Annotated in this window: 54 protein-coding genes and 2 pseudogenes (1 of these 56 running past the window's edge); 31 read left to right on the forward strand and 25 right to left on the reverse strand. The window is 32.7% G+C overall.

The window, feature by feature from the left end; all coding sequences use genetic code 11:
* Nucleotides 1–713: DsrE/DsrF/DrsH-like family protein (locus ACKI44_RS08745; protein WP_407423525.1), on the forward strand; the 713-nt coding region annotated here is incomplete at its 5' end.
* A 42-nt stretch (nt 714–755) separates the two neighbouring features.
* Here the strand turns inward: ACKI44_RS08745 and ACKI44_RS08750 are convergent.
* From ACKI44_RS08750 to ACKI44_RS08760, 3 genes are read right to left on the reverse strand one after another with little or no spacing between them, the layout of a single operon-like run.
* Nucleotides 756–1,541: a carbon-nitrogen hydrolase family protein gene (locus ACKI44_RS08750; RefSeq protein ID WP_407423527.1), complete on the reverse strand. Its 786-nt coding sequence runs from the start codon at nt 1,539–1,541 to the stop codon at nt 756–758.
* Nucleotides 1,542–1,742, reverse strand: a complete 201-nt coding sequence (locus tag ACKI44_RS08755) for a MoaD/ThiS family protein (RefSeq protein WP_407423529.1) — start codon at nt 1,740–1,742, stop codon at nt 1,542–1,544. It abuts the gene before it with no gap.
* 9 nt (nt 1,743–1,751) lie between these two features.
* Nucleotides 1,752–2,927: a GMC family oxidoreductase N-terminal domain-containing protein gene (locus ACKI44_RS08760; protein ID WP_407423531.1), complete on the reverse strand. Its 1,176-nt coding sequence runs from the start codon at nt 2,925–2,927 to the stop codon at nt 1,752–1,754.
* A gap of 515 nt (nt 2,928–3,442) precedes the next feature.
* On the opposite strand from ACKI44_RS08760, the gene ACKI44_RS08765 reads away from it, so the two are divergent.
* The 4 genes from ACKI44_RS08765 (at nt 3,443) to ACKI44_RS08780 (ending at nt 7,652) form a co-directional block, all read left to right on the forward strand.
* Nucleotides 3,443–4,459 carry a 7-cyano-7-deazaguanine synthase gene (locus ACKI44_RS08765; protein ID WP_407423533.1) on the forward strand — a complete coding sequence of 339 codons (1,017 nt, stop codon included), beginning with the start codon at nt 3,443–3,445 and terminating at the stop codon, nt 4,457–4,459.
* Nucleotides 4,460–4,993: 534 nt separating this feature from the next.
* Complete coding sequence (gene pdxS, locus ACKI44_RS08770) at nt 4,994–5,878, forward strand: pyridoxal 5'-phosphate synthase lyase subunit PdxS (RefSeq protein ID WP_407423535.1); 885 nt, start codon at nt 4,994–4,996, stop codon at nt 5,876–5,878.
* Between the two features lie 32 nt (nt 5,879–5,910).
* Nucleotides 5,911–6,498 (forward strand): pyridoxal 5'-phosphate synthase glutaminase subunit PdxT, encoded by a 588-nt coding sequence (gene pdxT / locus ACKI44_RS08775; RefSeq protein ID WP_407423537.1) that lies wholly within the window; start codon nt 5,911–5,913, stop codon nt 6,496–6,498.
* A gap of 428 nt (nt 6,499–6,926) precedes the next feature.
* A complete protein-coding gene (locus ACKI44_RS08780) occupies nt 6,927–7,652 on the forward strand; it encodes a CPBP family intramembrane glutamic endopeptidase (protein ID WP_407392503.1) in 726 nt (241 codons plus the stop codon).
* 245 nt (nt 7,653–7,897) lie between these two features.
* On the opposite strand, the gene ACKI44_RS08785 is transcribed toward ACKI44_RS08780, so the two are convergent.
* The 3 genes from ACKI44_RS08785 to ACKI44_RS08795 form a co-directional block, all read right to left on the reverse strand.
* Entirely contained in the window at nt 7,898–8,596 is a 699-nt protein-coding gene (locus tag ACKI44_RS08785; RefSeq protein ID WP_407423539.1) for a type II CAAX prenyl endopeptidase Rce1 family protein, read from the reverse strand.
* Between the two features lie 73 nt (nt 8,597–8,669).
* Nucleotides 8,670–9,434 carry a CPBP family intramembrane glutamic endopeptidase gene (locus ACKI44_RS08790; RefSeq protein ID WP_407423541.1) on the reverse strand — a complete coding sequence of 255 codons (765 nt, stop codon included), beginning with the start codon at nt 9,432–9,434 and terminating at the stop codon, nt 8,670–8,672.
* A 309-nt stretch (nt 9,435–9,743) separates the two neighbouring features.
* On the reverse strand, nt 9,744–10,457 hold the full coding sequence (locus ACKI44_RS08795) for a CPBP family intramembrane glutamic endopeptidase (RefSeq protein WP_407423543.1): 714 nt from the start codon (nt 10,455–10,457) through the stop codon (nt 9,744–9,746).
* A gap of 344 nt (nt 10,458–10,801) precedes the next feature.
* Between ACKI44_RS08795 and ACKI44_RS08800 the strand changes: the two genes are divergently transcribed.
* Both ACKI44_RS08800 and ACKI44_RS08805 read left to right on the forward strand, forming a co-directional pair.
* On the forward strand, nt 10,802–11,830 hold the full coding sequence (locus ACKI44_RS08800; protein WP_407423545.1) for an NOG1 family protein: 1,029 nt from the start codon (nt 10,802–10,804) through the stop codon (nt 11,828–11,830).
* A gap of 75 nt (nt 11,831–11,905) precedes the next feature.
* Nucleotides 11,906–12,541, forward strand: a complete 636-nt coding sequence (locus ACKI44_RS08805) for an Hsp20/alpha crystallin family protein (protein WP_407423547.1) — start codon at nt 11,906–11,908, stop codon at nt 12,539–12,541.
* Nucleotides 12,542–12,591: 50 nt separating this feature from the next.
* Here ACKI44_RS08805 and ACKI44_RS08810 read toward each other — a convergent pair whose 3' ends face one another.
* The gene (locus tag ACKI44_RS08810) at nt 12,592–13,038 is read right to left on the reverse strand and encodes a MarR family winged helix-turn-helix transcriptional regulator (protein WP_407423549.1); all 447 of its coding nucleotides are present in this window, start codon (nt 13,036–13,038) and stop codon (nt 12,592–12,594) included.
* Nucleotides 13,039–13,144: 106 nt separating this feature from the next.
* Between ACKI44_RS08810 and ACKI44_RS08815 the strand changes: the two genes are divergently transcribed.
* Together ACKI44_RS08815 and ACKI44_RS08820 are read left to right on the forward strand one after the other, a co-directional pair.
* Nucleotides 13,145–13,984: an aldo/keto reductase gene (locus ACKI44_RS08815; RefSeq protein WP_407423552.1), complete on the forward strand. Its 840-nt coding sequence runs from the start codon at nt 13,145–13,147 to the stop codon at nt 13,982–13,984.
* 43 nt (nt 13,985–14,027) lie between these two features.
* Entirely contained in the window at nt 14,028–15,158 is a 1,131-nt protein-coding gene (locus ACKI44_RS08820; protein ID WP_407423554.1) for an aldo/keto reductase, read from the forward strand.
* A 105-nt stretch (nt 15,159–15,263) separates the two neighbouring features.
* Here the strand turns inward: ACKI44_RS08820 and ACKI44_RS08825 are convergent, their stop codons facing one another.
* The gene (locus ACKI44_RS08825; protein ID WP_407423556.1) at nt 15,264–16,271 is read right to left on the reverse strand and encodes an SIS domain-containing protein; all 1,008 of its coding nucleotides are present in this window, start codon (nt 16,269–16,271) and stop codon (nt 15,264–15,266) included.
* Nucleotides 16,272–16,363: 92 nt separating this feature from the next.
* Between ACKI44_RS08825 and ACKI44_RS08830 the strand changes: the two genes are divergently transcribed.
* On the forward strand, nt 16,364–16,990 hold the full coding sequence (locus ACKI44_RS08830) for a DUF447 domain-containing protein (protein ID WP_407423558.1): 627 nt from the start codon (nt 16,364–16,366) through the stop codon (nt 16,988–16,990).
* Here ACKI44_RS08830 and ade read toward each other — a convergent pair.
* Together ade and ACKI44_RS08840 are read right to left on the reverse strand one after the other, a co-directional pair.
* Nucleotides 16,987–18,702, reverse strand: coding sequence for an adenine deaminase (ade, locus tag ACKI44_RS08835; RefSeq protein WP_407423560.1), 1,716 nt, complete (start codon nt 18,700–18,702; stop codon nt 16,987–16,989). The two genes, ACKI44_RS08830 and ade, sit on opposite strands and share 4 nt — an antisense overlap.
* 1 nt (nt 18,703) lies before the next feature.
* Nucleotides 18,704–19,924, reverse strand: a complete 1,221-nt coding sequence (locus ACKI44_RS08840; RefSeq protein ID WP_407423562.1) for a TIGR00300 family protein — start codon at nt 19,922–19,924, stop codon at nt 18,704–18,706.
* A gap of 590 nt (nt 19,925–20,514) precedes the next feature.
* Here ACKI44_RS08840 and ACKI44_RS08845 point away from each other — a divergent pair.
* From ACKI44_RS08845 to ACKI44_RS08855, 3 genes and pseudogenes are all read left to right on the forward strand, one after another.
* Nucleotides 20,515–24,114: a C1 family peptidase gene (locus ACKI44_RS08845; RefSeq protein WP_407423564.1), complete on the forward strand. Its 3,600-nt coding sequence runs from the start codon at nt 20,515–20,517 to the stop codon at nt 24,112–24,114.
* A gap of 157 nt (nt 24,115–24,271) precedes the next feature.
* Nucleotides 24,272–24,544, forward strand: a pseudogene (locus tag ACKI44_RS08850) (Ni-sirohydrochlorin a,c-diamide synthase); the annotation flags it as partial.
* A 329-nt stretch (nt 24,545–24,873) separates the two neighbouring features.
* Complete coding sequence (locus ACKI44_RS08855) at nt 24,874–25,149, forward strand: winged helix-turn-helix domain-containing protein (RefSeq protein ID WP_303736238.1); 276 nt, start codon at nt 24,874–24,876, stop codon at nt 25,147–25,149.
* A gap of 3 nt (nt 25,150–25,152) precedes the next feature.
* On the opposite strand, the gene ACKI44_RS08860 is transcribed toward ACKI44_RS08855, so the two are convergent.
* From ACKI44_RS08860 to ACKI44_RS08875, 4 genes are all read right to left on the reverse strand, one after another.
* A complete protein-coding gene (locus ACKI44_RS08860) occupies nt 25,153–25,839 on the reverse strand; it encodes a 4Fe-4S binding protein (protein ID WP_407423567.1) in 687 nt (228 codons plus the stop codon).
* A gap of 135 nt (nt 25,840–25,974) precedes the next feature.
* Entirely contained in the window at nt 25,975–26,844 is an 870-nt protein-coding gene (gene speB, locus ACKI44_RS08865) for an agmatinase (protein WP_407423569.1), read from the reverse strand.
* Nucleotides 26,845–26,876: 32 nt separating this feature from the next.
* Nucleotides 26,877–27,266: a translation initiation factor IF-5A gene (locus ACKI44_RS08870; RefSeq protein ID WP_303736235.1), complete on the reverse strand. Its 390-nt coding sequence runs from the start codon at nt 27,264–27,266 to the stop codon at nt 26,877–26,879.
* Between the two features lie 115 nt (nt 27,267–27,381).
* On the reverse strand, nt 27,382–27,714 hold the full coding sequence (locus ACKI44_RS08875; RefSeq protein WP_407423571.1) for a hypothetical protein: 333 nt from the start codon (nt 27,712–27,714) through the stop codon (nt 27,382–27,384).
* Nucleotides 27,715–27,756: 42 nt separating this feature from the next.
* On the opposite strand from ACKI44_RS08875, the pseudogene ACKI44_RS08880 reads away from it, so the two are divergent.
* The 8 genes and pseudogenes from ACKI44_RS08880 to ACKI44_RS08915 all read left to right on the forward strand — a co-directional run.
* Nucleotides 27,757–27,846: pseudogene (locus ACKI44_RS08880) on the forward strand (pyruvoyl-dependent arginine decarboxylase); the annotation flags it as partial.
* A gap of 33 nt (nt 27,847–27,879) precedes the next feature.
* Complete coding sequence (locus ACKI44_RS08885; RefSeq protein ID WP_407423573.1) at nt 27,880–29,733, forward strand: bifunctional NADP phosphatase/NAD kinase; 1,854 nt, start codon at nt 27,880–27,882, stop codon at nt 29,731–29,733.
* Nucleotides 29,733–31,133, forward strand: coding sequence for a coenzyme F430 synthase (gene cfbE, locus ACKI44_RS08890; protein WP_407423575.1), 1,401 nt, complete (start codon nt 29,733–29,735; stop codon nt 31,131–31,133). Before ACKI44_RS08885 ends, cfbE begins: the two co-directional genes overlap by 1 nt.
* A 186-nt stretch (nt 31,134–31,319) precedes the next feature.
* Entirely contained in the window at nt 31,320–32,189 is an 870-nt protein-coding gene (gene hemC / locus ACKI44_RS08895) for a hydroxymethylbilane synthase (protein WP_407423577.1), read from the forward strand.
* Between the two features lie 15 nt (nt 32,190–32,204).
* Entirely contained in the window at nt 32,205–33,164 is a 960-nt protein-coding gene (locus ACKI44_RS08900; protein ID WP_407423579.1) for a Gfo/Idh/MocA family oxidoreductase, read from the forward strand.
* A gap of 8 nt (nt 33,165–33,172) precedes the next feature.
* Nucleotides 33,173–33,784 (forward strand): orotate phosphoribosyltransferase-like protein, encoded by a 612-nt coding sequence (locus tag ACKI44_RS08905; protein ID WP_407423581.1) that lies wholly within the window; start codon nt 33,173–33,175, stop codon nt 33,782–33,784.
* 121 nt (nt 33,785–33,905) lie between these two features.
* Complete coding sequence (locus ACKI44_RS08910; RefSeq protein WP_407423583.1) at nt 33,906–35,828, forward strand: cation:proton antiporter; 1,923 nt, start codon at nt 33,906–33,908, stop codon at nt 35,826–35,828.
* 50 nt (nt 35,829–35,878) lie between these two features.
* Nucleotides 35,879–37,348, forward strand: a complete 1,470-nt coding sequence (locus ACKI44_RS08915; protein ID WP_407423585.1) for a DUF2142 domain-containing protein — start codon at nt 35,879–35,881, stop codon at nt 37,346–37,348.
* Nucleotides 37,349–37,502: 154 nt separating this feature from the next.
* On the opposite strand, the gene ACKI44_RS08920 is transcribed toward ACKI44_RS08915, so the two are convergent.
* The 3 genes from ACKI44_RS08920 to ACKI44_RS08930 all read right to left on the reverse strand — a co-directional run bounded on the left by ACKI44_RS08920 (nt 37,503) and on the right by ACKI44_RS08930 (nt 40,044).
* Nucleotides 37,503–38,396, reverse strand: coding sequence for a TDT family transporter (locus ACKI44_RS08920; protein ID WP_407423587.1), 894 nt, complete (start codon nt 38,394–38,396; stop codon nt 37,503–37,505).
* 37 nt (nt 38,397–38,433) lie between these two features.
* Nucleotides 38,434–39,522 carry a M48 family metallopeptidase gene (locus tag ACKI44_RS08925; RefSeq protein WP_407423589.1) on the reverse strand — a complete coding sequence of 363 codons (1,089 nt, stop codon included), beginning with the start codon at nt 39,520–39,522 and terminating at the stop codon, nt 38,434–38,436.
* A 138-nt stretch (nt 39,523–39,660) separates the two neighbouring features.
* Entirely contained in the window at nt 39,661–40,044 is a 384-nt protein-coding gene (locus ACKI44_RS08930) for a putative zinc-binding protein (RefSeq protein ID WP_407423591.1), read from the reverse strand.
* A gap of 55 nt (nt 40,045–40,099) precedes the next feature.
* On the opposite strand from ACKI44_RS08930, the gene ACKI44_RS08935 reads away from it, so the two are divergent.
* The 7 genes from ACKI44_RS08935 (at nt 40,100) to ACKI44_RS08965 (ending at nt 44,832) form a co-directional block, all read left to right on the forward strand.
* The gene (locus tag ACKI44_RS08935; protein WP_407423593.1) at nt 40,100–40,558 is read left to right on the forward strand and encodes a flavodoxin family protein; all 459 of its coding nucleotides are present in this window, start codon (nt 40,100–40,102) and stop codon (nt 40,556–40,558) included.
* Between the two features lie 15 nt (nt 40,559–40,573).
* Nucleotides 40,574–41,119 (forward strand): DUF2115 domain-containing protein, encoded by a 546-nt coding sequence (locus ACKI44_RS08940; protein WP_407423595.1) that lies wholly within the window; start codon nt 40,574–40,576, stop codon nt 41,117–41,119.
* Nucleotides 41,120–41,129: 10 nt separating this feature from the next.
* Nucleotides 41,130–42,128: a tRNA-dihydrouridine synthase gene (locus ACKI44_RS08945; RefSeq protein ID WP_407423597.1), complete on the forward strand. Its 999-nt coding sequence runs from the start codon at nt 41,130–41,132 to the stop codon at nt 42,126–42,128.
* A 157-nt stretch (nt 42,129–42,285) separates the two neighbouring features.
* Nucleotides 42,286–43,065 carry a class I SAM-dependent methyltransferase gene (locus tag ACKI44_RS08950; RefSeq protein ID WP_407423599.1) on the forward strand — a complete coding sequence of 260 codons (780 nt, stop codon included), beginning with the start codon at nt 42,286–42,288 and terminating at the stop codon, nt 43,063–43,065.
* 94 nt (nt 43,066–43,159) lie between these two features.
* A complete protein-coding gene (locus ACKI44_RS08955) occupies nt 43,160–43,468 on the forward strand; it encodes a DUF2124 family protein (protein ID WP_407423601.1) in 309 nt (102 codons plus the stop codon).
* A 273-nt stretch (nt 43,469–43,741) separates the two neighbouring features.
* Entirely contained in the window at nt 43,742–44,083 is a 342-nt protein-coding gene (locus ACKI44_RS08960) for a hypothetical protein (RefSeq protein ID WP_407423603.1), read from the forward strand.
* A gap of 401 nt (nt 44,084–44,484) precedes the next feature.
* Complete coding sequence (locus tag ACKI44_RS08965; RefSeq protein WP_407423605.1) at nt 44,485–44,832, forward strand: hypothetical protein; 348 nt, start codon at nt 44,485–44,487, stop codon at nt 44,830–44,832.
* Here the strand turns inward: ACKI44_RS08965 and ACKI44_RS08970 are convergent.
* The 7 genes from ACKI44_RS08970 to ACKI44_RS09000 all read right to left on the reverse strand — a co-directional run bounded on the left by ACKI44_RS08970 (nt 44,783) and on the right by ACKI44_RS09000 (nt 54,287).
* Nucleotides 44,783–46,138 carry an MATE family efflux transporter gene (locus ACKI44_RS08970; protein WP_407423607.1) on the reverse strand — a complete coding sequence of 452 codons (1,356 nt, stop codon included), beginning with the start codon at nt 46,136–46,138 and terminating at the stop codon, nt 44,783–44,785. The genes ACKI44_RS08965 and ACKI44_RS08970 overlap by 50 nt on opposite strands.
* Before the next feature lie 5 nt (nt 46,139–46,143).
* Nucleotides 46,144–47,061, reverse strand: a complete 918-nt coding sequence (locus ACKI44_RS08975) for a radical SAM protein (protein ID WP_407423610.1) — start codon at nt 47,059–47,061, stop codon at nt 46,144–46,146.
* Between the two features lie 191 nt (nt 47,062–47,252).
* Nucleotides 47,253–48,473, reverse strand: coding sequence for an ATP-binding protein (locus tag ACKI44_RS08980; protein WP_407423612.1), 1,221 nt, complete (start codon nt 48,471–48,473; stop codon nt 47,253–47,255).
* A gap of 324 nt (nt 48,474–48,797) precedes the next feature.
* Complete coding sequence (gene gdhA, locus ACKI44_RS08985; RefSeq protein WP_407423614.1) at nt 48,798–50,132, reverse strand: NADP-specific glutamate dehydrogenase; 1,335 nt, start codon at nt 50,130–50,132, stop codon at nt 48,798–48,800.
* A gap of 437 nt (nt 50,133–50,569) precedes the next feature.
* The gene (locus ACKI44_RS08990) at nt 50,570–51,943 is read right to left on the reverse strand and encodes an MATE family efflux transporter (RefSeq protein WP_407423615.1); all 1,374 of its coding nucleotides are present in this window, start codon (nt 51,941–51,943) and stop codon (nt 50,570–50,572) included.
* Between the two features lie 50 nt (nt 51,944–51,993).
* Entirely contained in the window at nt 51,994–53,238 is a 1,245-nt protein-coding gene (gene prf1 / locus ACKI44_RS08995) for a peptide chain release factor aRF-1 (protein ID WP_407423617.1), read from the reverse strand.
* A gap of 83 nt (nt 53,239–53,321) precedes the next feature.
* Nucleotides 53,322–54,287 carry a hypothetical protein gene (locus ACKI44_RS09000; protein ID WP_407423619.1) on the reverse strand — a complete coding sequence of 322 codons (966 nt, stop codon included), beginning with the start codon at nt 54,285–54,287 and terminating at the stop codon, nt 53,322–53,324.
* Nucleotides 54,288–54,378: 91 nt separating this feature from the next.
* On the opposite strand from ACKI44_RS09000, the gene ACKI44_RS09005 reads away from it, so the two are divergent.
* Nucleotides 54,379–54,903 (forward strand): zinc ribbon domain-containing protein, encoded by a 525-nt coding sequence (locus ACKI44_RS09005; protein ID WP_407423621.1) that lies wholly within the window; start codon nt 54,379–54,381, stop codon nt 54,901–54,903.
* Here ACKI44_RS09005 and rimI read toward each other — a convergent pair.
* The gene (gene rimI / locus ACKI44_RS09010; protein ID WP_407423623.1) at nt 54,887–55,330 is read right to left on the reverse strand and encodes a ribosomal protein S18-alanine N-acetyltransferase; all 444 of its coding nucleotides are present in this window, start codon (nt 55,328–55,330) and stop codon (nt 54,887–54,889) included. The genes ACKI44_RS09005 and rimI overlap by 17 nt on opposite strands.
* A 109-nt stretch (nt 55,331–55,439) precedes the next feature.
* On the opposite strand from rimI, the gene ACKI44_RS09015 reads away from it, so the two are divergent.
* Both ACKI44_RS09015 and ACKI44_RS09020 read left to right on the forward strand, forming a co-directional pair.
* The gene (locus tag ACKI44_RS09015) at nt 55,440–55,841 is read left to right on the forward strand and encodes a UPF0146 family protein (protein WP_407423625.1); all 402 of its coding nucleotides are present in this window, start codon (nt 55,440–55,442) and stop codon (nt 55,839–55,841) included.
* Nucleotides 55,831–57,671, forward strand: partial view of a calcium-translocating P-type ATPase, PMCA-type gene (locus tag ACKI44_RS09020; RefSeq protein ID WP_407423627.1) — the 5' portion only. The gene runs 598 nt beyond the window's last position; the window shows 1,841 of its 2,439 coding nt (coding positions 1–1,841); its start codon is at nt 55,831–55,833; the stop codon falls past the right edge of the window. The genes ACKI44_RS09015 and ACKI44_RS09020 overlap by 11 nt, the downstream gene beginning before the upstream one ends.

Consider the following 57,671-nt stretch of genomic DNA (forward strand, 5'->3'; position numbering starts at 1 on the left):
TAAAAGCTATTGAACTTGATGTAAAAGGCCAAATGTGTCCAGGACCAATAATTAAAATTGCTGATACAATTAATGAAATTCAAAACGGTCAGAAAATATATGTTGAATCGGATGAAGACGCATTTGCATCAGACATTAAAATATGGTGTGAAAGAACTGGAAATAAATTAGAATCCCTGATTATTGAAGATAACATTATAAAAGCAACTATCATAAAACAAAATCTACCCGAAATTCAAAAGGATGATGATAAAACATTTGTAGTGTTTAGTGGAGATTTGGATAAAACAATAGCTGCATTTATTATTGCAAATGGAGCAGCATCAATGGGAAGAAACGTGACAATGTTTTTCACATTCTGGGGGTTGAATATATTGAGAAAACCTGAGAAAGTAAGTGTTAAAAAAACGTTGATTGAAAAAGCATTCGGGTTTATGATGCCCCGAGGGACTAAAAAATTAGGGTTGTCTCGAATGAACATGGCAGGATTTGGTCCAAAAATGATACGCTCAATTATGGATCAAAAAGGAATATTGTCACTTGAAGAGTTAATAGAAAGTGCAAAAAGCCATGGAGTTCGTATTGTAGCATGTCAAATGTCAATGGATATCATGGGAATACACCAAGAAGAGTTAATCGATGGGGTTGAGCTGGGAGGGGTTGCAACCTTCATAGGCTCTGGTGAAAAAAGTGATATGAGTTTATTTATTTAAAGCAATGTATAAAATCTCGTAGGATATCCAATTGTCTTTAAATTAATCATACATTTCTTTTCTAATGAATGGAATATAATTTTTATTATTTGATTTGTCCAAATCAACATTCGCATAAAGTATTTCTTCATCATCACTTGCAACAGCTAGTGAATCTCCATTGACATCACAAACAATGGATTGGCCATTAAATTCCATTTCATCTTCAATGCCTACACGATTGCACATTGCAATTATTACATTATTTTGAAATGATTGGACTTTAATTTCCCATTTAAATAACTCTTCAGGTTCGTTTGCAGTATTTGCAGCAGGTATTAATATTAATTGAGCGCCTTTAAGTGTTAATGTTCGGATACTTTCAGGAAAATGTCTGTCAAAGCAGATTGCAATGCCAATCTTTCCAAACTTGGTTTCAAATACATTGAACCCCTCATCAGATGGGTCATAATAGCTTTCCTCAAAGAATTTTTCAGCTTGTTTAATATGAACCATCTTTTGTTTACCTATTATATTTCCATGGTTATCAATTAAAAAAGACATGTCATATGAATTATTATTTTCTAAGACATATAGATTAGGGGCAGCAAAAATATCATATTTAAAACAAGCTTCTTGGATTCTTTTAATGTAATGTGAATCTTGTGTTATTAAATAATTTTCTACATCAATATTTTCGTATTGGGGAAAAAATGGAGTTAAATGTATTTCTGGAAACAGAATTAAATCCACTTTGTTTTCACTAGCAACCCTAATCGAATTAATTGTTTTTTTCAAATTTTCATCAATATCTTCAGATATTTTCATTTGGGCCAAAGCTATTTTCATTTATCCTCCATAGATTATCTGAATCAAATTTATTTCATCACCATCATTGATTAGGCTATCTTCAATTGCCAACTCGCCGTTTTGCTTAGCAACAATCGTTTGGCTAGACTGGTTCAATTCATCCAACAGGTTTTTTATTGTATAATTTTCTTTTAATTGCCTTATCTCATCAATATCTTTAAATTTTAATTTAAATTCCACATTATCACCTTAAATATTGTTATTTACAATCTTTGCTACTTTTTTGGCTATTGCAACTATTGTTAAAATCGGAGGCCTTCCAGGAGCTTCAGGTATTACACTGGCATCAGAAACGTATAATCCTTTGATTTCGGTTTCGAAATTATTGTCTACAACTTCACCTACTGCGGCAGTTCCCCCGGGATGTGCTCCTTTAAGAGAAGTTGCAACAATAGATCCTTCATCAACACCCAATTTTAGAAGTATTTTAACAGCTTTCTCATACCCTTCTTTGATTAAATCAGCATCGACTTTAGTTAGTGTCTTTTCAATGTTTCCATTATTATCTATTGTTCCGATACATGTGTCTGCAAATTTAAGCATAATTCCAATGACATCACTTTCTCTAGCTTTTATGCCTTTTTCTTTCATCAATGGGAGCAATTGCATTGAATAATGTGGTGATAAAAAATATGGTCCGAATTCGGCTTTAATACCCATCATCAGTTCATTTTTTAAATTTGCATCTTTTAGATATCCTCCAATTGTTGTGAATATATCAAAGAATATATGCCCTCCGACATTTTTTATTCGTGAATTTTTTAATATTATTGGAGTGTTCAATGCTCCAGCAGCTACGACAACTTTCTTTGCTTTAAATATTTGCTTTTCATTGTTTTCATTTATTCCAACAACACCTGCTACCTGACCCTTTTCATGTAGTATTTCAATCACATTTAATCCTGTTATCAATTTAGCTCCATATTCCTGAGCTTCTTTGATGAAGTATGTCGCATCCCATTTTGCATCAAACATGCATCCGTTTACGCATTTTCCGCAAAATCTGCATTTTTCAAAGTTGATGAACTTTGGCATTGGTTCTACGACATATCCTAAATTGTTTCCTGCTTCAGCAATCAGCTTTGTTGCATGTCCCCATGATTTTTTGGGGAAATATGTAACATTTAGTTCCCCACTGGCTTCTAAGAGTTCTTCAAAAATATCTAAATTTTTATCTTCAAACTGTTGCATTATTGAGTTTGTATAACACCCGCTGCATGAAAAACATGCATTTCCAATTGAGGAAGTTGTTGTTCCTCCGACTTCTTCAATATTGGTTAAAGTTAATGGCCATGTTAAGAATTCATATTTTTGTTTATCCTCATTTGAAAGGTTATTTTTCAGATGAATTTCTTTATTTTTCATGTATTTAACATAGTTTCCATCACTTTGTTTTCGCCCTTTATCTAATATGAGGACATTACGTCCGTTTAAAGATAAATCTTTAGCGACTGTTGCTCCTCCAGCACCAGTTCCTATTACAATAACATCAAAAATTTTTATTCCTCCAAAATAATTAACAATTGTTATATTATTGTTTAATGTTTAAATATTTTCTGTTGGACTGTGAAAAAAATTCAAAAAATATTTATACAATAATTTACATTACTAACTTTATGGAAAAAAATAACTATTGTTATATAGTTTAATTTCGAAGGGATTCTATTTTTTCCATGTTCTCGGGCGTGTATAAAAGTCTTAAGAATAAAAATAAATTTTTAAGCAAGTGGTTTCATAAAATCTCTAACCATTAAGAGAAACACATCATTAACGAGCAATAACTCCTTAATATCTAACTATTAATCAATTCTTAAAGCTCGTTAATAAAAAGAGCATCATTTGATGCTCTTTAAATTTAAAATTAAGATACATGTGATAGAATGAATTTAGAAGAGAAAATAGAAATCGTGAAAGAAATTTTAAAAGATAAGAAAGTGGCTATAGGTTTTTCAGGAGGTGCTGATTCAACACTAATAGCTTACTTATCATCAAAGGTTGCAAAAGATACACTGGCCATTACTATTGATAACCATCTGTTGCCAACTGGTTTTGTTGAAAATACTCAAAAGCTATCTAAATCTTTTGGAATCAAACATAAAATAATTGACATTGATTTTTATAAAAAAGAATATTTTTTATCAAACGATTCAAAAAGATGCTATAACTGCCGTAATTTAATGTACAGTGAAATTGAAAAACTTGCCCAAAAAGAAGGGTTTGATTTTATATGTGATGGCAATAACATTAGTGATTTGGTTATTGACAGACCAGGAATTCTTGTAACTTATAAAAAAGGATTCAATACTCCGTTTATTGAAGCGAAATTAACCTCCAAAGAAATTCATGAGTATTTAAATAAAAATGATATTCCATATTCTAGATCAACCACTTGCCTTGCAACAAGAATTCCAACCAATACAAAAACCACTGAAGAAAAAATTAAAAGAATTCGTGACTGTGAAGACTATATCTACAATAACACTAACTGTGAAATTGTTAAAGTTAGAGATTTGGAAAAATTTGGTATATGTGAAGTAGACAACATTAATGAAATAATAAAAGAGGATAGATTTAAACTAATTAACAACAAATTAAAACAAAAAGGTTTTAAGAAAGTTGCTTTAAATTTATCACCAATCGATGATGATGAATACATAGCCATAGAATATGACAACGGATCATTTAAATACAAACTACCATTTACAATAAACATTGAAAATACCAAAAAACAATTTGAAAATGAAAAATTTATTGACCTCGAAGATAGAATAGATAGCGAAAAAACTACTATTTTTGAAGATGGATTAATAATCGGACGAGGATTTAAAAATTATGATGATGCATTATTTAATTTTATGGAAATACTGCCAAAACTAAGAAGAAATATAAGTGACTAATTTCACTTATCATTCCATGCAATATTGTTTCCAATAATTTAAAATTTAAATTAATTACAATTAATCAACAACATTAAATTTTATCAGTTAGTGTGGAGAGAAAGTAGTAAAAATATCACATGAGTTTTCATATAATAATCTAGTTTTAATGTAATCAGCAATTCCCATATCAATCATTTCCACATATTATTTTATTATATTATTTATTATATTTTTTATATAAAATAAGTAATAAAATTTATGGAAACGTAAAAATTACTGGTGAAGACAAATTAATATTAAATATATCATGAGTTCTAAAAAAGCAGTAAAAGAGAGTCGAATAATGTAACTGCCATATGAGTTTTCATAAAATCCTCTCCAAATTATTTTAATTAAGATTAATTTACTTTTTTAAATAGCTATTTTTACTAAAGCTGTTAACAATTTAATTATTTTTAATATAGTAAAATTTATATGTCCAAAAAAAATATATAACTATTGTTATATAATATGGCTATTATTATATTTCAAATTTTAATGGAGAAAATTTATATGGTAGATAAAGGAACCAGTGTATTAAAAGAAGGCTTCGCAAAAATGACAAAAGGCGGAGTAATAATGGATGTAGTGAATGCAGAACAAGCAAAGATAGCAGAAGAAGCCGGTGCAGTAGCTGTAATGGCTCTTGAAAAAGTACCTGCAGACATCAGAGCAGCAGGTGGCGTGGCAAGAATGGCAGACCCCACTATCGTGGAGGAAGTGGTTGACGCAGTATCTATTCCAGTAATGGCAAAAGCAAGAATAGGCCACATTGCAGAAGCACAAATCCTAGAAACACTAGGCGTTGACATGATTGATGAAAGTGAAGTGCTAACACCTGCTGACGAAGAATACCATATTAACAAAAAAGAATTCACAATTCCATTCGTATGCGGAGCACGTAACCTCGGTGAAGCATTGAGAAGAATCGATGAAGGAGCAGCAATGATACGTACCAAAGGAGAACCAGGTACAGGAAACATCGTAGAGGCAGTACGCCACATGAGAATGGTAATGGGAGAAATCAGAACAATCCAAGGAATGGAAGAAGAAGAACTTTGGAAATACGCAAGAAACATCGAAGCACCAATAGAATTAGTAAAACAAACCGCAGAACTTGGAAAATTACCGGTAGTGAACTTTGCAGCTGGAGGAATTGCAACCCCTGCAGACGCATCATTAATGATGCAGCTAGGATCAGACGGAATATTCGTGGGTTCCGGAATATTCAAGTCAAATAATCCAGAAGCATTCGCAAAAGCAATAGTTGAAGCAACTGCAAACTATGACAAACCTGAAATATTGGCAGAAGTGTCCAAAGGATTAGGTCAGGCCATGAAGGGCATAGAAATGTCAACATTGACACAAGCAGACAGAATGCAAGATCGAGGAATATAAAAATATTCCTCACAAAAAACATTGGTGTTTAAATGATAAAAATAGGAATCCTAAACCTGCAAGGTGCAGTATCAGAACACTATGAGATGACAAAAAAAGCATCTGCGAAGATAAGTGCGGAAATTGAAGTTGAAAGTGTAAGATATGCTGAAGATGTCAAAACATGTGATGGAATAATTATCTCAGGTGGAGAAAGCACAGTAATAGGCAAACTCATCGCAAGAAGAGGAATCGACAATGTAATCAAAGACAAGAACATTCCAGTATTAGGAACCTGTGCAGGAATGGTACTTTTAGCTAAAAAAACAGACTTCAACCAACCATTACTGGGATTGATGGACATTACAGTTAAAAGAAATGCATACGGAAGACAAAAAGACTCATTTGAAGCACCAATAGAAATATTAAACCAAAACTACCCCGGAGTATTCATAAGAGCACCAGCAATCGAATCATATGATAAAACCAAAGATGACATCCAAGTTCTATCAGAATTTGATGGAAAAATAATCGCTATACAACAGAAAGACAACATTGCATTATCCTTCCATCCCGAATTAACAGAAGATACATTAATACACGAGTATTTCTTAAAAAAAATAATTGCAGAGAGAAAGTAACACAACTATCACATTAGTTTTCATATAACAATCTAGTTTTAATATAATCAGTAATTCCTATGTCAATCATCTCCCAACCAATTTATTATATTCATTATATAAAACAAATATATATCAACTGAAATATCACAACCTTATCCACAAATTTAATTAACCTGCCAAATCTAAACTATAGTATAGAAAGGTTGAGAGAAAAACTGATAATTTAAAGTGATATAAATGATGGTAACGTCTGAAATATCAATTACTTATGATTTGTTCTCACTTACCAGTAATAAAATTTTAAATCAAGGGAGAATTTTATGAACTTATCAAAACTGTTTGAAAAAAATGAAGAAAAAGAATTTACAACATTCCCAACAACTCTGGAAACATATGCGTGGTATAAACCTTTTTTAATAATAATTATAGCAGCAATAATTGCTATAGTGATATCAATTGCAGTATTTAAAATTACGGGAGCAAACCCTAATGCAGGTGGAATAGAAAAAGTTATTGTTTCAGCAACTACTATGATTGCGTTGATTCCAGGCATTTATATTGGATTTAAATTGGTCTATAAAATTCCGTTTTCCACACAGATAGCACCTGTCAGGAAATGGAATTGGAGTATTTACATTAAAGTATATATTATAACTTTAATTGTTTATGGAGCATTACAACTAATACCTCTTTTAGCTTCAGGAATGCCAAGCATAACCAATACTTCAATTGCAGTTCTCATATTGTGTTTAATTTTGCCAATCTTTCAGGGTTTTGCGGAAGAATACCTGTGCCGTGGACTACTGATGCAAACCTTCGGATCATGGTTTAAAATACCTATTGTGGCAATCGTCCTTCAGGCAGCAATATTCTCCATAGTGCATAATTACGCGATACTAGCAGCCATAGGAGTATTTTGCGTAGGACTTTTATATGGTTTGATAACCTGGTATGGTCAAGGTCTTGAATCAGCATCAGCAATGCATGCGGTAAATAATACGTTTTCATTTCTTGCATTGGGAATAGGTCTTCAGCAGACAGTATCACCAAACAGTGCAATTGATTTTGTGATGAATTTAGTTTTCCTGGTAATCCCAATCATAATTGTTTTTGCATTGGATAAAAAATTCAATTGGTTTGGTGAAATCCCAGAAAACACTCAAAACGTATGATTATTCAATTATGAATAATCTTTTTTTCTTTTTAAGGAGATATTTAACCGGATACAACTTAAAAAGAGCACATGACAAAATAATCATGAAAAATAGAGAATCAATTTAAAATTTTGCACCACATCCTCTTTTTAAATCCTCTGAAAATTTTTATCATAAATTTAGCGAGAATACCTCAACTTCTTAAGTTGGGGATGAATCGCAAATTATTATAAAAATCTTCGAGCTGTAAAGCTGGAGGTAGTTCATAATGGAATTCCAAGTAATGCAATGATGAAAATAATTTCATCCGTTAATAAGTGAGTAAGGTACGGAACAAGTATGTTTTTGGTTTTAATATATCCATAAAACTCAAATATTGAACCAAAACCCTGTACGAAAAGTGCAAATATTAACATGGTAGGATTATATGCATGGAAACAGGCAAACATCACCATTATTATAGCAACGGAAATAATCACAGACAATTTACGGTTATTTGAGAATTTATAAAGCACTCTTAAGAAAAATATGAATGGAATGAACTTAAGGAATTCCTCGCCCATCAATGAAAATATTGATGTAACTAATGTCATGATTGTTACTGATTCTGAACCCATAGTTCCGGGGCTGACTATTCCAAATTGCTTCAATATCATCTCCATTACCATTCCATATACAATATATCCGACAAAAAGAGCCACTATAAGGACAAAATCTTTACGGGACGGCATCCTGAATATTGCTTTATAATCCCATTTTAAAAAATATAAAACAGGTACAATAAACACTATGCAGCCTAATATTATAAAAGGAAGCTTTTGTGTAATTACTGCTAAAACGGTTCCAACGATGAATGCAACAAATAAGACAACCCATCCCCATTTGGGAATATATGGATTTTTATTATAAAACGGGAAATCATAACCTTCATCTTCAAATTTAAATCTATCTATTACAGTCATATTATCAACTTTGTTTTAATTATTAGCCATTTGTATAAGTTCATGTTATTTATTATTAATAATCTAATGGATTCTAAGAGGTTTCAGGTATTTCTCCGAACCAATTTGTTTTCTTGCCCACCAAATACAGTACAATACATAGCATTATTTCAAAAATAATTGTTCCCGCAACACTCCCTAATTGCGGAGTGGATGTTGATGCGTGGAGTCCAAGCATGATGAATAAACCAACAGTGAAATTATTTGCGGTATGTATGGCAGAACTTACTTCAATACCGTTTGTTTTCCAAGCGAAAAATCCGTAGATAAGACCCGTAACTAGTACTTCAAAGAGTCCGAAACTGTTATATCCGTGGAATAGGGCAAATATTATTGCCTGAATGACAATCGCTAAAAGAGGTATTTTAAACCATGATCCAAATGTCTGCAAAAGAAATCCTCGAAACATGAATTCCTCTGCAATTGATTGGAGAGGCACGAAGATGCAAATAGCTATCAAGAACATTATTGAGATTTGAGATGTTCCTTTTGCTCCAGTAAGAGCAGAATCTATGCCCTGATATACTATGTACATTATTAACGGTATTATTAATGCCTTGAAATAGAGTTTGAAGTTCCATCCTCCGCGTGAAGAGGAGTAGGATGAAAATGGTCTGTCATTAACAATTTTTGATGCAAGATAAAATGAAGGAATAATCATGATTAAAATAAAATCTGAGATAATTATAGGCAGAGCAGAGTTTAATCCTTCATATGTTCCAGACATGACAGTTCTAGCTAAATCAACGCCACCTACCAGATAAGTAACGGCTATTATTGCTCCTCCAAAAATGAGCATTATAAAAAACGTTATTATTATAACAATTAACGGTTTGTACCATGCATAGTTCTCAAAAGTTGTTGGAAACGTTATATAGTCCGATATTTTATTTTTCATTGACATATTTTATCATCCATATATTTTTAATATAAATTGGATTAGAAAAACTCCTAGATTTATTATCATTTTTTCAACATGAAGTATATCTTATTTTACTTTAAATGTTGCTTTTATTGTGTCTTTAATGTAAGTCACTTTAACAGGATATTTTTTACCTTTTTAAGCTGTTGTATTATTTAGATGAATATTTTGCAAGTTTGATTTAATTTAAAATAGTAGTGTTGCTATGCCAAAAATTACTGGCAGAATACCTATAAAATCCCAAATTAAATGCACCAAATAAGATATAGCGATATTCTTTGTTTTTACATAAATTAATGGAAATACAATAGAACCGATACCTATTGTCAATATTAAATCTGCAATATTGAATCCATATGCGGATATGTGCGCTAGTGCAAATATCAACTGTGAAACAATAATTCCCACTATTATCGCACCTTTACGGCCGATATATTTATATGTAAAAATCATCGGCAATACAATCCCTATGAATTTGAATAATTCTTCGCCAACAAGTTGTATAATAGTGGATAAGATAGTTATCATTGGTGCACCCACATATGGTTTATGTGACTGTGAAGGAATTCCAAATACTTTTGAAATTAACGTGGTTATATACATTACCAAAAAAACGCTTATCAAACCAAGGATTATAATTTTCATATCCTTTTTTTCAGGTTTTCTGAAAATCTCTGATAAGTTGCCATCTAAAGAATACCATACTGCAATTAAAGGTATAAAACATGATAATATTGCTTTTAGAAGTTCCATGTCTCCAAATTCAATGAAAGGTATGCAGAATGTTAAACAAAGCCCAAAAAATAATACAATTATTTTTGAGGAACCAATATTAGGATTTCCATTGTAAAATGGGATATCATACTCCTTATCTTCAAATCTGAAATAATCCTTTTCCATTATAAATTATTCTATTCATAATTATATATATATTTAAATTTAAGGAAATGTTGTAACGGAAAAATAGTGGTGAAGCAAGTAAGAAAAAATATTTAATTATCATGAGTTTCTAAGATTTTATAAAGAGAAAGTGATACACATATCACATGAGTTTTCATATAACAATCTAGTTTTAATATAATCAGTAATTCCCATAGTAAACATTTCATATTTTTTATTATATAAAATAAAAACTAACTGAAATATCACAACATTATCCGCAAATTTAATTAACCAACCAATTCCAAACTATATTATAAGAATGTTGAGAGAAAATAATTAATTGATATTTAAAGTGATATAAAATGATGATACCGACAATACCTACCCCAGATGAAATATTGGATAAGGGATTCAGCAGAGGAAAGAAAGCTGCAGATTTACTCAGGACACAAAAAATCCCTAAACATTTAAAAGGTAAAAAATTAGAAGAAAGAAGAGTTGTTACTGCATGCCAGGTAATGAAAGATAAATTGAAATCAATTATTGATGCAGTTCCAGAAATTGAAAAGTTACATCCATTTTATCAAGATTATATAGACATTACGGTTGGAGTGGATTCAATGAAACAGGCATTGGGTGCACTTAACTGGGCATATGGTATTCTTGCCCAATTGGAAAGGGAATATTCAAATAAAATTAAAAGAAATCCTTCTGAAAGAGCAAGTGCAATTCAAAGAGAAGCATATGGAAGAATTGCGTCTGTTATAAATAAAATTGAAAAGGATTTGGACTTTTTGGATTTTGCAAAAGCCAGTTTAAGGAACATGCCTACAATTGACTTTGATGCAACAACAATAGTGATTGCAGGATTTCCGAATGTGGGAAAATCCACACTTTTAAAACAGCTAAGCGGTGCTGACCCGCAGGTGGCCAATTACCCATTTACAACAAAAGGAATTCAAATAGGACACACGGAAAGACACTGGAAAAGCATTCAATTCATTGACACCCCAGGATTGCTTGACAGACCAGTTCTGGAAATGAATGATATTGAAATGAATGCGATTGTTGCTTTGGAACATTTGGCAGATGCAATATTATTCATATTTGACGGATCTGAAACCTGTGGATTCCATTTGGACAGCCAATACAATCTATTAAAACAGATTGAAAAAATATTTAGCGAAATACCGATAATTTACCTATTCAATAAAATGGATATTGAACAGGATGAAGAATACATTAATCAGTTTGTGGACAATCCGGAAAATACATTATTTATTTCAGCCCTTGATGGTGATGGAATAGATAAAATCAATGAAATTATCGATACCGTTGAAAAAATAGACAGAACTCCCGAAGTTGATGAGGAAGAATTAGACTATTATTAAAGATAAGTTTATATATATTGTATTGCTAATCTATAATCAAACATATAGGAAATTAATGAAAAAGAGGTGAAAACCATGGTAGAAAAAGATGTTCTTGAAGAAAAAATGAACGAAAGAAAAGAAAGATTCGATGAAAAAAAAGAAAAAGTCGGAGAAAAAGTTGATTCAAAATACAACGAGAAAAAAGAAAAATTCGATGAAAAAAAGGAAAAAGGTAAAGTTTACTCTGAAAAATTTGTCAACGATTTAAATACCACTATTGATGAATTTAAAGACAGCCTTAAAAACATGCAAAAATATGCTGATGATAAAATCAACGAATACAAAAATGCTACCATAAGTAATTTGGCAGTTGACTTAATCGAATCAGACGATATCTACTACTTAAAAGTTGCAGTTCCTGGTCTTGATAAGGATGAAGTTGAAATTGAAGCAGGCGACAATGACATTGTGATTACCGCTACATTCAAACCATTCGTTGAAGAATTAAAAGATGCTGGAATATTAAAAGCTGATGATGATGAAGAATCAGAAGATGTTGCTGAAGCAAAAGTAATCGCATCTGAATTAACAGTAGGAAAATGCTCCAAAACTGTCAGATTCGAAAACAGCATCGAAGTAGAAAAGATTACAGCAAAATATAAAACCGGTATAATATTAATTACCATTCCAAAATTAATTATACCAAAACATAAAGTAACTGTAGAATAGACGTTGACTTAATCTACTCTAATCATTTAGAGTAGAACTATTTTTTATTTTTATTCACCACTTAAAAATTTAAATAAAAGTTTTTTCAAGGTTTTCATTTCATCGGGATCCATATTATCGCTATGCATATCTTCCCAGCCGTTAATGTGTGCCAATATCCCCTCTGTTTTTTTAATACCTTTATCAGTTAATTTGACTATTTTTCTTCTGCGGTTTTGTGGATCTTCGATTCTTGAAATTAACCCTTTATCCTCAAATTTTCTAAGTATTTTTGATGCATATCCATTGCTTACATGGAATAATTCTACCAAATCCTTTTGAGTACTTTTTTCAATGCACCTTATCCTCAATAAGAAAGGCAATTCTGCTATGTTAATATCATCGTCTTTGTAATTTTCAAGACTGTATTCACTAAAATCTGCCACCATTTCTTCCACATAATGGTATATCAAGATATTTTCACTATTTTCTTTTTTAAACTGATTAGATAAACTCATGATTATTCTTTTGTATTTAATAATATAAATATGTTTCATTAAGAAAATGTTTCCTTAGGAAACATTTAAATATCAAGTTAAAGATATCATATATTAGGTGAAAATCATGGAATACAAAACATTATCAAATGGTGTTGAAATACCACAATTAGGATTTGGAGTTTTCCAAATACCTCCAGAAGAAACAAAAGATGTTGTAAAAAAAGCTATTGAAGTAGGCTACAGACATTTCGATACTGCACAAGCATACTTCAATGAAGCAGAAATCGGGGAAGCAATTAAAGAAAGCAGAATTGCAAGAGAGGAACTCTTCCTCACCACAAAAGTATGGGTTTCATCATACGGCTATGAAGAAACAAAAAAAGCATTCCAAGACTCTTTAGATAAATTACAAACCGATTATGTGGATTTATACTTGCTCCACCAATGTATTGGAGACGTTTACTCAACCTGGAGAGCAGTAGAAGACCTATATAAAGAAGGTAAAATCAAAGCAATCGGTGTATGTAACTTCACACAGGGACGTTTCACAGATTTAGCATTACATGCTGAAATCCCACCAATGGTAAACCAGATTGAAGTAAATCCATTTTACCAGCAGGAAGGAACCGAAGACTTCCACAAGGAATTCGACGCAGTAGTTGAAGCATGGGGACCGCTTGCAGAAGGAAAAGACGACATATTTAACAACCCACTCCTATCAGAAATCGGTGCAAAATACGATAAATCCGTAGCACAGGTAATCTTAAGATGGCTGATTCAAAGAGACATTGTAGTTTTCCCAAAATCAACTAAAGAATCAAGAATGATTGAAAATGCAGATTTATTTGATTTTGAATTATCCGATGATGACATGGAAAAAATCAAAGAATTGGAAACCGGCGTTCCAATCGTAGAAGTTGACAATCCGGAATTCATCAAATTTGTCATAAGCTCAATAGCTTAACTTATAATAATAATTGGGACAAATACATAATTAAGGTGAAATTATGAAGTTAGGAATGGGAATGATGAGGCTTCCTCTTTTGGATGAAAATGATTTTACAAGCATTGACTATGATCAGGTCAATAAGATGGTAGACACATATATGGATGCGGGATACAACCACTTTGATACTGCATACATCTATCATGAAGGTATGGGCGAAATCGCATTTAAAAAATCAGTTGTTGAAAGATATCCTAGAGATTCATTTAAAATTGCAACAAAAATGCCATTATTTATCATTTCAGAAGAATCCCAATTAGAACCTATATTTGAAGAACAGCTTAAAAATTGTGGCGTAGATTACTTTGATTATTATATGCTCCATAATGTAAGCGGATATACTGAAACGGCATGGAAAAATGTTGATTTATATTCATTCATACAAAAGAAAAAAGAAGAAGGATACATCAAGCACATTGGTTTGTCCACTCACGGAAATGCCGAATTTCTAGAGGAACTTCTTTTTGACCATCCGGAAATTGAATTTGTATTGTTGCAGATTAATTATCTGGACTGGGAAGATGAAGGAATCGAATCAAGAAAATGTTTAGAAGTTGCAAAAAAATATGAAAAACCCGTAATGATTATGGAACCTTATAAAGGCGGATTTTTAGCAGACGTTCCTAAAGAAGCAGAAAAAATCATGAAGGAGTATAATCCTGACAGGTCTATTGTTTCTTGGGCAATGAGATTTGTAGCTAATTTGGATGCATGTGTTGTATTAACCGGTGCAAGCAATCTGGAGCAGCTTCAAAATAATATCGATGAAATTAAAAATGCCGATCCTTTAAATGATGAGGAATTAAAGATTCTTGAAGAGGTTTCTGAAATCATTAACAGCAATATCACCGTCGACTGTACCAAATGCAGATATTGCGTTGACACATGCCCTGAAGAAATTGATATTGCAAAAATCTTTGATTTATACAATAAACATAAAATTCTTGGCCGTGACGACTGGACACAACCGGGAAATGCTTATTTGAATTATACCAAACTTCCGGATGTGGGAATAGCTTCTGACTGCATAGAATGTGAATCATGTATAGAGGAATGTCCACAGAAAATCAATATTCCAGAAGTTTTAAAAGATGTTGCAAAAACATTTGAAACTGAAAATTACGGATTCTAACAAGAATTCCATTTTGGTGATGAAAAGTGAATCCATCGCCCATCAATAAGGGCTAAAATAAATTAATAATAACAGTAGAATATTTTTCTACTGTTTTTTTTAAAATTAGTATCTTACTTTACCGATGTGTCTTGTAGCACCAGGATCTTCACCATTGAAATGTGCCAAGTAATAGACAAACCATTCAAGAGGAACTACAAAGATTAACGGAGATAATAACTTATCTACATCAGCATAGTCTTTTAATTCATAAAGAATAACTTTTGCTTCAAGATTATTTGAAAAATCAATAGCTTTTCTTGTAATTTCATCAGATTCGAAATCACAATCAAAGATAATCATAGGAACATCCTTTTCTGCACGTTCAATTAATCCGTGTCTGAATTCAGCGGAATATAAAGGACATGCATGTTTGATTGCTCCTTCCATAAGCATTGTCATAGCCACTTTAAATGAAAGACCGAAATTAGGTCCGCTTCCCAAACAGTAGAATATGTCTTCATCCTTATATTGCTCAGCTAATTTTTTACCATCTTCTTCAGTTGTTTTGAGCAAATCTTCAATAATATCTGGAATTTCTTTTAATTGAGCTAATAATTCATCTTTATTTTCATAATCTGATGCTGAAAATAAAATCTGATAAAGACAAGCGATTTGAGTTACATAAGTTTTTGTACCTAAAATAGCAGTTTCAGTTTCACACCGAGTGGTAATTGGAGTTTTAGCTTCTTTAATCATAGAACTATCTGGTTCATTAGAAATTGATACGGTGTGAATACCATATTCATTAGCACGTCTGAGAGAAGATAATGTATCAGCAGTTTCTCCAGACTGGGATGTGAAAATTGCTATTGAATTTTCTCCTTTTTGTAAAAACTTATTATAATAAAACTCATAACCTGAAAATACTTCGATATTCATTGTAGTAGACATTCTAAGTGCGTCTCTAACACTGTAACAGGTTGATATTGAACTACCACAACCGATTAAATAAACTTTATCTGCATTTTTAACTAATTGTGAAACTTCATCCATAGTGGACAATTCACTTTCAAAGGTTTTTCTAAGTGAATCCGGTTGTTCCATCATTTCATCATACATTTTATAGTTCATGAAAAAAACTCCTTTAATTTTTATATAATATATATACTTTCTTTTTTAAAATATAAAAAGTTTTTTTATAAAAGAAGTATAATTTATTAATAATGGAGATTGATTTAACAAAAATTGGTATGTTTAAAGGCCAGCAATATGAAACAATTATTAGTACAGTCAATTGTGACGGTGAAGTTAATGCCGCACCTATAGGTATCCTTTGCAGGGGAAAGGATAAGGTGATGTGCCGTATTTTTAAAGGAAGCACGACATTGGAAAATATTATTTCACAAAAGGAATTTGTTGTAAACATTACACAGAATCCGGAATTTTTTACCTGGTCTCTTCTTGATAATCTCCAGACAGATGATTTCAACAAAGATTTATCCATAAAAAACGTCGACTGCTATTTTAAATGCAAAGTCACAGATATTAAAGAAGCGGTCAAGCAAAGCGATCCGATTAAAAAGAAATCCGAAGCCAATGTTATTAAGGCAGACGTTTGTGAACTGATAATTAATAAAGAGACTAAAGTTTACAACAGGGCTTTCAGCTGTGTTATAGAAAGTCTGGCCAATTTTTCAAGGTTTGACATTGTTAATGATGAAAAAAGAAAATTCTATCTTGACTCATTTAAGGAATCATACAGGGTCGTGAAAAAAGTCGGATCCCCCGAGGACAAAAAGGCAATGGATGCGATTAAAAATAAATTGAAAGAAAAAGGTTATGAAATCTAACCTTTAATTACATCAATAAATTCAAAGTTATCCCCATCAAAAAGACCCATATCAGATATTTTTATGGACGGAATAACTAAAAGAGCCATAAATGCCATCGTCATAAATGGAGAGTCAAGCTCACAACCTAAAGCAGCAGTCATCTTATGTAAAATATCTAATTTATGAGCTACAGCATAAGCATCTTCATTAGACATCAATCCCGCAATAGGAAGAGATAGAGAGTCGCTGAAGTCCTCACTTACAACTGCAATACCGCCTTTATTTTCAATGACAGTATTAACTGCTTCAGCCATTTCTTCGGAATCATATCCCACAACAATTATGTTATGAGAATCGTGAGCAACAGAAGAAGCAATGGCACCTTTTTTAAGGCCGAATCCTTTAATGAATGCATTGGCCATGTTATTATTGCCGTATCTTTCAACGACGGAAATTTTCAAAATGTCTTCATAAATATCAGGGATTACTTTACCCTCTTTACACATCAGCCTTGCAGTGGCTTTTTCAGTAATTAAATCATCTTTTAAACATTTGATGACATTTACTTCACATTCATCCCCATCAAACAATACGTCAAAGTCTTCCGGAGTCTTTTTATCGGCATCTATTCTGTTTTGGGTTGTGACTTCAGGAGCATCAAATAAAACGTTTTCTCCATCGAAAACACATTCTCCTGCAATATATGTTTTTAAAATATTAAAATCAATGATGTTGTCAATGATTACGAAATCTGCCTTTGCACCAGTGACAATAGCTCCGGCATCAAGATTATAATGGGAAGCAGGATTGATTGTTACCATTTCAATAGCTTTAATTACGTCAATGCCCAAATCAACAGCCTTTTTAACTGACTTGTTTAAGTGTCCGTGAATTAAATCGTTAGGGTGCTTGTCATCACTTACAATAAAATCGAATATTGGAGAGTGAATTCTTCGCTCCAAAACTTCAGTAGGTATTATTCCAAAACTTTCCTGATGTTTCAAATAATTAATCCTATCAGAAAAATCAAATAACGCTTCCATATTTTTAGCAGATGAACCATCACGAACCATAATTTTCATGCCTTTCTGCTTTTTCTCAATAGCTTCAGCAAAATTACTGCATTCGTGGTCGGTGACTATATACTGTTCCATGTATTTATCCAATTCTTCACCGGAAACCAATGGGGCATGACCGTCAATAGGCTTATTGTACTTTCTGGCCAATTCCAGTTTCTTCAATACATCTTCATCACCGTTAATGACACCCGGAAAATTCATCATCTCCCCGAGAGCTACAATTTCATCTTTTTTAAGCAAATATTCAATTTCAGATGCATCCAAAGCTGCACCAGCAGTTTCAAAAGAAGTGGCGGGCACACAGGAAGGAGCAGAGAAATAAAAATTAAATGGAACATGTGAAGCGTTTTCAATCATGAATTCGATTCCTTCAATTCCACTGACATTAGCTATTTCATGAGGATCACACACAACAGAAGTAGTACCGTGCCTTACAGCTATTTTTGCAAATTGGGCAGGAGTAATCATGGAACTTTCAATATGAATATGTGAATCAATGAATCCTGGAACCATTAATCCTTCAACATCGACTTCAATTCCATCATCGTCCATTATAGGAACAATCTGTTTAAAAACACCATCTTCAATTGTTATTCTGGCAGGATAAACTGAATTAGTTAATACATCCAAAATATATGATGTAAATGACATTTTAATCATCCTTTAATGCATTGTAAAGTAATGGTAAAAATGTTCCAATATCAGTAACAATACCCAATACCTGAGCACTGCCCCTATCAGACAATTTAGTAACGGTAGACGGATTAATATCTACACAAATACTTTTAACTCTGGAAGGAAGTAAGTTACCCATAGCAATTGAATGAAGCATTGTTGAAATCATTAAAACCATATCCACTTCCTGAGCATATTTTCTCATAAGCTTTTGAGCTTCAATAGCATCAGTGATTACATCAGGAAGAGGACCGTCATCACGAATGGAACCTGCTAAAACAAAAGGAACATCATTCTTAATACATTCATACATTATTCCACCAGTTAATGTTCCGTCCTCAACCGCACTTTTAATAGAGCCTGAACGATTAATTTTATTTATTGCCCTCATATGGTGAGTATGTCCATGAGCAACAATCTTTCCGGTTTCAACTTCAATACCTAAAGAAGTTCCAAAGAGATTTGATTCAATATCATGAGTAGCAAGTGCATTTCCCGCCATGATTACATCGATATAGCCTTCTTTAATTAATGATGCCAAATACTTGCCGGAACCTGTGTGAACAATAGCCGGTCCACCGACAATACCTATTTTTCCACCTTTAGCTTTAATTTCTTTCATTTCTTCTGCAATACCATTAATTAAGTTCATTAAAGGCTTTTCAGATGAAACATCACTGTTCATGAATTCAAATACCTGCTGTTCTTCTCTTGATCTGTGTGGCGGAGTAACTTTAACACCATCAAGACCAACAACAATCCTGTCACCAGATTTTACCTCGGCAATAGGTTTTACAAAAGCACGTTTGTTTTTTTCATCAACAACTACCAGACAATCCATTTCAATGTCTTCAACAGGAATCCAATTTCCATCATAAAAGATATGTGTAGTGTGATTGGATGAAGAGTAAAAACCTTCAGGAGCAACTTTATCTTTTGTGGATGCCACCAACTGAACCTCTTTAAGTTCATCAATTGATGCACCGAGAACGGATAATTCATCCAATATAGACTCCAGCAATTCGGGAGAGTCAGCTGAAACTTCAATTTTCGCCTTACTTATATCAGATTTTTTTCTTCCAACATTGATTTCTAAGATATCAAATTCGCCTCCTTTGTCCATAATTATTGCCATTGTTCTAGTTAAGGTCAATGAATCAATAATATGTCCAGAAAGACTAATAGTTCTTTTATTCATAATATTTTGCTCCTTTTTTAGTTAATATTATATATATGGTTTACGATGATATTTAATGGTATTGATGGAGAAAAAACTTATGGGACTGTCCATTAATTAGTATTTTGTTTTAATATCGATGTGAACGGGAAGTGGAAATTAGAGTTGAAATTTCATATCATGTTTATTTCAATTAAAATATCATTCATAATATTAAGTGTAAAGGGGTTTTTAGAGATTATATATAATAATATACCCATTACATTATTTATATTCTGTTATTTTTCTTATTATCAATTAAAAATCATTATCACCATATATTATTATATATTAATGTGTTAACATGAATGGCATGATTTAGATTGTTGATTTTAAAAAGAAGCTCATTTAATTAAAATATATTTAACGAGAACTTATTTAATTTTAATAGGAGTTACATTCGTTTTAGTTAATTTAAAAGATTAATGTCATGTAAATTTTGATATTGATAATTATTTCTTAAAAATATATAAACTATTATTAAATTAGTAATAAAGAATTAGAGTATAGTTCATCATGACAATTTTGGACAGAGCCAAATTATATATGTTACTGTTTTCTTAAATCATATTATGATTAACATAAATAAATCAATTGTTTTCAGTTTGATGTTGCTGATATTATTAACAGTGTCAGCGGTTTCGGCTGAAGAAAATATAACAGATTTTACAACTGAGGGAAATCTGTTAAAAGTAGATTCATCAAATGATAACTTCAATGATTTAAATAATGAGATAAATGGAAGTCTAAATGAATTAAAACTTACTCATGACTATGTCTACGATGAAGGCAATGACATCAATTTCACAGATGGAATTAATGTCTCCAAAAGCAACTTCCTTTTGGACGGTAACGGATATAGTATTGACGGAAACGGAAAAGCGAGAATATTTAATATAATTGGGAACAATGTCACTCTAAAAAATTTGATAATCAAAAATGCATTAAATGGTGCTGTGTCTTTCGTTCAGCCAAATGCAGAGTATTATCTAGACAATGTCACCATTCAAAACTCATCCTCCAAATATGATTCTGGTGGAATTGAACTAAATGCTACTAATTTGGTTGTAAACAATTCAAAATTTATTTCAAATACTGGTACTAAAAGTTCAGACATTTTTTCCAACGAAAAGTGTAATGTAATTGTTCTAAATTCCACTTTTGAAGGTGGAATCGAGTCAAAATGGTCACATATTTATTTTTCTGGTGGAGAATTGATTGTTGACGGTTCCACTTTTGCAAATTCACGTTCAAGCTATGCCAATGCAATTTATGGTGAAGAAGGTAGGGTGACTGTACGTAACACTAAATTCAGGAATCTTACTGTTTTGAATAGTGCTGGTGCAATTGGCGTTAAATATGCGGTTAATTTAACTGTTGAGGATTGTGAATTTACAAATATCACTTCAGGTAAGGATGGTGGGGTGATTTTTGCTGATATTGAACAGGGTTATGTGACAATCGCCAACTCAAAATTCCATGGTTGTTTTGCGGCATTTGGAAGTGCCGTAATGCAGCTTAGAGCTGAGTTAAATATCATCAACTCAACTTTCGAAGATAATATTGCAATGTATGATGGTGGAGTATTATGGACATCATATGCTGATGTATCCATTGAAAATTCTACATTCAAGAGAAATAATGTTGTTAAAGAAGATTTGGAAATTGGGGGAGTATTGTACTTTGATAAAGGAGACATATTAATCAAGGGTTCAACTTTCATTGACAATCACGGATCAAACAAGGGGGATGCGGTATTCACCTATGATTCCAAACTCACATTACAAAACAACACCTTTAAGGATAACGGAAATGCCCTATACTCAGTATTCTCAACACAAGACATTGCCGAAGACAATAAATTCAATAATGATTTGGTTTCTGTTAACAACACATTTTATGCAACAATTGTGGTAAACGACGGAATAGAATTAACACTGATTAATAACACTCCTTATAAATTTGACACCTTACCTGATAAATTCAATTTAAAGGATTATGGATTAGTGGGTCCTGTCAGAGACCAGGGTCATATGGGTGCATGCTGGACATTTGCAACATCCGGTGCTTTAGAATCAGCATTGCTTAAAGCAACCGGAAAATTATATAATTTTTCACAGGACAATATTCAAAATACAATGCTTCAATATTCAATTTATGGAGTTGATGGAATTTTAGAAGGTGCACAACAATCCACAGGTGTCGGATATCTTGTAAACTGGTACGGTCCATATCCAACCGATCTGGATAGATATGATGAGCTTGGAAAAGTATCCACCCATATCAACATGGGAAATGAAAGTATACATGTTCAGGACGTAGTGTTCTTCCCGGCTCGTCAAAATGCAACAGACAATTATATCTTTAAAAAAGCATTAATAGACTACGGAGCATTTCTAGTGGCAATTTATTCAGGTGAGAGTTCAAAATATTATAACGAAACATCTGCTGCACGTTATTACAATGGAACTAAAGGTATAAATCATGCGGTAACCCTTGTTGGTTGGGATGATAATTATCCTGCAAGTAATTTCCTAAATCCACCTTCTGGTGATGGTGCATGGATTATTAAAAACAGCTGGGGTACAGAGTGGGGAGATGAAGGCTATTTCTACCTATCATATTATGATACATCATTCAATACTCAAAACCCTCAGCAGTATCCATACTATGCTGCTTACTTATTTAACAACACTGTTCCATACAATAAGAATTATCAAACAGATGCCGGACAGTTAAATAACTTTGTAGATCAATACAAGTACTTCTCAAATACCTACACTGCTCTTGAAGATGATTTAATTGCAGCCGTGGGTACTTACTTTGATAGTGATGGAGTTGATTATGAATTTGATATTTATGTTAATGGAGTATTAAAACACACACAAAATGGTGTAAGCCCATTTGCAGGTTATCATACCATCAAATTAACACAATACGTTCCAATTTCAGCAAATGATACTTTTAAAGTTGTATTCAAAAGTAGTTCTCTACCTTTCGAATATAATTCAAGACATCATCATAAGGAAAACGTTTCATTTGGAAGCGTGGATGGTGTCAATTGGGAGGACCTTGGTAAAGATAATGTAACAGCAATATTGAAAGTGTACACCATTCCCATGGAAAGTGTCATTATTCAAGCTGAAGACATTGTGATGTATTATAAAAACGGCACAAGATTTGAAGTAAAATTATTCGATAGCCAAGGCAATCCATTTGCAAATGAAAATATAACTCTTTCTATTAACGGTGTTTCTTATAATAGAACAACCGATGAAAACGGTAGTGCTTCAATTGCCATTAATTTAAACCCTGGCAATTATACATGTTCTGTATCTTATATTGGCAGAGAAAATTATACTAATTCCACTGTTGAAAACACAATAACTGTTTTATCTACTATTCGTGGTAATGACTTGGTAAAAATATTCAGAAATGAATCTCAATACTATGCTACTTTCCTTGATGGCCAAGGCAATCCTTTAGCTGAAGGAACAAATGTCACATTCAACATCAATGGCGTATTCTACACTCGCCAAGTAAATGGCAGTGAAGGAAAAGCTAAATTAAACATTAATTTAGAAGCTGGAAAATATATCATTACTGCTTATCATCCATTTAATAATCAGACACATTCAAACAACATTACTGTATTATCTAGGGTAATCGATAATGATGATTTAGTAAAATACTACAGAAACGGTTCCCAATATGTTGTTACTATTTTAGGTGCTGACGGTAAAGTGGTAGGTGCTGGTGAAAACGTCACATTCAACATCAATGGTGTAATGTACACTCGCCAAACCAATGAATCAGGTCAAGCTAAATTAAACATTAATTTAGATCCTGGAAACTACACGATAACAGCAATGTACAATGACTGTAGAGTATCTAATAACATTGAAGTATTGCCTGTCCTGTTTGCTGAAGACTTAGTTAAAAAATATGGTATTACCGATCAATTCAAAGCATTATTAGTTGATGGTCAAGGAAATCCTTTCCCTAATCAAAAGATTACTTTCAACATTAACGGAGTATTCTATCAAAGAACCACAAATGATGAAGGTTATGCTGCATTGAATATTAGATTAGGATCACCTAATGATTCATATATCATTACTTCAAGTTTCAATGGAACTAACATATCAAACAAAATTACTATTGTAGATTAAGGGGGCAATGCCCTCTTAATCTGTTTTTTTAAAATTTTCTATAATTACCAAAAATCCTATTTTTGAAAATTTAGTTTTAGAATCAAGATTTTTAGAACCATACCTAAAATCAAATGATTTCAAAAAGATAATATATAATCAAAATAAATTATTATTCATGAGAGTTATTTTAGCAGGAACAGGTAGTGCAGTTGGAAAGACTACAATTGCAACAGGAATCATGAAAGCATTATCTGAAAAATATAATGTGCAGCCGTTCAAAGTAGGTCCGGACTATATCGACCCATCATACCACACTTTAGCAACTGGAAATACTTCCAGGAACTTAGATTCATTCTTTATGTATGACGGACAGGTCAGGGACTCATTCAATAAGGCGATGAAAGATAAGGACATTGCAGTTATTGAAGGAGTCAGAGGCCTTTATCAACATCTAACAATTTTTCAATTTCACCATCCAATAAATTTTAAATATAAAATTTAATTAGTGGACAGTCCCTTATCTCTTTTTTCGCTGATGCCTCTTTTTAATGCCATACCACTATAATTTCTAAATCATACTGCATCATTTTCTAAAGTTAATACTCCAAGTTTATCATTTACTTAAAATTTTACATAAACATTAGTTATTCTGTTATAGTGCAGTGAAAATTATCCTAAAAATGAAATTGATTTGTTATATGCAAAAAATAATTATTGCTATTATCCTGCTAATAGCATATAGATACCAATAAAATAGCTAAAAACCATATATTAATCATGGATATCAAAGATGACATGAGAATTATATCACTATTGCTTCGCTCTAAAAAACGAGTAGAAGTCTTAAAATCCCTAGAATTTGAAGATAAAATCCCTTCCAAAATCAGTAAAGATATTGGTGATAATAGCAATCATGTATCCAAATATTTAAAAACCTTAAAAGATGCGGATTTGGTAGTCTGTTTAAATGAAGAAGACAACAGATACAGATTTTACAGCATCACCGATAAAGGAACCTATTATCTTAATAAAGTTAAAGATGAATATAAATAAATTTTAAAAATCCAGCGCATTAACCGAACAATTCCTAACGCATTCAGCACAAAGAATACATTCTGTCCCGTTTTTTCTTTTTCTTGAATTATTCAACATGTCTACATTCATAGGACATGTCTTTATACATTTTTGACAATCAACGCATTTTTCTTCATCAACAGTTACACGAAGCCTTGAAAAATAACTTGTAGGCTTTAAGAATACTGTAATTGGACATATGTATTTACAGAAAGCACGATTATCCTTTAGGACAAATGCAAGTACAATTCCAACTGCATAATAAATTATATTTCCCACAATGAATGTATAATACATTATTAATTCAAGATTATTGACTTTTAAAAGGAATAGGCCTGAAACAAAGCACAAAATAATTACAAATAGAATATATCTAATGTAGCCAAAGTTTTTTCTTGGATTTTGAGGAACTTTATATGGCAGTAAATCCAGTATCATAGCTGTCCAGCAGGCATAACCGCACCATCCCCGACCGAAGAGGAGTGGTCCTGCAATCTTTGCAACCAAAAAGTGTATTACTGCCGCTTCAAATAGGCCTAAAAACAGATAATACCAAAATCCAGAAATCAACATATTCTCATGACCGATTAAACCTACAAATATCAGTAGGTAACATCCAATTGCCAACAATATGAGATTGCGACCCCATTTATAACCATTAGAAAGCAAAGCTACCCCAATAGCTAAAGATGTCCCGATATACAGGAAATTATATATGTAAAAATCATTACCCGTTATAAAATAAATTAAAAATGCAATAAAAATAAAAATAATTTCAATTAATAGTGGTGGTTTAATTTTCATTTAAATCAATGATAAAAAGTCATAGATTATTTTAGCAGCAGTGACGGCCGTATTTTCACCTAATCTGTCAGTAGCGGTTTCAACAACATCCATTCCAACAACTTCTTTAAATGCCAGAGCCTTAATAACATCCTCAATTTCTGATGTGAATAACCCACCAGGAGATGGATTTCCAACACAGGGCGCAATGGCAGGGTCTAAAACGTCCATATCAATTGATAAATAAATCGGCGTTTCTACAGTTGCCAAATAATACTCTACAGCATCCATATGTTTGTGAACGTCCTTATTTTTAAATGTTCGGATATTATAAGTGGACTTGACGAACTCTTCCTCTTCAAGAGATGATGATCTTATTCCAATCTGAACCAAATCAACACCAAATTCATGAGCTCTTCTCATAACCGTTGCATGAGAATATTTCTCGCCTATGAAATCGAATGCCAAGTCTCTGTGTGCATCCAAGTGAACTACAGTCAATTTGTCATATTTTTCAGTTAATGCCTTAATTACCCCAATTGATGCTGAATGTTCACCGCCAATAGTTATCGGCTTAACATTTAAATCAAGCAATTCCCTGACCGTGTCTTCAATAATATCGCATGTGGCTTCACAATTTCCCGGAACTACATTAACATCTCCGAAATCATAGAATGTAGTGTCCAAATCACTTTTAAAATTAGTATTGTATTTTTCAAAACCATATGATGCTTCACGAACAACAACAGGCCCTAAACGTGAACCTGAATGATATGATGTTGTGCTGTCAAATGGAACACCGATTATGCCATACGAATCCTTTTTAATATTTTCAAAATCAGTTTCTGCAGAAAATGCAAATTTCCACGGTTCGTAGGTATTCAATAGCATAATGTATCTAAAAAAAGAATAAAGTAGAGAACTTATTTAGTTCTCATGATTTTCATATTACCTAAAGCTACAATGTATTCTACTTCAATACCTTCAGTGATTTGGTCTTTTAAGTCTTCAGGCATTGGTAAGTCTAAAGTTTCGTAACTTTCCATATCCATTAATTGAACATTGTCACCTTGGATAGATAATACTTGTCCTACTCTTTTATCGATAATAGGAATATCTACTTTAGTATCTACAGGTTTAACAATACTTCTTTTTTGGTTATCAAAAATACCTACTGCTTCTAATCTTGCTTTAGCAGCCCCGTGTTTACCAGGGGATGAGGTAGTTAAACTAGTGATTTTAGATGCTTCTCCACCTAATACAATATATTTTCCAACTTTTAATGTTTTAATCTCTACAACTTTAGTTGACATTAATTTTCCTCCATAAATCCAGATTTTTATAATCTATAATAAGAATTATTTTAGATTAATTATAATTTTATTTTATATTTTATTTAAAGTATTCGCTTATCACAAAGAATTCCACTTATGCAATTATAATAAAAGTTACTGCCAGAAGTATTGTCATTAAAAAAACCCAAACTATGACAAAAGTTTTTTTAATATCGCTTTCGCCTTTGGTAATGTAAGACTCTCCTTTAATATCAGAAGATCTTTTCCTGGTATTTTTATACTGGTCATCGTTTCTTAAAAAATTGTAGAAAGCTCTACAGATAAAAACAAAGAATATGACGATAATTCCGGAATAAACAATATTCATTCCAGGATTAATCAGCATTACTAATGAAGATAAAAGCAACATCAGCATTAAAAATAAAACTCCCGTGATTACTAATGAAATGTATTTATTTATAATCATATTTTTATATAGATAAAAAGTATATAATAAAATTAGTGATAGATGAAAATAGCTATTGTCAGAAAAGATGAAGGACCTAGAAAATTTAATGCTTTTGATAATGCTTTAAGTGATGCGGGAATTGGACAGTTGTAGCATCAGTAGTTTATTTGGAAGATTGATAATATGGATGAAAAAGATAAAAAAATAGCTACCGATTTAGCATATGAGATAATAAAAGAAGTAAGTAGAGCCATTAGACCTTATGCCGGAACTGAAGAGGCCGGTGAAAAAGTAAAGATTGGGGCCGATGGTACTCCTACATCATATATCGATATTATTGCAGAAGATACGCTAATTAACATTTTAAAAAATGCTCCCGTTCTATCCTACATCATCAGTGAAGAGGCAGGTGAATTGAAGTTAGGTAAAGGAACCAAAAGAAGCATTAACCTGACTGAAGAATTGCAGCGTGACGATTTGGATGAATCAGAAAAACCTAAATTCATATTTTTAGTCGATCCTATTGACGGAACCAGCAATGCAATTAAAGAAATACCTGCTTACGGTATATCAATTGCTGTTGCAAATGTTCCCGAAGGAAGATTGGCTACACTGGACGATGTTGAATTAGGTTTTATCAGCAATTTTGGAAATGGTAACTTCTTTGAAGCAGAAAAAGGAAAAGGATGCTGGTTAAATAATGAAGAGGTACATCCAAGTGACGTTGTAAAATTCAGCCAAATGACTTTAGGCGGTTTTACAAAAAGTGGAACTTCATCCGCTTCAAAACTGGTTGATAGTGCAAGAAGAATGAGAGTATTAGGTTCTGTTGTATTGGAACTGTCCTATGTTGCAAGCGGAAGATATGATGCGTTTCTTGATTTGAGGGGAAGCAGAATAATTGATATTGCAGCATCCAAATTAATCGTTGAAGAGGCCGGAGGAATCGTTACCTCAAAGCACGGTGAAAAACTTAACAACAAACTGAGCATATATGAAAAGGCAATTATTGTTGCGGCAAATAATAAAATAATGCATAAACAGATAATAGACATCTTAAATGATAATATGGCTGATTTTATTGGAAAAGTAGGTATTTTAAGCCGTATTGATCAGGACAAAGCAATATTATTCTCAGCAAAACTTGTTGATTACTTTTTAACAAACGGTCTTGAAGTGGTTGTTGAAAAAAGACTTGCCACAAAGATTGAAGAGTTGAAAGAGAATCCTAAACTTGACAGGATTATTGAAAAAATAATTAAAGAATCTCCGGAAATGAAGGAATATCTTGAAGATTTGAATCTGAATATTGACTTTAAAAGAATCGCAAAAGATACTAATGAATTCAGATGCGATATGGCCGTTGTTTTAGGTGGGGATGGAACACTTTTAAGAGCGCAAGCAAAACTTAAAGAAGAGACTCCACTATTCGGAATTAACATGGGTACTGTTGGATTTTTAACTGATATCGAAGTATCCGAAACATTCAATGCACTGAATAAGGTTCTTAAGGGAGAATATTACAAAGAAAAAAGGTCAAAATTGGTAGTCTCTCACGAAAACCACAATTATAATGCCATGAACGAAGTAGTTATAATGACAAACAAACCTGCCAAAATGCTTCATTTTGAAATTCAGGTTGATGGAGAAACAATTGAAGAAGTCAGGGCTGACGGACTTATCATTTCAACGCCTAGTGGTTCTACAGCTTATGCGATGTCTGCAGGAGGCCCGATTGTTGATCCTAAACTTGAAGGATTCATTATCATACCGATTTGCCCATATAAACTTGGCGCAAGACCGTTTATCGTATCTGACAATAGTGAAATAACAGTCAAATTGCTTAAAAAAGGAAAAAGTGCAGTGTTCGTAATGGACGGTCAAATTAATGAAGAGGCCGATTATCTTGAAGAAATTAAATTTAAAAAATCAGATAAAGACGTTTATTTCATAAGGACAAGTAGCAAATACTTCTATGAAAAAGTTAAAGATAAGTTAGGTGAAGGTGGGCTCAATAAACAGCAAAGGTGCTTATAGTGAACGTTCTTGTAATTGACTTGACCCACGGAGGCGTTAAAATTGCAGTGAGCCTTGCAAAAAAAGGAAAAAACGTTTACTGCTATGACATTTACAATACACTAAAAGACATTGATAAAAAAATGCTTGATGTTTATAATGTCAAGTTAATTCAGCCGAATGATTTAAAAGACTTTACCGGTGATTTGAAAGTCATTTATCCAATCCACTTACCTTTAACAAATGAAGACATCAAAAAGAACAATAGAAATTTAAATTATACTTTTATCACACACCACAAGGCAGTAGCTGAAATCCTGAACGGGTGGGGAAGAGATATTGATAAGATTGAAATAACCGGAGTTAAAGGAAAAACCAGCTGCGCATTCATGCTTAAGGAAATACTGATTGATGAAAATCCTTTAATCTTATCAAGTCTTGGTGCCTTAGTTTATGAAGAAAAAAATGAAATTGTTCTTCAAAAAAACATTTCCATCACTCCTGCAAATATCAAGGAAACAATAGATTTAGCCAATAAACTGGCCAACCCTGTTTGTAATGGAGAAAATAAAAATCAGATTTACAATAGTGCCATTTTTGAATCATCCCTCGGAGTAACAGGCATTGGTGATGTTGGGCTTTTGACAAATATTGTTGAAGATTACCCCATTGCACAAAACAGATTATCTGCAAGTATTGCTAAAAAGCAGGTCTTTGGATGCAGAATCGTGTGCTGTGAAAAGGAATCTCTTGACAAATATTATAAGGATATCAAACATGAAAAAGTCAATTCATTCAGTTTTGACGATGAATCTGCAGATTTATATGTTAAAAATGTAGAATATTCCCTTGATGAAAGCATAATTGACATTGCATTTAAAGATATAAAAACAAAAAGTGATGAGACCCTTAGCGGTGAAATCAGGATAACAACGTTTGCTCCAGGAAAACATCATGTCATGAATGTTTTGGGAGTTGTTGGAACTGCATTATCCCTAGATATTGATGAAAATACCATCATTAATGGCCTTAAAAACTATAAGGGAATCCCTGGAAGAACCAATAAGAAAAATATTGAAAACATCACAGTTATAGAAGAAATAAATCCCGGCATCAATACCAAAGCAATCGAAGCGTCAATTAACATGATAGATAATGATGCAAACTACATTATTTCCATTGGTGGGGATTATGGGATAACCTGTGAAGAAATTGATGAGGACGCTGTTGCAAAATTAATTGACACATTGGATAAAGAGATTATTTTAACCGGAGAAGTCGGAAAAAGTATATTAAATAAGATTAATAAGGAAGTTAATTTTATTGAAGATTATAATGCTGTGTATGATTTTGCAATTGAAAATAATAGAAATCTTCTTTTTATTTACAGATCAGACTATAGAAAACTGTCAAAACGCTGATAATAACCAATTGCTAACAAAAATATGTAAAATTATTTTTACAATAAATTGAAACATTTAATTATAATTAAAAATAGAATATACAATGTAAATTTTTATAATAGTTATAAGTTAAAACTTATATGCAAAATAAAAAAAATAAATATTTTTTTTCTGCAATACTTTTATAAAATTGGAGACGATAAATTGATAGTTGGAACAAGAGGTAGTCAATTAGCACTTGCACAGACAAAACAAGTTTGTCAGGACTTATCTAGAATAACTGGCGAAGAAATTGACTTGGAAATCATAAAAACTAAAGGAGATAAAATTACTACTTCTCAATTATACAATATGGATTCAAAAGGCCTTTTTACAAAGGAATTAGATATTGCGCTTTTAGAAGAGGAAGTTGATTTTACAGTACATAGTTTTAAGGATTTACCTACCGAATTGGATGAAGACTTGGAAATTGTTGCCGTCCCAATACGTGAGTCCCCACGTGAAGTATTAATATCTGAAAAAACTTGGGAAGAGCTAGAACCTGGTTCTAAATTAGGAACCAGTAGTCTTAGGCGTGAAGCATTCTGTAATCACTACGATAAAGGCTTTGAACTTAAACCAATCAGAGGAAATATCGAAACCAGAATCAATAAGGTTATTGAAAGTGATTTGGATGCTACAATAATGGCTGAAGCCGGGTTAAAAAGACTTGGTTTAACTGAACATATTAAAACAGTGTTTCCACTAGAGTATATAACTCCACCTGCAGGACAAGGAGCTTTAGCTATAATAACAAGGAAAGACTCTGATAAAAAGCAAATCATATCAAAATTAAATGATTATACTTCAATGCAAGAAGTATTGGCTGAAAAAAAAGTCTTGGAAGAATTGGGCGTTGGCTGCCAATGGCCAATTGGTGCTATAGCACAGATGAAAAATAAAAAATTTAATATTTACTCAATATTATTAACAAAAGACGGAGAAATCCTGAAAGAACAAAGTGAAACTGGTTCAATCAAAAATGCAATTGAATTGGGTAAAAAAATCGGGAAAGTATTCGAAGACTATGTTTAATTGGAGGAGTTGAAATTGAGAACTGTTAATGTAGGAGTTGTTGGAGTAGGAGCAATGGGTGAAAACCATGTTCGTGTGTACCATAAAATGGAAGAAGCTAATTTGCTTGCCGTTTCAGATGTAAGTGAAAGAGCACTTAAAAAAATTGAGCGGAAATATGGCGCAAAAGGTTACACCGATTACAGCGAACTACTTGAAAATCCAGATATTGAAGTGGTTAGTGTTTGTGTACCGACTACTTTTCACCATGCAGTGGTAATGGAAGCTATTAAAAACAAAAAACATGTTTTAGTTGAAAAGCCAATAGCATTCACACTAAACGAAGCTGAAGAAATGATTGCTGCTGCAAAAGAAGCTGGAGTAATTCTTGCAACAGGACATGTCGAAAGATTTAATCCTGCTGTTCAAAAAGCTAAAGAACTTATTGAAGATGGTGTTATTGGAGATATAGTATCTGCATTTGCAAAAAGAGTAGGACCACTTCCGCCAAGAATTAAAGATGTTGGTGTTGCAATAGATTTAGCTATTCACGATTTAGACATTATGAATTACTTATTTGAAGAAAACATAACCCAGGTATACGGTACAATGAACAGTATACTTGATGACTGTGAATTTGAAGACCATGCAGAAATCATGGTAAGTTTCGATAACGAATCAACCGGAATTATCGAAGTAAACTGGTTAACACCATATAAAAGGAGAGAACTTGAACTTACCGGAACTGACGGAATTATCTCTGTAGATTACATCAAACAAAGTATTGACGTTTACGGAAAATTCGCTCAGGATATTGAAATTATACATGAAGAACCTTTAAAAGGGGAATTAAAATCATTCTTAAATGCTGTTGTTAATGAACAAGAACCAGAAATTACTGGTGAAGATGGGCTTAAAGCTCTTAAAATGGTTATTGCAGCAAATAAATCATCTAAAGAACACAGACCGATTAGTTTAGATGAACTTGAGGAATAGTGATATTTATGAAAACCAAATTGATTCAAAAAGCTCAAGAACTTAGACAACATGGATTTACAACTGGAGAAATCGCTGATGAACTCAATGTCAGTATGGACACAGCCAGATGGTTAACTCTCCAAAAAGCAGAAGAGGAAAAAGTAGATGTGCCAGTAGACTTTGCCATTAACTGGAACAGTATTGGCGGAAATTCAACCCGTTTAAGTTATGTATCCGGAGCTTTAAGTGATATGGCTCTTTCACATGGTGAAGCGGATGTTGTTTTAGGAATTGCAGTTAGCGGAGTTCCATTTGCAACTGTAATGGCTGAATTTTTAGAAGAAATGACTGGACTTGACACATCTTTAGCTATTTTCCACCCAAACAAACATAGAAAAGACCAGGACAACACCGATGACGAAGGTACAATCAGTACCAACTTCGGATCCGTTAAAGGCAAAAAAGTCATAATTGTTGATGATGTTATTACAAGTGGAAAAACCGCTCGCGAAGTAATACATACAGTTAAAGACCAAGGCGGAGAACCTCTCTGTGTAACTGTATTAATCGATAAAGCAGGTCTTTTAGAAATTGAAGAAGTTCCTGTTGAATCTTTAATTAAAGTAAGTAGATTATAAATCTACTTTTTACCCTATTTTTTGATTTTAATCACAAAAAACCATATTTAAATAATACCAAGAACAAATATAATATAACAATAGTTTAAGGTAAATTATGGATATTGCATTATTACAAAATATGTCGGCAATTTTGATAACTGCCGTAATAGTCCTTCTAATTTTTAATAAACTGAAACTACCTACCATGATTGGTTTATTCATCACAGGAATTGTTCTGGGACATGCAATCAACAATACCACAATAATTTCAATGCTTTCAGAATTAGGTGTGATATTTTTATTATTCATTATAGGGCTGGAATTCTCAGTTGAAAAGTTCTCTGCAATTAAACGCTATGCTTTGATTGGAGGTATACTGCAGGTTAGCCTAACTACCGTGCTGACCACTTTGCTTGGACTTGCATTAGGGTTTAATTTACCAAGTTCAATATTTTTAGGATTTTTAGTATCATTTTCAAGTACTGCAATAGTTATGAAAATAATGCAGCAGAAACATTTAACCCACTCCATGCAGGGAAGAGTGACATTGGGTATTTTAATCTTTCAGGACATTGCCGTTATTGGAGTAATACTGATTACGCCATTGCTTGGCGGATCAAAACTTGAATTGCATACAATTCCAACTTTAATTGCCACTTTCATAGGACTTGCAATACTACTAATCGTTGGATCAAAATGGTTTATTCCTTTAGCTTTAAGAGATGCTGCCAAAACCAAAAATAGGGATTTGTTTTTACTTTTAACCCTGTTTATCTGTATGGGAACAACATTTGCAACAAGTCTTATTGGAATCGGCCCTGAACTTGGAGCATTTATTGCAGGATTATTAATATCAAAAACCGAGTACTCCCACCAAACTTTAGGTTATATTCAGCCGTTTCAAGATGTGTTCATGAGTTTATTCTTTATCAGTATCGGTTTAATGGTCAATCTGCACCTGTTCCTGTATAACATATGGATAATTCTCATATTGACTGCAATAATTTTAATCATTAACTTTTCAGCAACATTAATAACCGGTATGGTGCTGAAACTTCCTTCCAAGGTATCGATTAGCATAGCTATTCTTTTAAGCCAGATTGGGGAATTTTCTTTTGTTCTTGCAAGTGAAGGAATGAAATACGGTTTAATGACCCAGAGATTTTTCTCAGTATTCTTGGGAGTAAGCATACTTACAATGTCATTGACGCCATTTTTACAGAAGATGACACCCAAAATCGTTAAACAGTTCGGAAAAATTAACTATTTCCAGGTTGATGATGAATTGAAAACCCTCCCTGAAGAGTTTGAAGACGCTCAGCCTATTGAAGACCATGTTATTCTGGTCGGTTTGGGACGTGTCGGAAAGCAGATGACAAAGGCATGTAATCAGTTCAATGTTCCGATTCTTGCTGTTGATATGAATCCTATTGTTGTTGAACAGCAGCAGGCTTTGGGCGTGCCGATTATATATGGCAATGCATCAAATGAAAGTGTTTTAAAAGAACTTCGTGTAACCAGTGCACAGTGTATCGTGATTTCGGCTTCAACATATGAAGGTACCCTTAAAACAATCGATACTGCAAGGAGATTGAATCCCGACATCCACATCATTGTAAGGACAAAATACCTGAAAAATATTGAAGAGGTTATTGACGCCGGTGCAGATGAAGTGATTCCAAAAGAATTTGAAACCACCATTTTAATGTTTACAAGAATTATGGATTACTATCAAAAGGATATGGATGAAATAGCTGATGCAGTAAACACCTTAAGATCAGACAATTATGATGCATTCCGTAGTGTGTCATCAGAAGATGTGTCTGCTTACTTAAGCAATTCATTTACCGATATTGAGCTTGATTCCGTTAGAGTGTATAATAATGCACATATGAGTGATTTTCCTTTTGAAAAACATGATTTGACAATAACAAGCGTAATACGTGAAAACACCACTATTACAAATATTACAGATAGCTTCTTATTCCTGGAAGATGACATCATATTGTTTACAGGGCAAAGAAATGATATAAATAAGTTCTTTGAAGATATCGAATTTTAACTACACTAATATAACAAACTTATTAACATGTTCTTATAAACAAAATAACAATGGAATTGAATAGCTTAAAAGAAGAATTAATTAATAATAAAAAATATCTGATTATTTATCTCATATTAGTAATAGCATTAACTTTCTTAATGTTCAGTCCTAAAAATTATCAGTATTGGGGTTTTGAAGCTGTATCAATACCAATCATAACAATAATAGGACTTGTTTTGATATTATTCTCTTTTAAGAAAAATCTTGAGATGGAAAAAGTTGCTCTGGTTTTAATCATTGTTTTCGGATTAATTATGGTGTTTTTAGCTCCGCCAATGGCCCATCCCGATGAAATGAACCATTTCACAAGAGCCGAACTTTTATCCGAAGGCATTTTATATCCTGAAAAGACAGATACAGGAGTTCTTGTAAATGATTATTATTTTACGCTTAATGAGGCTCAAAAGGGATTGACTGTCTTTGACAATTCCCATGCCTTCGATTCAATAACTGATCACAAGGGATATACTCAGACAAATGATAGTCCTTTTTATTCATATATCCCTTCAGCAATCGGAATATTGCTTGCAAAATGTCTGCATTTAACTTCAGTGTTTGCATTATTTTTTGCAAGACTTTTAAATCTGATATTGTATGCGGGCGTTGCATATTGGGCCATTAAAAAAGCCCCTGCTTATAAAATTGGATTAACATTAATTGCAACAATGCCCATTGCGATTTCACAGGTATCATCAACAAGTTATGATGCATTCATTATAACATTTACATTAATAATATTGGCTTATTTCATCAAAATGTATAAAGAAAAAGCTGAAAATAAGGATTTGGCAATATTTTTTATTTCAATCCTATTAATCAGTCTTATTAAACCACCATACATAATGCTTTCATTTTTAATATTTACAATACCAAAAGAGAACTTTGTTAAAAACAGGAACTATTCATTTATAGCCATTATCTTGCTGTTTGCTGCGACCGTTTTATCATTCAGCAGTTTTTTAATGCCAACCGCTTCAACAATATCTGCAAGCGCCAACAATATTTCATCAAGCGCACAGTTAACATACCTCCTAAATAACCCATCAGCAGTATTGGACATTATAAAAAATTCCATTACGTTAATTCCAGACACTTTTGTCCTGAATTCAAGTTTCTTCCATTACGCTGACTTTAAGGGTTTAAAAGCATTTAAATTAGCATATTTAATATTTTTCATATTATTTGCAGTTTTATACAGGCAGGACATTAATTTTTCAAAAAGAAACAGACTGATTCTATCTTCAATATTTCTAATAATATACTTTGGAATATTTGCTGTTTTATACCTAATATGGACACCAGTCGGTTCAAATACAATTTTAGGTGTTCAGTCAAGGTATTTCGTCCCGATAATTGCACTGTTGCCATTTATAATAAATTATGATGAAAAATCATTTGAAGAATACAATTACCTAATGATGTTAATTATTACTTTTTTAGTTGGATTGGTTCTTTTAACAATAACACACTATTATTAGCAAATAAATTAGGTAAAAAAAGATAATAATTTAGAAAAGTAGAAAATCTACAAATCCAAATCAAAATTTCGCACACGAATAATTAAAAAAATACGGATTTTTTTAATTTTCACTACTATTTTTGTATTGATTAGTATTTAAATATTATAGTTAATCAAAAAAGTAGAAATTTTAAATAACGATACAATACGTAAATCACCAAAATACTTGCAATTATTGTCTGAATTAAAATAATGAAACCAAAAACTACATTATTAAAAATTAGAGAAACTTCCTTTGATGCAATTGCAGTTATGACAAATGGAAATGTGAATGCTGAAAAACTAGGGTAAAATTCAAGGTTTCTATACTCAATGGCCTTTATTAATGCGAATAAAAAGAATATGAATGCAATAATGTATAATCCTATTAGAAATCCGGACAAAACATCCAATGAATTGGTATATCCGACAATCAATATGCTGAAAATAGCTGTGAAAATACAGATTAATGGCTTATTTTGGTCCAGCTTATTCGGATATTTCAAATACCTGTAAATCACCAAAGGCAGCGTTATAATCATTGACATGAAACCGAACAGGAAAAATAACCAACCGATTTCATTCATTCCGTGGACATGAGCGGTTATTGCACCCATGGTTATTCCAATGAAGACTATCCAGTAACTAGGATAGACCCCATTTATATCAAAATCACGAATAATATAACGATAAGTAAAGTAAATAATTAGTAGAATATGTAAAGCTACACCTAAAATCCAAACACTTAATGCCAAAGTACCATTAAATGAATTGATATATGTAGATAGAATCATCAAAGCCATGGAAAAAGTACCTGAATTTGATAATATTATTGGGTTTGACAGGTCATTTTTTACATCACCAGGATATATCAATAACTTCAAAACAAGCATTAACATAAATATTATTCCAATAATACCACAAATTAACCTAAAATTAGGATTATAGACTTGAAGCAGATTACCTAATGATAAAATAGCTAAAATCAAGCCTGAAACAGGTATTGGGAGTTTTTTTATAATATTCATCAGATATATTTTTCTAAAAAACCAGTAATTAACTTATCTATTGGAGTTTGTTTCCGCAGTTTGTGCAGAATGCATCACCTTCGTTAATTGGCTGACCACAATTTGAGCATTTTAATTCCTCGGAAGTTAACCTGAAACCGCATGAAGTGCAGAATGCATCGCCTTCATTAATATTAAACCCGCAATTCGGACATATCAATTTTTCGCCAAATTTTGCTCCGCAGGAAGTGCAGAATATTGAATCATCCCTTTCTTCATGACCGCAATTTTTACAGACTTTCATAGGAGCTGTATCGATTTGAGGAGTGAAGTTAGAATCAGGCCTATCTGCCAAAACAGGCTTTGAATAATCAATGCCATTTTCTATTTCCAAAACCAGAGACTGCATGGCAGCTATTCTTTTATTATCCGCAGGATGTGTGGAAAAAAAATCAAAATTATTGGCATTCTGACTGCTCATCTTTTGCCAGAATGCAGGAACTCCTTCAATATCATAGCCTGCCCAGTGGATTATAAGCATTCCCAGACGGTCGGCTTCAAGTTCCTGGTCTCTTCCCCACGGATTCATCAGGAAAAATTCAGCCCCCAAACTCACGGTATTGACGGCAGCTCTTGTAAGGTTACCCACCTCACCAAGACCGATTAAATCCAAAGCAAAGCTTCCAAACCATGATGCTGTAGTTAAAGTGTTTTTTGTATTTTGAGCACTCACTTTGGTTCTTGAGTGATCAAGCAGAGCATGAGCCATTTCGTGGCCTAAAATAAAAGCCAATTCCTCTTCACTTCTTGCAACAGACAATATTCCTGAAAATACAACGATTTTTCCGCCAGGCATACAGAATGCATTTACGGTATCATCCAAAACAAGGTGAAATTCCCAGTCATAATAATCTTCAACATAATCAAGTCTTCCGATTGAAGAAAGATACTTTAAGACTGCATTGATTAGATTTGATGCAACATGATTTACCAACTGACCTTCCGGAGTATTGTCAACGATTTGAGCATTATTCAGCATTTTATAATACTCTTGGTAGCACTCAGCAAGAAACTTATCGTCATTTACATTATCGTGATGTTCCCTTCCGGTAAAGGGGTTGAGTGCGCTTCTGTCATCCTTAGCCATGATAGTAGTTTTGTGTTAAAGATGTTATAAATATTTTGAAAAAAGTCTTACTGGAACATTCTAGTAACTGGAAAATATCCCTTTATTTTGAAAAATATTGAATTAAAAATAATAATTTTAAAAATAAATAAAATATGATTATCTCATTTCACGAATATTTTTATTTAATTCCTCTTTGATTATTTTAACACATTGTTCTGCATCATCATCCAATCTGAAAGAGTCATTGTTTGAAACATCAAAGTCCTTTAAGATTTCCCCAACAGCAACAGTCTTAGCTACATTAATGCCCCTATTTTCCAATATTTTGTTAACACATCCCCCATCACAGCCATTAACTGCAATGATTGGATACTTTTTAAGCATTTCATCGTTTTTTCCTTCAATATCTGCTGATGTTGAACCCATACAAATGGATATGACATTAACATCTTCTTTTTTACAGTCCCCACAGGCAACTCTAGATACCAACCCATTCGGACTCATTCCATTACATGGAGCAAGTGCTATCTTTTCAGCCATATCATCACCTAATATTTAATAGTGAAAAACCACCATATAAATATTAAGTGATATTATGAGTGTACTTGTAGCATACTATTCAAGAACAAATATAACAAAAAAATTGGCTGAAGAAATTGCAGCGAAATTAAATGCAGACATTGAAGAAATTAACCCGAAAGTAAATTATAATGGTAAAATCGGTTATATGCGCGGTGGAAAAGATGCCATAAGTGAAAAAATAATCGATTTGGAACAAACAAAATATGACCCGTCAAATTATGATGTAGTATACTTAGGCGTTCCCGTATGGGCAGGCAAATCCGCCACACCAATGATTTCATACATCAAAGAAAATGAAGGTAAATTCAATGAGGTAAAATTCTTTGTTACAGCCGGATCAACAGGATTTGAAGGTACTTTTGAACAGATGGAAAAATTTGTTGGAAAAGCTCCTCAAAAAACATTGGCACTTACAACAAAAGAAGTTAAAAAAGATGAATTTGCTGATAGGTTAGAATCATTCATAGAATAAGAATTCAACGATAATATGGCTAGTTTATCAATGTATAATGATTTTGGAGAAATTTCTGCAGGCGAGGATGAAATATCAAAGGATGCATTGCTTGAAATCCTAAAGAAGCACTCTGCAACAATATCTATCTTTGATATGATGGAAATAACAGGGGAACTTGTTGAAGATATGAAATATGTTCAGTCAGAATACCGGGATAAAACACATGAAGTCTATGTTAAACACTTTTTAGGCCGCATTAAACATATTAGAGACGACAATACAACATATAACGAAACATTCAGCAAAGAAGATTTCATAGATTCTGTTGCTACATTAAAATCATATCATGAGGAGGAATCAATAACCTCCAAAACCAAATTTCCACTGGTTTACGGTATTGTGTCCCTTTATACCACATATGTTCTTGAAGAACCCATACATCCTGTTGGAACACCATTTCCAGGATCACTTAAAGTAATAGAGGAGAATGGAGTATTTTATTGTCCGGTAAAGGAATCAAATTTGGAATCACCAAATGCCGTTTGTAAAATGTGCATAGCAGAACAGTTAGAATTTTAACGTGATTAATATGAAAGATATATTCGATAAATGTAATTTAGGAGATTTAGACCTTAACAGTCGTATAATAAGAACTGGAACCTGGGAAACTGAAACTGAAGATGGAGGATTTTTAAAAAATTCTGTTTATGACAAATATGAAGCCATTGCAGGAAGCGGTGTTGGAGCAATAGTATCTGAAATTTTTGCCCTTGACCATAAAGACAGATTTTATCCTTATTCAACAAATCAGAACTACAGAGGTTTTATTAAAGAATATAAAATGATAACAGATATTGCACACAAATATGATGTGCCCATTTTAGGCCAGTTAGCATTTTTCTACTATGATGACGGTGAAAATCAGAAAGTTGAGGCCAATGACATCACTATTGAAGGCATAAGAAAATTGCAGGCAGAGGTTTTCATGGCCGCTAAAAAATTCTCATATGCAGGATTTGATGGAATACAAATTAATATGGGAAATAATTTCTATCTTGCCAGATTCATGAACCCTTATTTCAATCAGAGAACAGACCAATATGGTGGAAACACCGAAAACCGAGTAAGGATTTCAGCAGAAATCATTAAATTAATCAAAAAAACAATGGACATGCATGTCAGCTGCAGAATCAATCCACTGGACGTTAGAAAAGATGGAATTGATTATGAAGAAAGCATTAAAATTGCAAAGGAACTGGAAAAAGCAGGAGCAGACAGTATTCAACTAACTGCACGTACAATCTCTTATCTATATGATGGAAGAGAAAAAAATCCGTTTTTAGTTTATGTTGATGAATTGATTGATGAATTGGATATTCCTGTCATTTTAGGCGGATCACTAAGAGATATGGATACAATTAACGAAGTGCTGAATAACACAAAAGTAGAATTTGTTTCTATGTCAAAGCCGTTTGTAGCTCAAGCGGATTTCCTAAAAGAATGGAAAGAGAATGGCGAGGGAAAAACAATCTGTCAAAGCTGTAATAACTGTTACAGTAAGAAAACAAGCACCTGTTTTAAATATTAAGAATCATCCATTAAAAAATACTTTTTATCAACCATCCCCATATATCCACCATACATCACCACGACCAGACATGTTAAAAATTTAGGCATACCTAAAAATTTATATATTATTAAATCTAATTTAAAAGTATACCATAATGACAAATGGAGGATAAAATATGAATTTAGAAGGTGTAGAAAAAACAATGCTTTTAACATTATATGCCAAAGCAAGACACTCTAAAGAGAAAAATCATAAATTTTATGATTCAAAAGCTGTTGAAATAATATCTAACATCGACTATGATTTTAGCATAGCCGAAAAAGACAAGTTCATGCAACTGGGAACAATAGCAAGAACAATAGTCTTGGATGAAATGGTGGGCGACTATATAGAAGCACATCCCGAATGTACGATAGTAAATATAGCTTCAGGCATGGATACCCGATTCAACAGACTAGATAACGGCAAGATTAACTGGTACAATGTTGATTTAGAAAATTCAGCCAATTACCGGTTGAAATACATAAAAGACACAGACAGAGTAAAAACACTGGCTTATTCTGCAATGGATCCAAATTGGACAGATGAAATCCAAATAAGAAACGATGTATTATTCATTATTGAAGGATTGACAATGTATCTGAACCAAAAAGACGTTGAAGACATTATTAATATAATTGATGCAAATTTTGACAATTGCAGAGTATTTATGGAGATAATGCCTCCGATTTCTGTTAAAAACGCCAAAGAGGAATCTATAGAAGACACCAACTCAAAATTCATATGGGGTGTTGAAAAAGGTCATGAACTGATCAAATTCAACAGCAATTTTAAATGGATTAAAGATGTCAATCTATTTGATGGTGTGAACGTATACAAGCCACATTACAGAATAATAACATGGCTCCCATATTTAAGAAAAAAGATGGATTATATTGCTGTTTTGGAAAAATAAGCAGCAATATCTTTAATCACCACAATTAATTAAAATTATATAACTATAAAAATTAAATTAATATTTATACCAAAATTATAGTTAAGGTGATTTAATGGAAGACATTTACGAATGGAAAGGATTGAACGGACAACTCGTAACTTTTAAAAAAGAAGTTGGAAATGCTGAAAAAATTACTTTCATAGGTTCTCCTAGCGTTTGTACACCATTTGCAGAATTCTTATCATATGTTGTTAGGGATAAAGAAACCCATTTCATTCCCCTATTGGATATTGATGACTGTCATGAATTCGAATCAAGACCCTATGCAATGGTGCTTAATGATAAAGTTTCCGATCCCCTTCAACTACCACGACCGATAGAGGTCGTGGATTGTGAATTATTTTCACAGCCCACTTGTTGAATAGCCAGAGACCATTTGAATATGGTCTACGTTATTCCGAAATAATAATATTTTATAGGCACCTACGGATGTTTTAGCCTAGTCTGTAGCTCTGCGGTATGGTGATTAAACAGTTCTGAGATGGAGGAACAGTGTTATCATACATATAAAACTCGGAAATAACATTGGCGAAGGCTAAATAATACCTAGGAATAGGGAGTAAACTAAATGACGTTAGTTTATGTACTAAACAAAGATAAAAAACCATTAAATTTAAAGAAGCGATGAAAATTCATGGATAAAAATAATAATTCACTATTTTACACCTGCAGTTTAATTGAGTTCATCTCAAGACAAACAAGAAACAACAGAAAAGATGTTGTAGAATACTTAGGTGATGATTTGGAGAGAATATACAACTACGAAGACGTATTTCACTGCGAACCCATTGAGAAAGTAGCTGATGATTTTATAACCCGCAATAATATACCTGATGGAGAATTTGATAATATTTCATCTTGCAAATACAATGTTCCGGATTACTGGGAAATTGGAGAAGTGTTTGAAAGACTGATTGAAGACAATTACGAAAAAGAAGATGTTTTTAATGGAATACGGGAAGTATACTCATCATAGATAGCAGAAAAAATACTGAATTTTAACTCCGATTTATATTACCAATCCAGAGAATACCTTGCTGAATGTTATAGAACTGGAAAAATAATAATTTCATGATAATTTCATTTAAAATAAATATAAAGTTCAAAAATATTAAAAAAATACAAGGAAATCTATACGAACTCTAATGTGAACCGACCACTATTTTAAAGATTTTTAATACTTTTGTATCAAAAAAGTAATACTAAAATAATAGAATTTTAGCCAATATTTCTAACATCCATATTTCCGCTACTAAAAAATAATTGAATTAATCTCATCACAACAATACAAGTTTTACACAAACTATATTATTAGCATAAGAAAAATTATTTTGGAGGGCATTAAAGCGGATAAATTATTTGTTATAATATGTCATATTGCTATTCTCACAATACTTTAACCGTTCGGCATTAGATGATGTGGAAAGTCAGTTGATTACTTACTTTAATGGAGATAACCCAAGACCAAGAAAGGTATCTATCGAGTTTGATACCTATGAAGTGACAAACTTGACCGGAGGCAATAGTGTCAACGATTATGCAGACAGAGAAAAAGTAGCTTCTGAAGTAATATTGCTTTTTTTGGAAGATGTCCTCTACAATAAAGGTTGGGTAAAGACTCCTACTCTTGATGAACTCAGAGCAAAAGCACTTGTAAAATACAGTCCCATTAAGATTAAATTACAACAAGCTTTTCCTCTTCCTTTTGCCTTTTCATCTTTTTGAACATGTAATTTAACAGAATGTTGAATGAACCTGCAAAGATCAAATCCGCAATCAATATTCCGATTAAGACTGAAGATCCGTTAGGAAAGACGTTGTTGAGCAGCCCTATCAGCACGGCAGTGGTTATCAAATTCGCTATGTCCAGTGCCAGTGAGTAATAGCTTTTTCCAAATCCGTCTAAAATCTTTGAGGAAATCATTATGACGGTTATGCTTAGGACAATTACAGACCCGAGAAGTACGATGTATGTTACCGCCTCGTTCATGCCGAAAATCTGAAATGCATAAAAGATAGAGTCCCTGAAGAACATGAAAGGTATGAGAAGGAGTATCTCACTTGCAATTGCAATCTTAAGGGCATAATAGTACATGTCTTTTATTTCATCAATTTTTTTGGAACCGAACAAATGTCCTGAAACGCTCAATAACGCTTTGCCGTATGCTCTGACCGGAGTAACCAACAGTGACTGGAGCTTGCAGGAGGTTGCATAAATAATGACTCCGATTTCACCGATTCCGCTGATTAAAACAGAATTTATGAATATTGTAGAAATGCAATATATCGCATTTCCCGGCAATGTTGAAACGGCCACCTTCAGTATTTCAAATATGATGTGGGGCCTGAAGGTGAAATACTTCAGCTTCAGGAATATCTTGGTATAATTTGTAAGATACAAATAGAAAAATACTGCAACGCCCAATGCGGAGGATATCAGGGTTGCGTATATCGCTCCTTCAACCCCCATTTTAAAGTAGAATATCAAAATGGGATCCAATATCAGATTTAAAATATTCGAGGCGATGATGATTATCGTAGGGGTTTTCGAATCCCCCTCGGACTGGAACGCTTCGGGAAACAGATTGGCCAGAATGATTACAATGGAAAACAAAAACAGGGGCGTTAAATATAACTTAATCAGATTCACAGAGTTGGTAATCCTCATGGCGCCAATCATATCATCCAAAAACGGCAATGAAATGATTATCAATATCCAAGCTACAAAAGAAATTAACAGCCCATGTATTAATGTATTATATGCGTTTTCATATTCATCCGCACCAATCGACCGTGACATCAGTGAATTTGTTCCCCTTCCAATCGAATCGCCGATTGAGTTGATTAGAATGAATATTGGAATCGAAACTCCAACGGCATAAAATGCATTGGCATCAAAAATGGAAATCCAGTACATGTCTATTATGCTGTACAATTCATTGAAAAGGACAAAACCGAGAAAAGGCACTGTTAATTTCCAAAAGGATTTTTTTGGAGATGAAACCAAGTCAATTTTTATCTCTTCGCCCATAACAATCAGTCTTTAGGATTTGAATCTATTGAAAAGTCATTAATTGCATCCTTATATCTTTCGATGTCAAGCTTATCGCCATGTTCGTTCCAGTCATCAACAATGATTCCGTTTGGCCGGATGATAATGTCATTGATTTCTATACACTCATCATTTTCCAACTTTGACTTATGCATTGTGCGATGAAACCAGACGGGCTTATCTCCAGTGTCAAATCGTGCATTCCATCTGAAAGATTCCACGGATTCCAAATACTGTTCTGGAAAAGTCACATCATGGCCCGAAAGTTGCCTTGCAATGGCAAGAAAAATTTCATTTTCCCTCAAATTGTAGAGATTATCCCAATTCACGCCGATATAGTCATCCCTAAATTGAATGCCTGAGACATTATCAAAATCAAATCTTTCAAGAAACTCTCCAATCTCAGAGGTCTCATCCTTTGACAGGATAACGCAATTGATTCTCACCGATGACACCAACTCGCCTATTAAAGCATCATCGCCCTCTTCAAAAAATGAGGATATATGCCTGGAGACATTGATTTCAGTGATTAAACCCTGAAACGAATTTAAAAATTCCACATCCCCGATATCGTAAGGTGAGGAGGTGTTGATAAAAAGCCTATGATTGGAACCTGCATTGTTTTGATGAAGAATGGCATCCAGTATTTTTTTAAGCTTGGAATGTGATGCCAATGGCTCGCCGCCCGTAATTACAAAATCGCAATCAGGAGTGATGCCATCCATCAGATTGAGGGATTCGATTACATTCTCCAAATCGAAATCATAATCCTCATGATTTTGATAATCCTCCTTATTAATGCAGAATGGACATGCGTTCCTGCAATCATAAGGTGCAAAGACTGTCACTGTCGCACCGTTTTGAGGAATTTTAAACCTTTTAGGTGTTGTCTGACTTTCCAAAACAATTCCCCCATACATTTCGCAATAAAATTTTACATCTACAATAATAATTTTAAAAATTAGACTTAATAAACCTTTCCAAACGACAGATATAAATAAAAAAAGAAGAGTTAAAAACTCTTAAAAAAAGAAGGAAACCAAGAAATCTATACGATTCCCTGTGCAGGAAATGAGTGAAACCATCATACTTTCTAAATTTCATTATCCAATAAGAACTCTATAATGTTTTTATGTTTTACTCCATCCCGTGACATGTCGAATTCATCCATACTTAAAACATATGTATCATATTTATCTGGAACTAAAAATAATGGAGAAAATTCCCGTTCAATTGTGTCTTGATCTGACAATAAATAAGCTACTTGAATATATACTTTTTTATTATGTTTTTCACAGACAAAATCAATTTCCCTATCATATATTTTACCGATTTTTACAGAATAATTTCTCCGGATTAATTCATTGAAAACAACATTTTCAAGAATTCTTCCCAACCAGTTGTTATTATTATCAACTAAAGCATGATGAAATCCCTGATCCGCCAAATAATATTTTTCTTCAGTTTTTAATATTTTTTTACCTACAATGTCTTGACGACGGACCTTTTTGCAGAATAGTGAATCTTCAAGATAGTTTGTGAAATTGGAAATGGTGTTGCGTGTTGTTCTTTTATTTTCGCTTTTTAGATAATTGGTTATGCTGGTCTTTGAAAATGTTTGACCAGTAGAATTCATTAAATAATGTGAAAATCGTTTAAACAAATCAATTTCATTTATTGTGTATCTGGAAAGAATATCATGGACAATAATTGAATCATAGATATCCTGAAGAGCATTAATCTTAGTGCCTTCATCATTGATTGGGAGTAAGCCAGGCATTCCGCCAAAGAGAAGATACTCTTCAAACGATTCTTTGATTACTTCTCCAGTTAATTCGATACCATTAATTTCATTTTTATATTTCAGCATCTCTTTAAATGAAAATGGATATAGGTCAATTTTAATATAACGACCAGAAAGAAGAGTAGCCAATTCATTTGACAATAATTTTGAATTTGACCCCGTGATGTAAATATCACAATCAAATGATGCTCTGTACGAGTTTATACATTTTTCCCAGGACTCAACCTGTTGAATTTCATCAAAAAGAAGATATATCTTTCCATCAAGATCTTTAACTAGATTTAATACCACTTCATCCAATTGCTCTTGAGTGAAAATATTTTTATATTCAACCAATTCAAATGAAATATAAATTATATTTTCTTTTTTAACTCCCCGAATTTCAAGTTCTTCAATGATACTTTTTAATAAAGAGGTTTTTCCACATCTTCTTAATCCCACAATGACTTTAATGAAATCCGTGTCAAAAAGATTGCGAATTTGTTCCAGATACAATTCTCTTTTAATCATTAAAACACCTTAAAAGATTATTCTTACACAAACATATATTAAACATATTATATAATGCTTTCTATAGAAAGCATTGTTTACTTTTTTTGGTATTAATGATTTATATATAAATCAATATATTAATTTTTTACTGATTATGCTTTCTAAAAAAAAGTCCCGGACACATAATTTTGCTCGAAAAAATGGAAATCTATACGATTCCCCATAGTGGAAAATAAATTAAACCAAAGAAATACTGTGAAAATTAGTTTATTATAAATTTAAATGTTAAAAATAAATATAAATCCCAAAATACTAAAAAAAGAAAAAAAGAAACAAGGAAATCTATACGATTCCTTGTGCGTTCATAGCGTCAACAACTTTTTTGAATCCTGCAATGTTTGCTCCTGCTACGTAGTTTTTACCCATTCCGTATTCTTCAGCAGCTTCTGCAGCATTTGCAAAGATATCTTCCATGATTCTTTGAAGTCTTGAATCAACTTCTTCAAAGGTCCAGGATAATCTTTGTGAGTTTTGTGACATTTCTAAAGCGGAAGTAGCTACTCCACCAGCGTTTGAAGCTTTACCTGGTGCGAATAATACATCATTTTCCTGTAAGTATTCGGTTGCTTCAATAGTGGTTGGCATGTTTGCTCCTTCTGCAACCGCTAAAACACCGTTTTCAACTAATGCTTTAGCATCTTCTAATTGTAATTCGTTTTGAGTTGCACATGGTAATGCGATGTCACATTTGATGGTCCATACACCTTTACCTTCGTGGTATTCTGCACTTTCTCTTGCTTCAGCATATGCAGTTAATCTTTCTCTTCTTACTTCTTTTACTTCTTTGAGTAATTCCACGTCGATTCCTTCTGGGTCGTAAATCCAACCGGTTGAATCGGAACAGGTTACAGGTTTACCACCTAATTGTTGTGCTTTTTCGATTGCATAAATAGCTACGTTACCTGCACCAGATACTGCAATGGTTTTTCCTGCAATATCAATATCGTTTGCTTTTAACATAGCGTTAGTAAAGTATAATAATCCATATCCAGTAGCTTCAGTTCTTGCAAGAGATCCACCGAAGGTTAATCCTTTACCAGTTAATACTCCTTCGTATAATCCTCTGATTCTTTTGTATTGGCCGAATAAGAATCCGATTTCACGGCCACCTACACCGATATCTCCTGCAGGTACATCAGTATCAGCACCAATGTATTTGCATAATTCGGTCATGAAGCTTTGACAGAATGCCATGATTTCTCTGTCTGATTTTCCTTTAGGATCGAAGTCTGATCCTCCTTTTCCTCCACCGATTGGAAGTCCGGTTAAGGAGTTTTTGAATATTTGTTCAAATCCTAAGAATTTAATGATACCAAGATTTACTGAAGGGTGGAAACGTAATCCTCCTTTGTATGGTCCGATTGCTGAGTTGAATTGGACACGGTATCCGGTATTTACTTGCACTTGTCCGTTGTCATCTATCCATGGGACACGGAATTTTAATTGTCTTTCCGGATTGGTTAATCTTTCAAGGAGTGCGTTTTTCTTAAATTCTTCTTCATTTTCTTCAATAACAACCCTTAAGGATTCCAATACTTCGCGTACAGCTTGATGGAATTCTGGTTCGGAAGGGTTTTGTTCAATAATAGTTTCTATTACATCATCTACGTATGACAAAATTATTCCTCCAATTTTCAATATCAAATTATTATTTTGACATGATAATTATCTTTTTGTACTTTCTCATATTTAATAGTTTTCAATTTTTTTAAAAAAAATCGAATATAATCAATCATATTAATAATTTTATTAGACAAACAAATATAATATTTAGATATAAATAAAAAATGTATAGAACTTTTAATATATTAATCTACAAATTCCAGTAAAAATAATTATTTTATAAACAAAACGAGAAAAAATTAAATATTATTTAAATAAATATAGTAAATATTCATAAAAATTAAACAATAATTAGAAAATAGTTAATTAATATAAACAATAATCGCTGGAAGTATATGTCCGACTAAATGAATATACAAAAGGGTGGAAGTATATATCCGACCAAAAAAATGTCAAAAATTTTAAGATGAAATCTAAAAAAAAACACATTACTAAGTTACAACCAATGTATCCTTATTTTTTTCAAATCTTACAAACATTACTTTCAAAGCAGTATAGTATATGATAGAAAACAGGATTTCACCAAGCATTATTCCGACCAGGATACAGGCCCCATCAGGTAAAATATCCGCTAAGAATATCATCATCACTATTTCACAGATAATTTTTAAAATATTAAAAACAAGAGCATAATAACTTTTTCCAAATCCATTTAACATTTTCATTGAAATATACGAAAATGGATAAACCATGATTAAAACTATTCCAAATAATGCAATATAAAAAATTGAAGTTTCCATGCCGATGACTGAAAATGAGGCATACACCTCCCCAGATAGAACAAAGAACAATATTGCAATAACAGCAGAAATAAATAATGAATATTTAAGCACATATATATACATTTCATTTAATTCATCAATTTTTTTAGCACCGAACAAATGTCCTGTTACACTCATTAACCCTCTGCCCAACCCTTTTATTGGAGATCTCAACAAATTTCTAATTTTAATTGAAACAGCATAAAGCACTAATCCAGTTTCCCCAAGTTCCATAATTAAGATTGAATTAATGAAGATTGCTAAAATACAGGACATGGAATCATCAATGAAATTTGGAATAGCTACCTTAAATATTTCATACAATATGTGGAATTTAAATTTAAAGTATTTTAAACTTAAAGGGACTTTTGTTTTTCCGCCCAGATATAAATATAAAAAAGCTAAAACTCCAACTAACGATGAAATAATAGATGCATAAGCAACTCCATTCAGCCCCATTTTAAATACAAATAAGAAAATAGGATCCAAAATCAGATTTAGGATATTTGAAAGAACAATGATTATTACTGGAGTTTTAGAATTTCCTTCCGATTGCAATGTTTCACAGAATACGTTGGTAAATATGAATACGATAGAACATATAAATAAAGGATTTAAATACTCCAGAATATAACTTTGATTTTCAATTACATTCATTAAAAATAGTAAATCATCCAATAAATCTATTGAAAGCAAAATAAAAATCCATACGATTACAGAAACCAATACTCCATGAATTAATGAATTATATGAACTTTCATAATCATTTGAACCAATATATCGGGACATTATTGAATTTGTCCCCTGTCCTATTGAATCACCAAATGTTGAAATTAACAGTAAAACTGGCGCCGATGCACCTACTGCAAATACGGCATCCATACTAAAAGCACTTACCCATAACATGTCTGCAATACTGTAAAAAGTCTCAAAAATTAAAAATATGGAAATTGGAATAGATAATTTCCAAAATGATTTTTTTGGAAGAGAAATCAAATCAATATTTCTTTTATTTTGCTCTTCTTCATGCATAGTATCAGACATGAATAAATAACTGATTTAAAAAAAATGATAATAAGGATTTGCGAAAATCCTTAGTGTCCTACATAATATCTTAAAATTGCACCAATACCACCGAACGCACGGTAAAGCTGCATACCTTCTTCGGTTTCGGTGGAAATGAATTCTACAGTAGTGTTCATTTCCTCAGCCAATTCTACAAAATCATCCACTAAAAGTTCTGAATCTTCTTCTTTAATTAATTCATTACAATTAGGACAGCGTTCTTCAAGTGAATCCGCTTCAGATTGATTTTTAACCGTGATTTTTGTTTCATAACCACAGCTTCCGCATTTAAAGGTTTTACGCATTGATGATAAATCTTCTGATAAGAGCAATGTATCAACAGCACCAATGATTAAATTATTCCTGACTTCATCTTCACCGTAGGAGTATAAACCGTCATCTTTTCTGAGTTCACCTAAAAACTTTTGAATGACTTCTTTTTCATGAATAACGTCCAGTTCATTTAAGATATCAGTGGATTTATTGATAACTTCACGGATACCAAAATCTCCTGTATATGATGTGTCCACAGTTGCAATAATCTTATCCTTGATTTCATATTGGATATAATCGGCATCGACCAAATCGTTTTTGGTAAAACCCGGCCCACCAATGACAACAGCTTTCAAATCATCTTTCAACGGTAAAAACTCATCGTTGATACGTTTGGCGATACGTTTTAAGAATTCACGGGCCTCATCTTCAATTACACGATCGAACCTTCTTTGTGATTGCCCACCGGCCTTATGCTTACCTGGAACACCACTTGTTAACTTACCTACAATGTTGACTTTTTTACCTTTTAAAGTAGCGATTGTAGCTTCTTTTCTGTCAACTACAGCCAATCCGTAAGTGTCTCTTTCTTCAATCATGTATTCAAGAGGTTCCAGGAAGAATTCATTGTTACATTTATACCAGTAAGTGACAACAGGTTCAGGTGGCTCTATAATGTATTTTTCCATTTTTTCAGTACCCGGACCGCCTTTAGGAATCATACCTACGAATAAAACCAAACCGTGTTCAGGAGGCTGTTTGTATAAACGTATGCTCTGAAGGATAACCTCAATAGCTGACTGAACATTCTTTTTGGTTTGTTTACTCTTGATGTTGGCACTCTGTCCGAGTTCATCCCTCATATGTTTACCGACATCACTGAGTTGTTTGTCCGGAGGAATATAAACTGAAACAAGCTCTGTACCCCTTCCTCTTTTTTGTGATAATTCTTTTAAAGTTTTTTTGAATTCATATAATTCTTTTGATGAGACTTCTGACATAATATCCCCTATAATAAAATTAATATAATATATAAAATTATCTACTTACAAATATAAATAATTAATGAAAAAATAGCCATTTTTTAAGATAATTTTTCTTTTCCATAATAATTAAATAATTCAATTTCCTCTTTTGGAATCGTTTCAATTTCAAGCAAATCCAAAGCCGTTAGCTTTTTAACCTCTTCACCCAAGCACAGATAAGTGTCGGGATATTCATTGTGGCCCAGCATATTCCAGATAATCGAATCATTGAAAACAAGTTCCAGATACCAGTCATAACCGTCCAGAACAGGCGAATCGTGACTTTTGGATTTGTTCTGATAACTTTCAAAAATCCATTCATATACCCCATATTTTTCCAAAAGATCAAATAAGATATCCAAATCGGCATTTTCCTTTTCAAAGTATCCTGCAACTTCACTCTTTTTAACATCGATTATGATGCCTGACCGAGGCATATCCTGAGGATGAGCTTCATAATGTCCGAATTCGATAGAGGTCAAATCAAGTTTGTTATTCTCATTATCATAAACGCCATCTCTTTTAATGTCAAAAAACAGATTGGTTACAATTATTTCAAGATGTGTGATGTTTAAAACGTCAAAATTGAATAATTCGAACAGTATTTTTCCAAAAGCCAACCATTTTTCGGGGAAATTATTTTTGATGCAATATTCACAATATTCATCGGAAAAATAAAGGTTTATATTGCAGGAATAGACGTTTTCCAGCTTCTCGAAATAGGAAAAAGTATCTGAGTCAAAATCCTTAAAAAGATTTAAATCTTCAAAGCGTTCAATAAATCTACTGATTGATTTTTCATCCAAAGTATAGATTTTGCTTGAAATTCTTGATTTCAATTCATTTAAAATAGATGAGTAATAGTAACTGGCCAGATAATCTGTTTCAAAGAATCTGTCAGGATAAATCATTTCATTGATGTTGAAATAAGCATTACCTCTTTTTAAATCAATGATGAAGCATTCATAATGCTTATTTAACTTTTTGAAATTGAATCTTTGAATAATCTCTATTTTTTCAAGCAACATTTTCACCCGAAAGAAGTCTAATATATTATATTATGTCAATGAATAGTTTTAAATAAATTGATAAACTAATTTAAAATAAAGTGATAATATGGTCGTAAGAAGATGTCCTCAATGCCACGCAACAAGTGATGATCAGTACGGATTTTGTATAAGATGCGGATATGAATTCTCCAAAATGGAAGTTGATGCGAATACTTGTCCTTTATGCAATTTTCCAAATCCTGATGAGGCAGATTACTGTGTTAAATGTGGCAGTCCATTGATTTTTAAGCAAAACTTTGAAAATAATCAGACATCAGTAGGTCCAATCATCATCCAAAAAAGAGTCGTTGGAGATGAGCAAAGCTATAACGGGCCTCGAACAAGCAGAATATTGATTCTTTTAGGTTACATCTTCTCAATTTTAGGCGGACTTTTAGGTCTTATCATTGCAATTTATCTTATAACCAGAAAAGATCCTGTTGCAAAAAAACACGGACGTATACAACTTTTAATATTCATATTCTATCTGGTTCTTCTCTTAATACTGATTTTAACAGGAACCATAACTGGAGATACTTTAATGCAGTATAGTCAGTTAAATTTAGCCAATATGACTAACCTGACCTTATAACGGGCAAATACATTATTATAGCCCCATCACCACCATCATAATAATTGGGAACTATTCTGTCTACCTTAAAATTAAATCCTTTGTAAAATTCGTATGCTCCAGTATTATTCTCATTAACTTCCAGATAGATATTTGCTATGTTAAACATCAGTAAAATCTGAATGGCTTTTGAGAGTAAGCGGGTTCCGGCCCTTTTTCTTCTGTAATTTTTATCAACGGCAAGGGAAATGATGTGGCCCTGATTTTCATATTTTATCCAAAAAATAACATAACCGATAACATATCCGTCCTCTTCAGCCACCAAAAACCCGGTACCCATATCATAAAGACCCTTAAATGTGTTAATTCCATATGACTGGGAAAAAGACATATTTTCAATTTCAAAAACTCTTTTTAAATCGGCTAAAGTGAATTCACGAATAATCATTCAAATAGAATATATAAATACACTACTATTAATAATTTACTTGAAAAAAAATAGATAAATAATATAAAAAATATATTTTAGAATAATTGAAAAGTTTGGTTTTGGTTGAATGTGGGAAAGCTTTAAAGAATTTATATTAACCCAATGCAATAAAAACCCCACCAGAATTGCTGAAGTGGGTGTTGGAAGATATTTTGATGTTTATGACTTCTTAAATAAAGAGGAAAATATCGTAATAATTAAAACGGATATTGACCCAAAAGACGATGCTACAGTCCGAGATGACATTGCAAATCCCAATTTGGAGTTATATGAAAATGTTGATATCATTTACTCAATCAGACCGCCTTATGAAATTCAGCCACATTTATACAATTTAGCCAAAAAAATTAACTCAACATTGATAATAAAGCCTCTTTTTAATGAAGATTTAAATATAAAGGCCAGTGACATTGAATTAAAAAACTATAAAAAGTCAAGTTTCTACATCAGGTGCGCAAATGACGAATGACCCCTTATCCAAATTTAAAACATCCGAAAACGGATTGGATGAAAGTGAAGTTCAAAAAAGACAGGAAAAATATGGTCCGAATGAACTTGTAGAGGAAAAAGCAAAAGGTCCAATCTTTCTTTTTTTAGAGCAATTCGTAGATGTTTTAATAGCCCTTTTAATTATTGCAGCCATTGCTGCTTATGCCATTGGAGACGTTATTGATGCCGGAGTAATCGCTCTTGCAATTTTATTAAATGTCATCATGGGTTTTATACAGGAATACCGATCCCAAAAAGCTGTGGAAAGTCTTAAAACATTAATAACAAAAACCGCAGTTGTCAGAAGAGCGGGAGAAATTAAAACAATAGATTCAAAGGAGCTCACCATTGGAGATATTGTAATTTTGGAAGAGGGAATAAAAATACCTGCAGACATGATTTTAATTGAATCAAACAATTTAATTGTTGATGAATCATCCCTTACCGGAGAATCCGAAGGCGTTGATAAAGACATTAATGATGAAGCATACATGGATTCAAACATCTTATCCGGAAATGCAGTGGGAGTCGTATCCAACATAGGAATGGCCACAAGCATTGGTAAAATTGCCGAAGTTGTTCAGCAGGAGTCAAGCGAAACCCCCCTTCAAAGAAAAGTGGACAGACTGGGAAAATCCCTCTCAGCCATTGCAATAATCGTGTGTATAGCAGTTTTTATTTTGGAACTATTTAAAGGAGTTCCATTGGTTCAGACATTTATGACCGCAGTTTCCCTTGCTGTTGCAGCTATTCCTGAAGGGTTGCCTGCTGTTTTAACATTAACATTGGCACTGGGTATGCAGCAGATGGCAAAATCCAACGCTATCGTTAAAAAACTGCTTTCTGTTGAAACTCTAGGATCATGTACTGTAATATGCAGTGACAAAACAGGTACGTTAACCGAAAACAAAATGACCGTTACGGATTCATTTTATTACAATGAGGAGAAAACTGCAATCATTGGAAGACTGTGCAACAATGCAATACTCAGGGAAAATGAATCCATCGGAAACTCAACAGACATTGCAATTTTAAAGCATTTTGAAGATAATGCCGGTGAAAATAATACATATGAGCGAGTTAATGAAATCCCACTTGACCGTTCTCGTAAAATTATGACAACTGAATATACGTGTGACGGTAAAAATAATATTATTTTATCAAAAGGTGCTCCAGAAATAATAATCTCTAAGTGTAAACACATAGATAATGAAGGAACTATTGAAATAATCACACCTGAAATTAAGGAAACGCTATCCAAAAAAATTAGTGAAATGACTGAAAATGCATTAAGGGTAATAGGATTTGCATATAAAAACAAGGATGAAAACCCTGATGAAGAAAATCTCATTTTTACAGGTCTTGTCGGAATAATCGACCCTGCCAAAAAAAGTGCCGAAAGGGCAGTGAAAGCATGTAAAAAAGCAGGCATTAAAGTGGTAATGATTACAGGAGACCACAAAAAAACAGCTACAGCCATTGCAAAAGACCTTAAGATACTGACAACAGGAAAAGTCATAACAGGAGATGAACTGGATTCATTGACTGATGAGGAATACCTGGAAATAGTTGAAGACATACAGGTTTATGCCCGTGTGAAACCAACACAGAAAATGAGAATAGTTGAAACTTTAAAACAAAAGGACAATATCGTTTCAATGACAGGGGACGGTGTGAATGATGCTCCTGCACTTAAAAAAGCATCAATCGGAGTTGCAATGGGAAGCGGTACGGACGTTGCCCGTGAAGCAGCAGACATGATAATAGAGGATGACGACTTTGCAACAATAGTAAAGGCAATTAAAGAGGG

Origin of the sequence: Methanobrevibacter sp., assembly GCF_045646205.1 — an archaeon.
Classification (GTDB): domain Archaea; phylum Methanobacteriota; class Methanobacteria; order Methanobacteriales; family Methanobacteriaceae; genus Methanocatella.

Excerpts from the sequence above, each read along its gene's own strand:
- ACKI44_RS08765 (WP_407423533.1), top strand. The coding sequence starts at position 3,443 with ATGAATTTAGAAGAGAAAATAGAAATCGTGAAAGAAATTTTAAAAGAT.
- ACKI44_RS08800 (WP_407423545.1), top strand. The coding sequence starts at position 10,802 with ATGATGATACCGACAATACCTACCCCAGATGAAATATTGGATAAGGGA.
- ACKI44_RS08945 (WP_407423597.1), top strand. The coding sequence starts at position 41,130 with ATGAAAGATATATTCGATAAATGTAATTTAGGAGATTTAGACCTTAAC.
- ACKI44_RS08795 (WP_407423543.1), bottom strand. The coding sequence starts at position 10,457 with ATGGAAAAGGATTATTTCAGATTTGAAGATAAGGAGTATGATATCCCA.
- ACKI44_RS09005 (WP_407423621.1), top strand. The coding sequence starts at position 54,379 with ATGGTCGTAAGAAGATGTCCTCAATGCCACGCAACAAGTGATGATCAG.
- ACKI44_RS08990 (WP_407423615.1), bottom strand. The coding sequence starts at position 51,943 with ATGTCTGATACTATGCATGAAGAAGAGCAAAATAAAAGAAATATTGAT.
- ACKI44_RS08830 (WP_407423558.1), top strand. The coding sequence starts at position 16,364 with ATGGAGATTGATTTAACAAAAATTGGTATGTTTAAAGGCCAGCAATAT.
- ACKI44_RS08910 (WP_407423583.1), top strand. The coding sequence starts at position 33,906 with ATGTCGGCAATTTTGATAACTGCCGTAATAGTCCTTCTAATTTTTAAT.
- ACKI44_RS08955 (WP_407423601.1), top strand. The coding sequence starts at position 43,160 with ATGGAAGACATTTACGAATGGAAAGGATTGAACGGACAACTCGTAACT.
- ACKI44_RS08970 (WP_407423607.1), bottom strand. The coding sequence starts at position 46,138 with ATGGGCGAAGAGATAAAAATTGACTTGGTTTCATCTCCAAAAAAATCC.
- ACKI44_RS08940 (WP_407423595.1), top strand. The coding sequence starts at position 40,574 with ATGGCTAGTTTATCAATGTATAATGATTTTGGAGAAATTTCTGCAGGC.
- ACKI44_RS08925 (WP_407423589.1), bottom strand. The coding sequence starts at position 39,522 with ATGGCTAAGGATGACAGAAGCGCACTCAACCCCTTTACCGGAAGGGAA.
- ACKI44_RS08785 (WP_407423539.1), bottom strand. The coding sequence starts at position 8,596 with ATGACTGTAATAGATAGATTTAAATTTGAAGATGAAGGTTATGATTTC.
- ACKI44_RS08915 (WP_407423585.1), top strand. The coding sequence starts at position 35,879 with ATGGAATTGAATAGCTTAAAAGAAGAATTAATTAATAATAAAAAATAT.
- ACKI44_RS08885 (WP_407423573.1), top strand. The coding sequence starts at position 27,880 with ATGGATGAAAAAGATAAAAAAATAGCTACCGATTTAGCATATGAGATA.
- ACKI44_RS08815 (WP_407423552.1), top strand. The coding sequence starts at position 13,145 with ATGGAATACAAAACATTATCAAATGGTGTTGAAATACCACAATTAGGA.
- ACKI44_RS08825 (WP_407423556.1), bottom strand. The coding sequence starts at position 16,271 with ATGAACTATAAAATGTATGATGAAATGATGGAACAACCGGATTCACTT.
- ade (WP_407423560.1), bottom strand. The coding sequence starts at position 18,702 with ATGTCATTTACATCATATATTTTGGATGTATTAACTAATTCAGTTTAT.
- pdxS (WP_407423535.1), top strand. The coding sequence starts at position 4,994 with ATGGTAGATAAAGGAACCAGTGTATTAAAAGAAGGCTTCGCAAAAATG.
- speB (WP_407423569.1), bottom strand. The coding sequence starts at position 26,844 with ATGCTATTGAATACCTACGAACCGTGGAAATTTGCATTTTCTGCAGAA.
- ACKI44_RS08960 (WP_407423603.1), top strand. The coding sequence starts at position 43,742 with ATGGATAAAAATAATAATTCACTATTTTACACCTGCAGTTTAATTGAG.
- ACKI44_RS08845 (WP_407423564.1), top strand. The coding sequence starts at position 20,515 with ATGATTAACATAAATAAATCAATTGTTTTCAGTTTGATGTTGCTGATA.
- ACKI44_RS08805 (WP_407423547.1), top strand. The coding sequence starts at position 11,906 with ATGGTAGAAAAAGATGTTCTTGAAGAAAAAATGAACGAAAGAAAAGAA.
- ACKI44_RS09015 (WP_407423625.1), top strand. The coding sequence starts at position 55,440 with ATGTGGGAAAGCTTTAAAGAATTTATATTAACCCAATGCAATAAAAAC.
- rimI (WP_407423623.1), bottom strand. The coding sequence starts at position 55,330 with ATGATTATTCGTGAATTCACTTTAGCCGATTTAAAAAGAGTTTTTGAA.
- pdxT (WP_407423537.1), top strand. The coding sequence starts at position 5,911 with ATGATAAAAATAGGAATCCTAAACCTGCAAGGTGCAGTATCAGAACAC.
- ACKI44_RS08950 (WP_407423599.1), top strand. The coding sequence starts at position 42,286 with ATGAATTTAGAAGGTGTAGAAAAAACAATGCTTTTAACATTATATGCC.
- ACKI44_RS08840 (WP_407423562.1), bottom strand. The coding sequence starts at position 19,924 with ATGAATAAAAGAACTATTAGTCTTTCTGGACATATTATTGATTCATTG.
- ACKI44_RS08750 (WP_407423527.1), bottom strand. The coding sequence starts at position 1,541 with ATGAAAATAGCTTTGGCCCAAATGAAAATATCTGAAGATATTGATGAA.
- ACKI44_RS08810 (WP_407423549.1), bottom strand. The coding sequence starts at position 13,038 with ATGAGTTTATCTAATCAGTTTAAAAAAGAAAATAGTGAAAATATCTTG.
- ACKI44_RS08790 (WP_407423541.1), bottom strand. The coding sequence starts at position 9,434 with ATGCTCATTTTTGGAGGAGCAATAATAGCCGTTACTTATCTGGTAGGT.
- prf1 (WP_407423617.1), bottom strand. The coding sequence starts at position 53,238 with ATGTCAGAAGTCTCATCAAAAGAATTATATGAATTCAAAAAAACTTTA.
- ACKI44_RS08820 (WP_407423554.1), top strand. The coding sequence starts at position 14,028 with ATGAAGTTAGGAATGGGAATGATGAGGCTTCCTCTTTTGGATGAAAAT.
- ACKI44_RS08930 (WP_407423591.1), bottom strand. The coding sequence starts at position 40,044 with ATGGCTGAAAAGATAGCACTTGCTCCATGTAATGGAATGAGTCCGAAT.
- ACKI44_RS08855 (WP_303736238.1), top strand. The coding sequence starts at position 24,874 with ATGGATATCAAAGATGACATGAGAATTATATCACTATTGCTTCGCTCT.
- ACKI44_RS08980 (WP_407423612.1), bottom strand. The coding sequence starts at position 48,473 with ATGATTAAAAGAGAATTGTATCTGGAACAAATTCGCAATCTTTTTGAC.
- ACKI44_RS08870 (WP_303736235.1), bottom strand. The coding sequence starts at position 27,266 with ATGTCAACTAAAGTTGTAGAGATTAAAACATTAAAAGTTGGAAAATAT.
- ACKI44_RS08760 (WP_407423531.1), bottom strand. The coding sequence starts at position 2,927 with ATGAAAAATAAAGAAATTCATCTGAAAAATAACCTTTCAAATGAGGAT.
- ACKI44_RS08935 (WP_407423593.1), top strand. The coding sequence starts at position 40,100 with ATGAGTGTACTTGTAGCATACTATTCAAGAACAAATATAACAAAAAAA.
- ACKI44_RS08905 (WP_407423581.1), top strand. The coding sequence starts at position 33,173 with ATGAAAACCAAATTGATTCAAAAAGCTCAAGAACTTAGACAACATGGA.
- ACKI44_RS08875 (WP_407423571.1), bottom strand. The coding sequence starts at position 27,714 with ATGATTATAAATAAATACATTTCATTAGTAATCACGGGAGTTTTATTT.
- ACKI44_RS08920 (WP_407423587.1), bottom strand. The coding sequence starts at position 38,396 with ATGAATATTATAAAAAAACTCCCAATACCTGTTTCAGGCTTGATTTTA.